Source organism: Lentzea sp. NPDC054927 (assembly GCF_053610285.1).
In genome coordinates, this window is the sequence record NZ_JBSGXZ010000028.1 from 1 (window position 1) to 56,467 (window position 56,467).

The 56,467-nt window shown below is 68.3% G+C and carries 55 protein-coding genes and 1 pseudogene (1 of these 56 cut by a window edge); 22 read left to right on the forward strand and 34 right to left on the reverse strand.

Going from position 1 to position 56,467, the window contains the following annotated elements; all coding sequences use genetic code 11:
- Nucleotides 1-396 precede the first annotated feature (396 nt).
- The 4 genes from ACWGE0_RS29590 (at nt 397) to ACWGE0_RS29605 (ending at nt 5,179) form a co-directional block, all read left to right on the forward strand.
- Nucleotides 397-1,014, forward strand: coding sequence for an FABP family protein (locus tag ACWGE0_RS29590; protein WP_452264288.1), 618 nt, complete (start codon nt 397-399; stop codon nt 1,012-1,014).
- A gap of 110 nt (nt 1,015-1,124) precedes the next feature.
- Nucleotides 1,125-1,712: a 5-oxoprolinase subunit PxpB gene (gene pxpB / locus ACWGE0_RS29595; RefSeq protein WP_452264178.1), complete on the forward strand. Its 588-nt coding sequence runs from the start codon at nt 1,125-1,127 to the stop codon at nt 1,710-1,712.
- Nucleotides 1,709-2,560: a 5-oxoprolinase subunit C family protein gene (locus tag ACWGE0_RS29600; RefSeq protein WP_452264179.1), complete on the forward strand. Its 852-nt coding sequence runs from the start codon at nt 1,709-1,711 to the stop codon at nt 2,558-2,560. Before pxpB ends, ACWGE0_RS29600 begins: the two co-directional genes overlap by 4 nt.
- A gap of 84 nt (nt 2,561-2,644) precedes the next feature.
- Nucleotides 2,645-5,179 (forward strand): glycosyl hydrolase family 18 protein, encoded by a 2,535-nt coding sequence (locus tag ACWGE0_RS29605; RefSeq protein WP_452264180.1) that lies wholly within the window; start codon nt 2,645-2,647, stop codon nt 5,177-5,179.
- 5 nt (nt 5,180-5,184) lie between these two features.
- Here the strand turns inward: ACWGE0_RS29605 and ACWGE0_RS29610 are convergent, their stop codons facing one another.
- A complete protein-coding gene (locus ACWGE0_RS29610; RefSeq protein WP_319969681.1) occupies nt 5,185-6,027 on the reverse strand; it encodes an aminodeoxychorismate lyase in 843 nt (280 codons plus the stop codon).
- A gap of 71 nt (nt 6,028-6,098) precedes the next feature.
- Here ACWGE0_RS29610 and ACWGE0_RS29615 point away from each other — a divergent pair, with 71 nt between their 5' ends.
- The 5 genes from ACWGE0_RS29615 to ACWGE0_RS29635 are packed head-to-tail and all read left to right on the forward strand — an operon-like array spanning nt 6,099 to nt 10,258.
- A complete protein-coding gene (locus ACWGE0_RS29615) occupies nt 6,099-6,488 on the forward strand; it encodes a Fur family transcriptional regulator (RefSeq protein WP_452264289.1) in 390 nt (129 codons plus the stop codon).
- Nucleotides 6,485-7,546 carry a CAF17-like 4Fe-4S cluster assembly/insertion protein YgfZ gene (gene ygfZ, locus ACWGE0_RS29620; protein ID WP_452264181.1) on the forward strand — a complete coding sequence of 354 codons (1,062 nt, stop codon included), beginning with the start codon at nt 6,485-6,487 and terminating at the stop codon, nt 7,544-7,546. Before ACWGE0_RS29615 ends, ygfZ begins: the two co-directional genes overlap by 4 nt.
- 18 nt (nt 7,547-7,564) lie before the next feature.
- Nucleotides 7,565-8,389: a 3-keto-5-aminohexanoate cleavage protein gene (locus ACWGE0_RS29625; RefSeq protein WP_452264182.1), complete on the forward strand. Its 825-nt coding sequence runs from the start codon at nt 7,565-7,567 to the stop codon at nt 8,387-8,389.
- A gap of 60 nt (nt 8,390-8,449) precedes the next feature.
- A complete protein-coding gene (locus ACWGE0_RS29630; RefSeq protein WP_319969685.1) occupies nt 8,450-9,019 on the forward strand; it encodes an RsiG family protein in 570 nt (189 codons plus the stop codon).
- A gap of 57 nt (nt 9,020-9,076) precedes the next feature.
- Entirely contained in the window at nt 9,077-10,258 is a 1,182-nt protein-coding gene (locus ACWGE0_RS29635) for an MFS transporter (protein ID WP_452264183.1), read from the forward strand.
- Here the strand turns inward: ACWGE0_RS29635 and ACWGE0_RS29640 are convergent.
- Entirely contained in the window at nt 10,201-11,061 is an 861-nt protein-coding gene (locus ACWGE0_RS29640; protein ID WP_452264184.1) for a hypothetical protein, read from the reverse strand. The two genes, ACWGE0_RS29635 and ACWGE0_RS29640, sit on opposite strands and share 58 nt — an antisense overlap.
- A gap of 173 nt (nt 11,062-11,234) precedes the next feature.
- On the opposite strand from ACWGE0_RS29640, the gene ACWGE0_RS29645 reads away from it, so the two are divergent.
- Nucleotides 11,235-11,423: a DUF3073 domain-containing protein gene (locus ACWGE0_RS29645; RefSeq protein WP_090102339.1), complete on the forward strand. Its 189-nt coding sequence runs from the start codon at nt 11,235-11,237 to the stop codon at nt 11,421-11,423.
- A 72-nt stretch (nt 11,424-11,495) separates the two neighbouring features.
- On the opposite strand, the gene ACWGE0_RS29650 is transcribed toward ACWGE0_RS29645, so the two are convergent.
- The 11 genes from ACWGE0_RS29650 to ACWGE0_RS29700 form a co-directional block, all read right to left on the reverse strand.
- On the reverse strand, nt 11,496-12,491 hold the full coding sequence (locus ACWGE0_RS29650; protein WP_452264185.1) for an NADH:flavin oxidoreductase/NADH oxidase: 996 nt from the start codon (nt 12,489-12,491) through the stop codon (nt 11,496-11,498).
- Between the two features lie 85 nt (nt 12,492-12,576).
- Nucleotides 12,577-12,849, reverse strand: coding sequence for a hypothetical protein (locus tag ACWGE0_RS29655; RefSeq protein WP_452264186.1), 273 nt, complete (start codon nt 12,847-12,849; stop codon nt 12,577-12,579).
- Between the two features lie 54 nt (nt 12,850-12,903).
- Nucleotides 12,904-14,757, reverse strand: a complete 1,854-nt coding sequence (gene iolD / locus ACWGE0_RS29660; RefSeq protein ID WP_452264187.1) for a 3D-(3,5/4)-trihydroxycyclohexane-1,2-dione acylhydrolase (decyclizing) — start codon at nt 14,755-14,757, stop codon at nt 12,904-12,906.
- Entirely contained in the window at nt 14,754-15,641 is an 888-nt protein-coding gene (gene iolB / locus ACWGE0_RS29665; RefSeq protein ID WP_452264188.1) for a 5-deoxy-glucuronate isomerase, read from the reverse strand. Before iolB ends, iolD begins: the two co-directional genes overlap by 4 nt.
- The gene (locus ACWGE0_RS29670) at nt 15,638-16,543 is read right to left on the reverse strand and encodes a Cgl0159 family (beta/alpha)8-fold protein (RefSeq protein ID WP_452264189.1); all 906 of its coding nucleotides are present in this window, start codon (nt 16,541-16,543) and stop codon (nt 15,638-15,640) included. The genes iolB and ACWGE0_RS29670 overlap by 4 nt, the downstream gene beginning before the upstream one ends.
- Entirely contained in the window at nt 16,540-17,472 is a 933-nt protein-coding gene (gene iolC, locus ACWGE0_RS29675) for a 5-dehydro-2-deoxygluconokinase (RefSeq protein WP_452264190.1), read from the reverse strand. The genes ACWGE0_RS29670 and iolC overlap by 4 nt, the downstream gene beginning before the upstream one ends.
- Nucleotides 17,469-18,239: an ATP-binding cassette domain-containing protein gene (locus ACWGE0_RS29680; RefSeq protein ID WP_452264191.1), complete on the reverse strand. Its 771-nt coding sequence runs from the start codon at nt 18,237-18,239 to the stop codon at nt 17,469-17,471. The genes iolC and ACWGE0_RS29680 overlap by 4 nt, the downstream gene beginning before the upstream one ends.
- On the reverse strand, nt 18,236-19,285 hold the full coding sequence (locus ACWGE0_RS29685) for an ABC transporter permease (protein ID WP_452264192.1): 1,050 nt from the start codon (nt 19,283-19,285) through the stop codon (nt 18,236-18,238). The genes ACWGE0_RS29680 and ACWGE0_RS29685 overlap by 4 nt, the downstream gene beginning before the upstream one ends.
- A gap of 15 nt (nt 19,286-19,300) precedes the next feature.
- The gene (locus ACWGE0_RS29690) at nt 19,301-20,284 is read right to left on the reverse strand and encodes a sugar ABC transporter substrate-binding protein (protein WP_452264193.1); all 984 of its coding nucleotides are present in this window, start codon (nt 20,282-20,284) and stop codon (nt 19,301-19,303) included.
- A 14-nt stretch (nt 20,285-20,298) separates the two neighbouring features.
- A complete protein-coding gene (locus ACWGE0_RS29695; RefSeq protein WP_452264194.1) occupies nt 20,299-21,159 on the reverse strand; it encodes a TIM barrel protein in 861 nt (286 codons plus the stop codon).
- 2 nt (nt 21,160-21,161) lie between these two features.
- Nucleotides 21,162-22,157, reverse strand: a complete 996-nt coding sequence (locus ACWGE0_RS29700; RefSeq protein ID WP_452264195.1) for a Gfo/Idh/MocA family protein — start codon at nt 22,155-22,157, stop codon at nt 21,162-21,164.
- Between the two features lie 134 nt (nt 22,158-22,291).
- Between ACWGE0_RS29700 and ACWGE0_RS29705 the strand changes: the two genes are divergently transcribed.
- From ACWGE0_RS29705 to ACWGE0_RS29725, 5 genes are all read left to right on the forward strand, one after another.
- Nucleotides 22,292-23,404, forward strand: coding sequence for a LacI family DNA-binding transcriptional regulator (locus ACWGE0_RS29705; protein ID WP_452264196.1), 1,113 nt, complete (start codon nt 22,292-22,294; stop codon nt 23,402-23,404).
- 14 nt (nt 23,405-23,418) lie between these two features.
- On the forward strand, nt 23,419-24,912 hold the full coding sequence (locus tag ACWGE0_RS29710; RefSeq protein ID WP_452264197.1) for a CoA-acylating methylmalonate-semialdehyde dehydrogenase: 1,494 nt from the start codon (nt 23,419-23,421) through the stop codon (nt 24,910-24,912).
- A gap of 319 nt (nt 24,913-25,231) precedes the next feature.
- Nucleotides 25,232-25,594 (forward strand): hypothetical protein, encoded by a 363-nt coding sequence (locus ACWGE0_RS29715; RefSeq protein WP_452264198.1) that lies wholly within the window; start codon nt 25,232-25,234, stop codon nt 25,592-25,594.
- Between the two features lie 383 nt (nt 25,595-25,977).
- Complete coding sequence (locus ACWGE0_RS29720) at nt 25,978-26,244, forward strand: hypothetical protein (RefSeq protein WP_452264199.1); 267 nt, start codon at nt 25,978-25,980, stop codon at nt 26,242-26,244.
- Complete coding sequence (locus ACWGE0_RS29725) at nt 26,241-26,750, forward strand: BTAD domain-containing putative transcriptional regulator (protein ID WP_452264200.1); 510 nt, start codon at nt 26,241-26,243, stop codon at nt 26,748-26,750. The genes ACWGE0_RS29720 and ACWGE0_RS29725 overlap by 4 nt, the downstream gene beginning before the upstream one ends.
- Before the next feature lie 39 nt (nt 26,751-26,789).
- On the opposite strand, the gene ACWGE0_RS29730 is transcribed toward ACWGE0_RS29725, so the two are convergent.
- From ACWGE0_RS29730 to ACWGE0_RS29740, 3 genes are read right to left on the reverse strand one after another with little or no spacing between them, the layout of a single operon-like run.
- On the reverse strand, nt 26,790-28,247 hold the full coding sequence (locus tag ACWGE0_RS29730) for a tripartite tricarboxylate transporter permease (protein ID WP_452264290.1): 1,458 nt from the start codon (nt 28,245-28,247) through the stop codon (nt 26,790-26,792).
- 54 nt (nt 28,248-28,301) lie between these two features.
- Nucleotides 28,302-28,820 (reverse strand): tripartite tricarboxylate transporter TctB family protein, encoded by a 519-nt coding sequence (locus tag ACWGE0_RS29735; protein WP_452264201.1) that lies wholly within the window; start codon nt 28,818-28,820, stop codon nt 28,302-28,304.
- Nucleotides 28,817-29,785 (reverse strand): Bug family tripartite tricarboxylate transporter substrate binding protein, encoded by a 969-nt coding sequence (locus ACWGE0_RS29740; RefSeq protein WP_452264291.1) that lies wholly within the window; start codon nt 29,783-29,785, stop codon nt 28,817-28,819. Before ACWGE0_RS29740 ends, ACWGE0_RS29735 begins: the two co-directional genes overlap by 4 nt.
- A gap of 130 nt (nt 29,786-29,915) precedes the next feature.
- Between ACWGE0_RS29740 and ACWGE0_RS29745 the strand changes: the two genes are divergently transcribed.
- Both ACWGE0_RS29745 and ACWGE0_RS29750 read left to right on the forward strand, forming a co-directional pair.
- A complete protein-coding gene (locus tag ACWGE0_RS29745; protein ID WP_452264202.1) occupies nt 29,916-31,451 on the forward strand; it encodes an ATP-binding protein in 1,536 nt (511 codons plus the stop codon).
- Nucleotides 31,448-32,119, forward strand: a complete 672-nt coding sequence (locus ACWGE0_RS29750; protein WP_452264203.1) for a response regulator — start codon at nt 31,448-31,450, stop codon at nt 32,117-32,119. The genes ACWGE0_RS29745 and ACWGE0_RS29750 overlap by 4 nt, the downstream gene beginning before the upstream one ends.
- On the opposite strand, the gene arfB is transcribed toward ACWGE0_RS29750, so the two are convergent.
- From arfB to ACWGE0_RS29795, 9 genes and pseudogenes are all read right to left on the reverse strand, one after another.
- Nucleotides 32,102-32,530, reverse strand: a complete 429-nt coding sequence (gene arfB, locus ACWGE0_RS29755; RefSeq protein ID WP_452264204.1) for an alternative ribosome rescue aminoacyl-tRNA hydrolase ArfB — start codon at nt 32,528-32,530, stop codon at nt 32,102-32,104. The two genes, ACWGE0_RS29750 and arfB, sit on opposite strands and share 18 nt — an antisense overlap.
- A 685-nt stretch (nt 32,531-33,215) precedes the next feature.
- A pseudogene (locus ACWGE0_RS29760) lies at nt 33,216-33,674 on the reverse strand (SigE family RNA polymerase sigma factor); the annotation flags it as partial.
- Nucleotides 33,675-33,728: 54 nt separating this feature from the next.
- Complete coding sequence (purM, locus tag ACWGE0_RS29765; RefSeq protein WP_452264205.1) at nt 33,729-34,790, reverse strand: phosphoribosylformylglycinamidine cyclo-ligase; 1,062 nt, start codon at nt 34,788-34,790, stop codon at nt 33,729-33,731.
- Between the two features lie 30 nt (nt 34,791-34,820).
- On the reverse strand, nt 34,821-36,326 hold the full coding sequence (gene purF, locus ACWGE0_RS29770) for an amidophosphoribosyltransferase (protein WP_319965027.1): 1,506 nt from the start codon (nt 36,324-36,326) through the stop codon (nt 34,821-34,823).
- Nucleotides 36,327-36,423: 97 nt separating this feature from the next.
- Nucleotides 36,424-36,585, reverse strand: a complete 162-nt coding sequence (locus ACWGE0_RS29775) for a hypothetical protein (protein ID WP_452264206.1) — start codon at nt 36,583-36,585, stop codon at nt 36,424-36,426.
- A complete protein-coding gene (locus tag ACWGE0_RS29780) occupies nt 36,585-36,926 on the reverse strand; it encodes a hypothetical protein (RefSeq protein ID WP_452264207.1) in 342 nt (113 codons plus the stop codon). Before ACWGE0_RS29780 ends, ACWGE0_RS29775 begins: the two co-directional genes overlap by 1 nt.
- Nucleotides 36,926-37,264 (reverse strand): hypothetical protein, encoded by a 339-nt coding sequence (locus tag ACWGE0_RS29785; protein WP_452264208.1) that lies wholly within the window; start codon nt 37,262-37,264, stop codon nt 36,926-36,928. The genes ACWGE0_RS29780 and ACWGE0_RS29785 overlap by 1 nt, the downstream gene beginning before the upstream one ends.
- Nucleotides 37,264-37,569, reverse strand: a complete 306-nt coding sequence (locus ACWGE0_RS29790; protein ID WP_452264209.1) for a hypothetical protein — start codon at nt 37,567-37,569, stop codon at nt 37,264-37,266. Before ACWGE0_RS29790 ends, ACWGE0_RS29785 begins: the two co-directional genes overlap by 1 nt.
- On the reverse strand, nt 37,569-38,315 hold the full coding sequence (locus ACWGE0_RS29795) for a maleylpyruvate isomerase N-terminal domain-containing protein (RefSeq protein ID WP_452264210.1): 747 nt from the start codon (nt 38,313-38,315) through the stop codon (nt 37,569-37,571). The genes ACWGE0_RS29790 and ACWGE0_RS29795 overlap by 1 nt, the downstream gene beginning before the upstream one ends.
- Before the next feature lie 95 nt (nt 38,316-38,410).
- Here ACWGE0_RS29795 and ACWGE0_RS29800 point away from each other — a divergent pair, with 95 nt between their 5' ends.
- Together ACWGE0_RS29800 and ACWGE0_RS29805 are read left to right on the forward strand one after the other, a co-directional pair.
- The gene (locus ACWGE0_RS29800; RefSeq protein ID WP_452264211.1) at nt 38,411-38,734 is read left to right on the forward strand and encodes a WXG100 family type VII secretion target; all 324 of its coding nucleotides are present in this window, start codon (nt 38,411-38,413) and stop codon (nt 38,732-38,734) included.
- Entirely contained in the window at nt 38,731-40,770 is a 2,040-nt protein-coding gene (locus ACWGE0_RS29805) for an alpha/beta hydrolase (RefSeq protein WP_452264212.1), read from the forward strand. Before ACWGE0_RS29800 ends, ACWGE0_RS29805 begins: the two co-directional genes overlap by 4 nt.
- Nucleotides 40,771-40,780: 10 nt before the next feature.
- On the opposite strand, the gene ACWGE0_RS29810 is transcribed toward ACWGE0_RS29805, so the two are convergent.
- The gene (locus tag ACWGE0_RS29810; RefSeq protein WP_452264292.1) at nt 40,781-41,128 is read right to left on the reverse strand and encodes a sterol carrier family protein; all 348 of its coding nucleotides are present in this window, start codon (nt 41,126-41,128) and stop codon (nt 40,781-40,783) included.
- 91 nt (nt 41,129-41,219) lie between these two features.
- Between ACWGE0_RS29810 and ACWGE0_RS29815 the strand changes: the two genes are divergently transcribed.
- A complete protein-coding gene (locus ACWGE0_RS29815) occupies nt 41,220-42,737 on the forward strand; it encodes a hypothetical protein (RefSeq protein WP_452264213.1) in 1,518 nt (505 codons plus the stop codon).
- Nucleotides 42,734-44,413 carry a hypothetical protein gene (locus ACWGE0_RS29820; protein WP_452264214.1) on the forward strand — a complete coding sequence of 560 codons (1,680 nt, stop codon included), beginning with the start codon at nt 42,734-42,736 and terminating at the stop codon, nt 44,411-44,413. The genes ACWGE0_RS29815 and ACWGE0_RS29820 overlap by 4 nt, the downstream gene beginning before the upstream one ends.
- On the opposite strand, the gene ACWGE0_RS29825 is transcribed toward ACWGE0_RS29820, so the two are convergent.
- From ACWGE0_RS29825 to ACWGE0_RS29845, 5 genes are all read right to left on the reverse strand, one after another.
- The gene (locus ACWGE0_RS29825; RefSeq protein WP_452264215.1) at nt 44,408-46,051 is read right to left on the reverse strand and encodes a glycosyl hydrolase family 28-related protein; all 1,644 of its coding nucleotides are present in this window, start codon (nt 46,049-46,051) and stop codon (nt 44,408-44,410) included. The two genes, ACWGE0_RS29820 and ACWGE0_RS29825, sit on opposite strands and share 6 nt — an antisense overlap.
- A gap of 56 nt (nt 46,052-46,107) precedes the next feature.
- On the reverse strand, nt 46,108-46,914 hold the full coding sequence (locus tag ACWGE0_RS29830) for an ESX secretion-associated protein EspG (protein ID WP_452264216.1): 807 nt from the start codon (nt 46,912-46,914) through the stop codon (nt 46,108-46,110).
- Entirely contained in the window at nt 46,911-48,164 is a 1,254-nt protein-coding gene (locus ACWGE0_RS29835) for a hypothetical protein (protein ID WP_452264217.1), read from the reverse strand. Before ACWGE0_RS29835 ends, ACWGE0_RS29830 begins: the two co-directional genes overlap by 4 nt.
- A 14-nt stretch (nt 48,165-48,178) precedes the next feature.
- A complete protein-coding gene (locus tag ACWGE0_RS29840) occupies nt 48,179-48,547 on the reverse strand; it encodes a transcriptional regulator (RefSeq protein ID WP_452264218.1) in 369 nt (122 codons plus the stop codon).
- A 116-nt stretch (nt 48,548-48,663) separates the two neighbouring features.
- Nucleotides 48,664-49,257 (reverse strand): DUF3558 domain-containing protein, encoded by a 594-nt coding sequence (locus tag ACWGE0_RS29845; protein WP_452264219.1) that lies wholly within the window; start codon nt 49,255-49,257, stop codon nt 48,664-48,666.
- A 150-nt stretch (nt 49,258-49,407) separates the two neighbouring features.
- On the opposite strand from ACWGE0_RS29845, the gene ACWGE0_RS29850 reads away from it, so the two are divergent.
- Entirely contained in the window at nt 49,408-52,047 is a 2,640-nt protein-coding gene (locus tag ACWGE0_RS29850; RefSeq protein WP_452264220.1) for a glycosyl hydrolase 2 galactose-binding domain-containing protein, read from the forward strand.
- On the opposite strand, the gene ACWGE0_RS29855 is transcribed toward ACWGE0_RS29850, so the two are convergent.
- From ACWGE0_RS29855 to ACWGE0_RS29865, 3 genes are all read right to left on the reverse strand, one after another.
- Nucleotides 52,044-53,843 carry a glycoside hydrolase family 15 protein gene (locus ACWGE0_RS29855; protein WP_452264221.1) on the reverse strand — a complete coding sequence of 600 codons (1,800 nt, stop codon included), beginning with the start codon at nt 53,841-53,843 and terminating at the stop codon, nt 52,044-52,046. The genes ACWGE0_RS29850 and ACWGE0_RS29855 overlap by 4 nt on opposite strands.
- Nucleotides 53,844-53,863: 20 nt before the next feature.
- The gene (locus ACWGE0_RS29860) at nt 53,864-56,029 is read right to left on the reverse strand and encodes a putative bifunctional diguanylate cyclase/phosphodiesterase (protein WP_452264222.1); all 2,166 of its coding nucleotides are present in this window, start codon (nt 56,027-56,029) and stop codon (nt 53,864-53,866) included.
- A gap of 224 nt (nt 56,030-56,253) precedes the next feature.
- Nucleotides 56,254-56,467, reverse strand: the 3' portion of a protein-coding gene (locus tag ACWGE0_RS29865) for an SAM-dependent methyltransferase (protein WP_452264293.1). 605 nt of this gene lie beyond the right edge of the window; only the last 214 of its 819 coding nucleotides appear in the window; its start codon lies off the right edge, out of view — the gene reads right to left on this strand; its stop codon occupies nt 56,254-56,256.

Here is a 56,467-nt window from a genome sequence, read left to right on the forward strand (position 1 = left end):
AGTTGACACCCCTCCTCAGGTGTGGCTCGCTCTGGCCCGACTTGGGACGGGGACCCGCCCGGACCGCACCACCTACGCAACGCAACTCCGCCCAACGCAACTGGCGTGCCATCAACCCACGCACGGCGGAGGCCCCCAGATCAGATTGGCGGGGGTCTGGGGGCGGAGCCCCCAGGAAAGGTGACCACCACAACCCTGCACGTCAAACCAGGCGAGATATCCTCCCCCTGTGGAACACATCTTCACCGGACTCCTGGTGCTAGTGACAATCGCAGTCATGTGGTTCGCGGGCTACGTGGTCTACCGCCTCTACTCCGACCAGCGATGACCACGCCAACCCCAGGCGCCGAGCCCAGCGCCACCCAAGGCACCCCAGGCACCGTCCCCAGCTCCCCGATCCCGGGCAGCGGCGACGAGGCCATCCGCCTGGCCGAAGAACGCGCCGCGGCCACCAGAGAGCGCAACCTCCCCCAGTTCACCGACATGCCCATCCCGGGCGACACGGCGAACCTCCGGGAAGGCGCCAACCTCAACGACGCCCTCCTGGCAGTCCTCCCGCTGGTAGGCGTCTGGCGAGGCGAGGGAGAGATCGTCTACCCGACGATCGAGGGCCCGTTCCGCTTCGGCCAGCAGATCACCTTCGCCCACGACGGCCGCCCGTTCCTCGTCTACGAGGCGCGGTCCTGGCTGCTCAACGAGGCCGGCGAGGTCATCCGCCCGGCGGCCCGAGAGCAGGGTTTCTGGCGCCCGCAGGAAGACGACACCATCGAGCTGCTGCTCACGCACAACACGGGCATCGTCGAGCTGTACTACGGCAAGGTGCGCACGCAGACGTCGTGGGAGTTCGAGTCGGACGCGATCATCCGCTCCGCCACGGCCAAGGACGTCCAGGCTTCGCAGCGCCTCTACGGCATCGTCAACAACGGCGACCTCGCCTATGTGGAAGAGCGCGCCATGGTCGGCCAGCCCCTGCAGCCGCACGCGTCCGCACACCTCAAGCGCATCGTCGGCTGACCAGCCACACCGCAGATCGTTCAACAGTCCAGCACCGAACACGCAGGATTGTTGAACGATCTGCGTGTCGGATTGTTCAACAATCCCACGATTCCGCGTAGCATGGGTCCATGCTTCTGCGGCGCTGCGGAACCGATGCGCTCCTCGTCGAGGTCGACTCGCTGACCGAGGTCGCGGCGGTGCGCGCGGCCCTCCAGGGCCTGGCCGGGATCGAGGAGCTCGTGCCGGCGGCCAGGACAGTGCTGGTCAAGGGCGCGATCCAACAGGTCAGGAAAGCCCTCGAGGGCATCGACCTCACCAAGGCCCCGGAAACGCACAGCCGCGAGATCACCATCCCGGTGATCTACGACGGGCCGGACCTCGACCTCGTGGCGGAAGCCGCCAGGACCACTGCGGACGAGGTCGTGAAGCTCCACACCGAGGCCACGTACGAGGTGGCCTTCTGCGGCTTCGCACCAGGCTTCGCCTACCTCACCGGACTTCCCGCACAACTTCAGCAGCCGCGCCTCGACTCCCCGCGCACGAAGGTCCCCCAGGGCTCGGTCGGCATCGCGGGCGAGTTCACCGCCGCCTACCCCAGGGCGACACCGGGCGGCTGGCGGCTGATCGGCCGCACCGAGATCACGCTGTTCGACCCGAAGGCCGACACCCCCGCTGTCCTGCAGCCGGGCGACCAGGTCAGGTTCGTGATCGCGTGAACCGCACCGTCACGATCCTGCGCACCGGCCCACAAGCCTTGATCCAGGACCTCGGCCGGCCGGGCAACGCCCACCTCGGGGTCCCGCCCTCCGGCGCGATCGACCCGCACTCGCTCACCCTGGCCAACCGGCTCGTCGGCAACGACGAGACCGCGGCCGGGCTCGAACTCCTGCTCGGCGGCGCCCAGATCCACGCCAACACCAGTTGCACCATCGCCGTCACCGGACCGGCCGTCGAGGTCAGGATCGACGGCAGGCTCGCCGATTCGCACCAGCCGGTGCACGTGCCGGCGGGCGCCACCCTCGAGATCGGGACCCCGGAAACCGGGCTGCGCACGTACGCGGCAATCTCCGGCGGCATCGACGTGCCGGTGGAACTCGGCAGCCGCTCCACCGACCTGCTGTCCGGAATCGGTCCAGAACCGTTGCGGGACAACGACGTCCTAAAGCTTGGGACATCGAACCCGGCGAACGGGGCGGACGTGGTGCCGCCGATCGCCGTCCTGCAAACGTTGGTCATCCCGATCAGGCTCGGCCCGCGCGACGACTGGTTCGAGGACGCGGAAACCCAGCTGCGCCAAGGATCGTGGACGGTGTCGGACCGCGGCAACCGGGTCGGCGCGAGGCTTCAGGGCACCAAGCTGAATCGTCGTGACGGGGAGATTCCCAGCGAGGGAATGATCACCGGCTCGGTCCAGGTGCCGCCGGACGGGCAGCCGGTGGTCTTCCTCAACGACCATCCGACCACCGGCGGCTATCCCGTCATCGGCGTCGTCGACTGCGATCACCTGCGGTTTCTCGGGCAGGCCAGGCCGGGAACGAACATCCGGTTCCGCCCGATCGACTGAGGACCAGAGCGTTGACGTAAGTGGTCCAGACCAAATACCGTAACTCCCAGCCGCCGCGGAATCTCTACCAAACTGGAGTTCCGCATGCGCCGGATCCCTGCCCTGCTAGCAGTTCTCCTCGCGGTGTTAGCTCTGGCGGTCCCTGCACAGGCCGCCACCGGTATCACCGCGACCTTCTCCCGCACCGGCACGAGTGGCAAGTTCGTGGTCGCCAACGCGAGCACGACCGCGCTCAACGGGTGGTCGATCAAGTTCGACCTGCCGTCCGGTGTCACGGTCGGCAACGTTCAGAACGCGACGACCACCCAGAACGGCACGAGAGTGACGCTCACCCCTGCCTTCTACATCAACAACCTTCCGCCGGGGCGCAACACCGAGCCGTACAGCCCGACGTTCACGTTGAGCGCCGCGGCCGACCCGACCGCCTGCACGATCAACAACATGGCCTGTGACGGCAGCGGCAACCCACCACCGGCCCCGACCGGCCTCACCGCCGACTACTCGGTCGCGGGCGGCACGGCGAAGTTCATCGTCCGCAACCACTCCGCCGCCGCGGTCAGTGACTGGTCGATCAGCTTCACGCTGCCCAACGGCGTGACGGTCAGCAACGGCCAGAACAGCACGGTCACTCAGAACGGCAACCAGGTCACCGTGACCCCCGTTCACTACAACAAGACCGTGGCGGCCGGCGGCAGCACTGAGCCGTACAGCCCGGCGTTCTCCATCAGCTCGAACGTCGACCCGGTTACGTGCCGGATCAACAACGCGAACTGCGATGGCAGCGCGGACACTCCGCCAAGCACCCCAACAGGTCTCACCTCACCGACGAAGACCACCCGCACGGTGACGCTGCAGTGGAACGCGTCCACCGCGGGCTCGCTGCCGATCGCCGGCTACGAGGTCTACAACGGCTCGGCGCTCGCCACGAGCAGCACCACGACGTCCGCGACCGTGACCGGGCTGAACCCGAACAGCGCGTACTCCTTCACGGTGAAAGCCAAGGACACCAGGGGAACCCTGTCCGCGGCCAGCGCGGCGGTGAGCGTCACCACCAACAACCCCGCCGACGACACCACACCTCCGACCGCGCCGGGCAACCTGCGTTCGACGGCGAAGGACGCGGGCAGCATCACGTTGGCGTGGAACGCATCCACCGACAACCGCGGGGTCGCGAACTACGACGTCTACGTGGGCTCGACCGTGAAGACGACGGTGTCCGGCACCACGGCGGTCGTCAGTGGCCTCGCGCCGTCCACGAGCTACACGTTCACTGTGCGCGCACGGGACATCTACGACAACGTGTCCGCAGCGAGCAATGCGTTGACCGAGCGCACCAATGACATCGTCGGCGGGTACGCCCGTGTCGGTTACTTCGTGCAGTGGGGCATCTACGGACGCCAGTACTTCGTGAAGGACATGGACGCCGCGAAGATGACCCACGTCAACTACGCGTTCGGCAACATCGATCCCGTCAACCTGACGTGTCTGCACGGCGTCACGAAGGGCACGAGCCCGAACCCGCAGGACCCGAACCAGGGTGACGGCGCGGGTGACGCGGAAGCCGACTACAGCAGGCCGATGAGCGCGGCGCAGTCCGTCGACGGCGTCGCGGACAGCGGCTGGGAACCGTTGCGCGGCAACTACAACCAGCTCAAGAAGCTCAAGGCCAAGCACCCGAACCTCAAGGTGCTGATCTCGCTCGGCGGGTGGACGTACTCCAAGTACTTCTCCGACGTCGCGGCGACGGACGCGGCACGGAAGAAGTTCGTGTCGTCGTGCATCGACGTCTACCTCAAGGGCAACCTGCCCGTGTACAACGGCGCCGGCGGCCCCGGCACCGCGGCGGGCATCTTCGACGGCTTCGACCTCGACTGGGAGTGGCCGGGTGCGGAAGGCCACGCGGGCAACCACTTCGGCCCGCAGGACAAGGTCAACAACACCCTGTTGATCGAGGAGTTCCGCCGGCAGATGGACGCGTACAGCACCACCACGGGCAAGCGCTACCAGCTCACGGCGTTCACCCCTGCCGACCCCGGCAAGATCGCGGCGGGCTGGGAGCTCGGGCGGGTCGCGCAGTCGATGGACATCTTCAACGTCCAGGGCTACGACTTCCACGGCTCCGGCAGCGACAACTCGTGGGAGCCGAACCGGACCGGCCACCAGGGCAACCTCTACCAGGACCCGGACGACCCGTACACGACCAAGTTCAGCGTGGAGAGCACGGTGCAGGCCTACCTCGACGCCGGGGTGCCGTCGCGCAAGATCACGCTCGGGCTCGCGTTCTACGGCCGCGGCTGGCAGAACGTCACCAACGGCGGCAAGAACGGCGAGTGGCAGACCGCGGGTGGTGCGGCACCTGGCCAGTTCCCGGAGGAGTCGGGCACGCGCGGGTACGCCAACCTCGTCGCGTCCGTGCCTAACTGCACCGTCCACCACGACGAGGTGGCCGTGGCGACGTCCTGCTACACCGGCAACCAGTGGTGGACCTTCGACGACGCCTGGTCGATCCAGAAGAAGACCGCGTGGCTCAAGTCGAAGAACCTGCTGGGCGCGATGTTCTGGGAGATGTCGGGTGACCGCGGCCCGTTGATGGCCGCGGTCGACGCCGGTCTTCGTTAGAAGATCTAGTACTCGGACTCGTACAGGCCCTGCAGCTCGGTCAGCAGGGCTGACGAGTCGGGCAGCTGCTTGCCGTCCAGCGTGTTCACCCGCGTGATCTTGCGGACGCTGGACGCGAGGAACACGCCCTCGGCGTCGTAGAGCTCGCCGGTCTGGATCGGCTCCACGGAGACGGTCCAGCCGGCGCGCTCGGCGGCGCGGAACAACGCGTACTGCGTGGTGCCGGGCAGGATGCCGAGCTTCGACGGCGGCGTCACGAGGGTCTTGCCGCGCACCAGGATCACGGTCGAGGTCGGGCCTTCCAGCACCGAACCGTTCGACGTCGTGAAGATGACCTCGACGGCACCGCGGCGCTCGGCCTCGCGGATGGCGGCCATGTTGATCGCGTACGACAGCGACTTGGCGCCCAGCAGCAACCACGGCGCGCGGTCGGCGAGGTCCGGCTCGATGCCGCGGTCCAACGTCACCGCGGACAGGCCCTCCGCGCGCTGCTTGAGCACCTTCGCGCCGATCTCCATGCCGAGCGCGAACCCGGTGCCCGTGCCGTCGCCACCCTCGACACCGCGGGTGTAGACGAGCTTGAGGGCGAACTCCCGGCCGCCGGTCCAGTTGCCGATGACGAGCTCGACCGCGCGCTCGAACTCCGCTCGCGGAGGCGTGGGCATGTCGAGCATGGCCGCGGACCGGTCCAGGCGGTCCAGGTGCGGCGTGAGTTCGCGGGGCTTCCCGTCGACCACGAGGATCGTTTCGAACACACCGTCACCGCGCATGAGTCCGAGGTCGTCGACGCGGATCTGCGGCGAGTCGGGGTCAGCGAGGGTTCCGTCGAGCAGTGCCAGCACGCGCATGGCCCGAGCCTACTAACATCGGTGTTGTGGAGACCGCAAGAGGCCTGCGCAAAACGCTGCACGACCGCGGCATGCGGATGACACCGCAGCGCCAGCTCGTGCTGGACGCGGTCAGGGCCCTGGATCACTCGACCCCGGAGCAGATCTGTCAGCGCGTCCAGGAGACGGCTCCGACGGTCAACATCACGACCATCTACCGCACGCTCGACCTGCTGGACCGGCTCGGGCTGGTGCGGCACACGCACCTGGGTCACGGCGCGCCGAGCTACTCGGTCGACGACCACCAGCACGTGCACCTGGTGTGCCACGTCTGCGGCCGGATCGACGAGATCCCGTGTGAGCTGCTCGACCCGCTGGTCGGAACATTGCGGGAGCGCGATGGGTTCGAACTTGATGCAAGCCATCTCGCGCTGTCCGGCACTTGCCGCGACTGTTTGAAGCAGGAGCAGGAGACCGAGTGACCCTCCCAGGAGCCGTCCCGCCGCCCGACGATTCCACTGATGCCGGCGTCGCCTGGCACTACGGAGATCCGTTCGCCGAACAACGCTCCGCCGCCCGTGCCGTCGTGGTCGTCGACCGCTCGAACCGCGGCATCATCGCGGTTCCCGGCGAGGACCGGCTCAAGTGGCTGCACCAGCTCACGAGCCAGCACTTCGAGCAGCTCGGCGAGAACGCGAACACCGAGGCGCTGATCCTGGACGCGCAGGGCAGGCTCGAGCACCACATGGTCGTCGCGAACGTCGGCGGCACGGTGTTCCTGGACGTCGAGAAGGTCGACGACCTGCTGGCGTACCTGAAGAAGATGGTCTTCTGGTCGAAGGTGGAGCCGCGCGACGCCACGGCCGAGCTCGCGCTGGTGTCGATCATCGGACCCGACGCGGTCGCGCTGCTGGAGAAGCTGGACGTCCCGGTGCCCGCCGCAGTCGAGCAGCTGGGCGACGGGTTCGTGCGCCGCACGTCGTGGCCAGGTCAGAGCTCGTTCGACCTGCTGGTGCCGCGCGCCGAACTCACCTCGTGGTGGCAGCGGATCACCGACGCGGGCGCGCGCCCGGCGGGCAGCTTCGCGTTCGAGGCGCTGCGCGTGGAGTCCCTGCGGGCACGTCAGGGCATCGACACCGACGAGCGCACGATCCCGCACGAGGTCAATCTGATCGACCCGGCCGTGCACCTGAACAAGGGCTGCTACCGGGGCCAGGAGACGGTCGCGAAGGTCCACAACGTGGGACGCCCGCCGCGCCGGATGCTCCTACTCCACCTGGATGGTTCTGCGGACGGCGAGCCGGAGACCGGCGACCCGGTGAAGCTGGACGGGCGCGTGGTCGGCCGGGTGGGCAGCGTGGTGCAGCACCACGAGCTGGGCCCGATCGCGTTGGCGCTGGTCAAGCGGTCTGTGCCGGTGGAATCCGAGCTGCTCGCCGGCGCTCCTGAACGGGAAGTTCCTGCCCGGATCGACCCCGACTCGGTGCCACCGGACACCCCAGGTCTGGGCCGGGAAGCTGTTCGCAACCTGCGGGGATGACCCCTAGAGTCCCGGTACATGTCCTTGGGCACTCTCATCACGGTCGCTCCCACCGGAGCGGAGCACGCGAAGGCCGACGTCCCGCAGCTTCCAGTGACCCTGGAAGAGCTGGTCGCGACGGCGCAGAGCTGCGAGCAGGTCGGCGCGGCGATGATCCACGTCCACATCCGTGGCGAGGACGCGTTGCCGTCGCTGGACCTCGGTCGTCTGAAGGCCACCGTCGAGGCTCTGCGTTCTGAAACCAACCTCGTCGTGCAGCTCTCCACCGGCGGGTCGGTGCACGACCCGGAGGAGAACCGGCTGCGCGTGCTCGAGGCGATGCCGGACTCGGCGTCCTGCACGATGGGCACCGTCAACTTCGGCGACGACGTGTTCATGAACCGCTGGGAGTTCATCGTCTCCCTGCACAAGGGCATGCAGGAGCGCTCGATCGTCCCGGAGTACGAGATCTTCGACATCGGGCAGCTCGCGTCGTTGAAGCGCCTGCTGGACCAGCACGGCCTGCCCGCAGGCGGTCACGTGCACGTCGACCTCGTCATGGGGGTGCCCGGAGGTATGCCCGGCGACGCCGCGACGCTGGTCGCAGCAGTCAACGCTCTGCCGGACGGGGCAACGTTCTCCGCCACCGGGATCGGCAGGACCTCGTTGCCCGTGATGTTCACCGCACTGGGTGCGGGTGGCCACCTCCGAGTGGGTATGGAAGACACGATCAGCTACTCGCGTGGAGTGCCGGTTCGGGACAACACACAGCTCGTGGCGCGTGCCGCGGGGCTGTCCAAGATCGCACAACGACCCGCTCTCACACCTGACGAAGCGCGAAAGCTGCTGGGCGTGCACATTTGAGACAAGTTTGGTGCATGGGATGTGTTGGCGGGTGAGGAGGATCTACCGCAGGATGGACACGTGATCGAGGTGCGTCCTGGCGGGCGCCGCCGAATCGACCGGGTGCTCGCCCCCGACTACACGGAGGGCGTCGAGCAGCGCCCGCTCGTCGAGGTGCGCGAACTCCGCGACGAGGCAGCGCAGGAAGAGACCGACCTGTCCTACCTGCGGCGGCTGTTGCACGCGCGGATCGACATCGTGCGCGCGGAACAGGAGCGCCGCAGCTCTGGCGGTTCGGCGGTGGTCGACCAACTGGCCACGATCCTGTCCACAAACGCCGTGGGGCCGGCCACCGGTCTAGGCCGGTACCAGACCCATGAGCCGTCACGTGCTGACGCGCATCAACGGCACGTCGAGGCGCTCGTCTCCGACGTGGACCTCTCCGACGTGAGCAAGTTGTCCGACGATCGCCTCGGCGAAGCGTTGGAGACGTTTATCTCGGAGGAGGCCTCGGTGTCGGTGCGACGGCGTGAGGTGCAGGTCGTCGTGGACAAGCTCAACGCCGAGATCGCCTCGCGCTACCAGCGCGGGAGCGCGTCGGTGGACGAGCTGCTGGCGGCCGAGCGCGGACACCACCGGCGCAAGAGCTGACTCCCACAATCTGGGACGGTCGTTCCACTTTCTGAGCAGCAGACCTAGCGTGCCCTCATGGGGTATCGCTGGGTCGTGCTGTGCATCGGAGCTTTGGCGCAGGGCACGAACGCGGCCGTCTTCCTCGGCCTGCCCGCGATCAGCCCGCAGCTCCAGCAGCACTTCTCACTGACGTTGCCCCAGGTCGGGCTGCTTCTCGGTGCCGTCAACCTGGGCACGATGATCGCCCTCGTGCCGTGGGGAGTCGTCGCGGACCGACGCGGCGAGCGACTCGTGATGACCATTGGCGGCCTCGGAGCGGCGGGCTGCCTGCTGTCCGTGGCACTGGGCAACGCCTGGATCGCCGGCCTCGCGCTGTTCGCCGCCGGACTGTTCGGGGCCAGCGTCAACGCGGCCAGCGGCCGGGCTGTCATGTCGTGGTTCAGCAGCGGGTCGCGTGGCCTCGCGATGGGCGTCCGGCAGACCGCCACCCCGCTCGGCGCCGCGCTCACCGCCGCAGTCCTGCCCGGAATCGCGATCTCGGCCGGGGTACCGACGGCCTTCGTCGCACTGGCGGGCGTGACCGCGTTCGTGGCGCTCGCGGTGGCGCTGCTGGTCAGGGAACCGCCTGGCGCGGTCCGGGCGAGCGCCGAACACGGAGTGATCCTCAAGGATCCACGGCTGTTGCGGTTGTCGCTGGCCAGCGGACTGCTCGTAGTGCCGCAGTTCACCGCCACCGCGCTGCTGGTGCCGCTTCTGCACGGGCACCGAGGCATGACCGTCACGGCGGCCGCGGCGGTGTTCGGCGTTGCCCAAGCGCTCGGCGGTGCCGGACGGCTGGCTGTAGGCGTGTGGTCGGACCGGGTGCGCAACCGGATCGGCCCGCTCAAGATCGTGTCGATCATCACCGCGGCCGGGTTCGTGCTGGTCGCCGTGCTGGACCAGGCGCCGTTGCCGCTGCTCATCGCCGTGCTGGTGCCGACGAGCGTGTTCGCGCTGTGCTGGAACGGGCTCGCGGTCACCGAGGCCGGCGAGCTCGCCCCCGAAGGTCGCAGTGCCACCGCGATCGGCATGCAGAACTCGGCGAACTACCTCAGCGCCGCGATCACGCCGTTTCTCGCGAGCTTCGTCGCGGTGCACGTGGCGTGGCCTGCGGCGATGGTCCTTGCAGCTGCGGCGGCCGTGACCGCGCGGGTGCTGCTTCAGCCGTGGCGTTCCCTGCGGGCCAGCTCGCCCCAGAACTCGCGCAGCGTCTCGTAGCGCAACGCCACCTCCTCGGCGTCGCCCGATTCCAGCGCGTCGACGATGGCGTTCACGTCCGCCGCCGAGGTGTCCTCCAGCAGGTCCTTGTCCTCGAGCAGCTGCACCAGGCCGCCGTAGTCGAGTTCGACGGCGGAGTGCGGGTGGAAGTGCTCGAGCCAGCGTCCGGTGTCGGCCAGGATCGTGGCCGGCCCTTCGTTGCCCAGGGAGTTCTTCACGACCTTGAGCGCTCGGGCGACGCGACGACGTGCGTCCGCCATCGCGACCCGCCACGACACCTGCCGTTCCGGGTCGTCCTGGGCGCTGGCCAGCACGACGCGGCGTTGGGCGGGTTCGACCAGGGCGAACCACGGCAGCGGCACGGTCCAAGTCGTGGAGATGACGTGGACGGCTCCTGCCGCGAGTTCTGCCATCACGGCCGACGCGCGCGCTCGGACAGTTTCCGGGGCAACACCGAGAGCCGCGTCCTGCAGGATCGGCGGAGCGGAGGCCAGGAAGCCCACCAGAGCGGCGGCGGAACGTGCCCGGAGGTCAAGGGGGCAGACGAGAGGTCCGGGGCCGACACGCGCGGCGTCAGAGGTCGGAACCTCGGCGGGGCTGATCGCCATCACGTCGAAGGACTCGCCCGGAAGCAGCTTTTGTCCCAACTGTGATCGCAACCACAGCTCCCGTTCGCGGTCACCGACCTCCGAACGGAGGACAGGGCCGTTTTCCAGGGCTTTTTGGACTTTGTCCGCTAGCGGTGCGTCCAATACCGATAACGGTTCGTACACCCGTAGGTAGGCGACGAACGGTCTGGGCACGTGTGCATCCTTCCACGCGAGGGCGGCCGCGAGATTTGGCGGTACGTGTCACGCCTACCGCGTCGCGAGGAACCCCATCGGCACGGTACGGTAGTTACCAGGAACTAGTTGTCGAGACGAGTGGGGCCGCCGTTCCCCCGGCCGCCCCCGTCCCTGTGCGAGGGGGTCGAGCCATGGGGCGCGGCCGAGCGAAGGCCAAGCAGACGAAGGTCGCCAGGGAGCTCAAATACAGCTCTCATGAGACCGACTTCGCTGCTCTGCAGCGTGAGCTGTCTGGTGATGAAAGGTCGCCGAACGGGAGTGGTGGTGGCGATGAGCCACGCGACGACCCGTACGACGACTACGACGACTACCGTCGCTGAATTCAGCCTGAAGAGTTCAAGGGTTGGGCAACCGGATCATCGGTGCCCAGCCCTTGAACTCTGAGGGCGCTTTCAGAACGCCCTGGCGTACTGCCTCGGCGCGTTGACCTCCACACCCAGCTGCTGTGCCGCGTGCAGCGGCCAGTACGGGTCGCGGAGCATCTCGCGCGCGAGCAGCACCAGGTCGGCGGAACCGTCCGTCAAAACCTGTTCGGCCTGCACCGCCCCGGTGATCAGGCCGACCGCACCCGTGGGCACGTCTGCCTTGCGTCGCACAGCTTCGGCCAGCGGCACCTGGTAGCCGGGCCCGATCGGGATCTCCGCCTGCGCTGTGTTGCCACCGCTGGACACGTCGATCAGGTCCGCACCCGCGGCCTTGAGCGCCTGTGCCAGCACAACGCTGTCGTCGGCAGTCCAGCCGTTGTCGACCCAGTCGGTGCCCGAGATCCGCACGAGCACCGGCACGTCCGGGCCCACCGCTGCCCTCACGGCGGCGGTGACCTCGACGGGCACGGCGATGCGTTCTTCGAGGCTGCCCTCGTTCGTGAGCGGCGAGTAGAACTCGTGCAGCAGGTACCCGTGCGCGGCGTGGATCTCGATGACCTCGAACCCGGCCTCGACCGCCCTGAGCGCGCCGTCGACGAAGGCCTTCACGATCCCAGTGTGGCCGGTCAGTTTCTCCGGAGTGTTTCCGCCAGGGAACGGCTCGGTCGTGGGCGCCACCGGCACCCAGTCACCGATCGCCTTGCGCCCGGCGTGCGCGAGCTGGATGCCGGGGACCGCACCGTGCTCCTTGATGAACGCGGTGATCCGCTTCCAGGCCTCGACCTGCTCGTCGTTCCAGATGCCGACGTCCTGCGGCGAGATCCGGCCCCTCGGCTCGACGGCGGTGGCCTCGGCGATGACCAGCCCGGCACCACCGACCGCGCGCGAGCCCAGGTGGACGAGGTGCCACTCGGTCGGGACGCCGTCTTCCTTCGTCACCGAGTACTGACACATCGGGCTGACCGCGATGCGGTTCGGCAGCGTGACCGAGCGCAGGGTCAGCGGGGAGAAGAGCAGGCTCACTTCGGGGCTCCCTTGAAACGATTCGTAGGGCTACGAACTGTTCAAGGGAGCTCGTCGGCGGGTTGTTCCCGGCGGTGAGGTTGTCTCAGTCACTGAGCGGTGACGTAGAGACATCGACGACACCGCGTTCGCGCCGAACTTCGGGCGTGATCTCCGACGGCCACTTAGTGATGCGCAGCCATGGCAGATCCTGGTCGACGACCGGTGTCGGGTGCTCCGGACCACCGGGCGCTCCCACGGCCCACGGTGACCGGTTGCGCACGAAGCTGCCGACGGTGACCTGGACGAACCGGCGGTCCTTCACCGAGTCCTTCGAGATCCGCTCCAACACGTAGAGCCCGCCGACCCGGACTTCCACGTTGTCGTTGGCGAGGTGCTCGACCGTGGCACGGCGGTATCCCCTGTTGGTGTCTCAGCTCAGGTAGCGGACCTGCTTGGCCTTGCCTTCCAGCACTTCCTCCCGCGCGGCCGCGATCTCCGGCCGGTGCGAGACCTCCGGCACGCCGACCTCCCACCACGCCCCTGCCTCGGTCCACGACGACGGGTGCGTGCGGATCACGACGACGGCCGGGCGCTTCTCCGACACCGCTGCCTCGCGGGCCTTGCGGTAGGCGCCTTCCAGCTCGCCCAGCGAGTCGACCGGGAAGACCGCGCAGCCCATCGCCGCCGCGTGGCCGGCGAAGTCGGTGCGCGGGGGTTCGGTGTGGCTGGTCGTGCAGTCGGAGTAGAGGTTGTTGAAGCCCGCGCCGCCCTGGCCGGTTTGCAGGCGGTGGATCACCGCGTAGCCGTCGTTGTCGCAGACGACGGCCACGAAGCCGTGGCCGGCGAAGGACGCGGAGAACAGTTCGGAGTTCAGCATCAGGTACGAGCCGTCGCCGAGGAGGGTGGTGACGACGCCCTCGGTGTGGGCGATGGCGGCGCCCCAGGCGCCGGCGAGTTCGTAGCCCATGCAGGAGAAGCCGTACTCGACGTCCATGGTGGCCTCGCCGGACGCGCGCCAGCCGCCGATCAGTTCGCCGGGCAGGCCGCCGGACGCGGTCATGACGTAGTCGGTGGGGCCGCTGACGTCGTTGACGACGCCTACTACCTGGGCGTAGGTCGGCAGGCCGGTTCCCGGGGTGCGCAGCGAGGAGATGTGGTCGTCCCACTTCGTGCGCTCGGCCAGGGCCTGGCGGGACCAGTCGGGCGGGGCCTCCCAGGCGCCGAGGGCGTCGGTCAGTTCGCGCAGGCCCTCGTCGGCGTCGGCCACCAGGGCGAACGAGCCGTGTTTCACGGCGTCGAAGCGGGCGGCGTTCAGGGAGACCAGCCGCACGTCCGGGGAGAAGACGGTCCAGGACGCGGTGGTGAAGTCCTGCAGGCGGGTGCCCACCGCGATGACCAGGTCGGCTTCTCCGGCGAGGACGTTGGCCGAGGTCGAGCCGGTGATGCCGAGCGGGCCGGCGTGCAGCGGGTGGTCGTGCGGGACGAGGGTGCGGCCCGCGGTGGTTTCGGTGATCGGGATGCCGTGTTGTTCGGCGAACCGCAACGCCCTGCCCGCGGCACCGGAGTAGCGGACACCTCCGCCGAGCACGAGCAAAGGCCGTGATGCGGAACGGATCGCGCGGGCGGCCTCGGACAGAGCCCGGAGGTCGGGGCGCAGACGCAGCGGGCGGTGGACGACCTCGGCGAAGAGCGCCTCCGGGAAGTCGTAGGACTCGGCCTGGACGTCCTGCGGCAGAGCGAGGGTGACCGGGCCGCACTCCGCCGGGTCGGTCAGGACGCGCGCCACCTGCGGGAGCGTGGAGAGCAGCTGCTCGGGGCGGGTGATGCGGTCGAAGTAGCGGCTGACCGCGCGGAACGCGTCGTTGACGGTCGCGGTCGGGTCGTGGAAGTGCTCCACCTGTTGCAGCACGGGGTCGGGCGCGCGGCCGGTGAAGGTGTCGCCGGGCAGGAGCAGCAGGGGCAGGCGGTTGGCGTGCGCGACGCCGGCCGCGGTGATCATGTTCAGGGCACCGGGGCCGATGGACGACGTGGCGACGCCCACCTGGCGGCGGTGTGAAGCCTTGCCGATGCCGACCGCGGCCAGCGCCATGCCCTGCTCGTTGTGGCCGCGCCACACCGGGATGCGGTCGCGGACCTCCTCCAGGGCATTGCCGAGGCCGAGCACGTTGCCGTGGCCGAAGATCGCGAACACGCCGGGGAACAGCGGCGCGTGCGAGCCGTCGAAGAGTTCCGTGCGCTGGGCCAGCATCCACCGGACCAGTGCCTGCGCGGTCGTGAGCTTCACTTCACTCGCCCCTCAGCAGTCGTTACCGGGCAGCGCGGGTCGAGTTCCTGCGTCGCCCAGCTGTCGCGGACCCAGGTGTGCGCCGGGTCGTCGCAGAACGCCATCGAACGCTCAGAACCCGGACCAGCGAGAACATTCAGGTAGTACATGGGATATCCGGGCGCCGCGACGCACGGGCCGTGGTAGCCGCGCGGGATCAGGAAGACGTCGCCGTCCCGCACGGTCACGTCCTCGTCGATCGTGCCGTCGTCGGTGTACGTGCGGTGGAAACCGAAGCCGGTCCGCGAAGGGGTGACCTGGTCGCGGTCGGCGATCCGGAAGTAGTAGATCTCCTCGTTGTTCACCTCGCACGGCTCCGAGGTGTCGTGCTTGTGCGGCGGGTACGAGGACCAGTTGCCGTCCGGGGTGATCAGCTCGCACGCGTTGAGCTTGTCCGCGTGGTCCCACACGCCCGGCACGCCGAAGTTCGTGACCTGACGGGTGGCGTTGCCCGAACCGCGCACCCCGACCGGAACATCGTCGGCCGGTCCGTACTTGGCTGTCAGGCGGTTCTCACAACGCGCCATCGGCAACGCGACCTCACATCCATCCACAGAGGACAGTTTGACCGAGGCATCGCGCGGCACGTAAGCGAAGTCCGTGACACGGGTGAACACCGAGTCACGGCCCTGCAGTTCGAACCGGAGATCATCGACCTCGACCGTCAGCGATCCAGCGAGCGGCAGCACGAACGCCTCGAACGCGCCGGTCTCGATCGTGCGCACCCAACCGGCCTCGATCCGCAGCACACGCAGACCGGTGTACGTCCAGTCCGCGTCCTCCGGCGTCAGGTAGATGACATCGGTCGAGGTCGAGAGAGTCCCGTGTGGACGGTGCAGAGTCATTCCGTGACTCCCTTCGCGGTGCGCAGGATTTCGGCAGCGGCGGCGACGGCGGACGCGACGTCGTTGTCCGGCGGGTAGAGCAACGCCCGGCCGACGACCAGGCCGCGCACGGTCGGGTGGCGCAACGAGCGGCCCCACGATGCGAGGTCGTCTTCCGGCCGTTCGGACGGCACGCCGCCGAGCACCAACGCGGGCAACGCCGTGGTGTCCAGCACGACGTCCGGCTCGTCCGGCGCGGGCAGCTTCAGCCAGGTGTAAGCGGACGTCGAACCCAGACCCGCGGCCACGGCAGAAGCACGCGACAGGGCTGCGGCATCCTTCTGCAGCACCAGCTTTTCGTTGTGATCACGCTTGTAGGGCAACGGTTCGACCATCGCCATCAGGCCGTGCTCCGCGAGTTCGGTGACGGCCCGCGCGCAGCCTTCCAGCGTCGGGATCGTGCCGGGATCCGAATCGACCAGGCGCAGCAGCATCTTGCCGCCGTCGAGCCCGAACGTCGCGATGGACGACGCGTCGTACGCGGTGAACCTGTCGTCGATCTCCCAGTCCGCGCCGGCCAGGCCGCCGCGGTTCATCGAGCCGATGACCACGCGCTCGTCCAGGCCGTCCAGCAGCAGCAGGTCCTCGATCACGTCCGGCGTGCCGAGCACACCGTCGACCTCGGGATTCGCCAGCGCCGTCAGCAACCTGGCGAGCAGCGACCGCCGATCGGCCATCGCCAGCGGATCACCGCCGACGCCCAGCGCACCTCGTGCCGGGTGATCCGCCGCGACCAGGAACAGCGTGGACTTGCCGTTCAGCAACGAGTTGCGCCGCTTGCGCGCCTGATAGGCCCGCCTGATCGAGCCGGGGTCCTCTGCCCGCCGCCACAGCAGTTCGCGCCACTGCCCATCCGTGATCACAGCAGTTCCTCGATCTCTTCCTGGTCGGGCATGGCATCGGCGCAGGCCAGTCGGGACGCCACGATCGCGCCCGCCGCATTGGCGTAGCGGGCGATCTTCACCGGGTCCCAGCCGGACAGCAGGCCGTGCACCACCGAACCACCGAACGCGTCACCGGCACCGAGCCCGCACACGACCTCGACCGGGTTCGGCTCGACGGTCCACCGGCCCTCCGGCGTGGCCACGAGCACGCCCTCTGCGCCCTTCTTGATGAGCGCCAACGAGATTCCGCGCGCCAGCAGCCGGTCCGCGGCCTCGTCGGGGTCGGACGTGCCGACCGCGACCTCCACCTCGGTCCGGTTGCCGACGGCGACCGTGACGTGGTCGAGCATCCAGCCGATCTCGGCGCGCGCGGTCTGCACGTCCGGCCAGAACATCGGCCGGTAGTCCAGGTCCAGCACCGTGTGCTTCTTGCGTCCGCGGTTCGCCAGCATCATCCGCTGACTTCCACGGGCGGGCTCGGCGGAAACGCCGGTGCCCGTGACCCACAGCAGCGGCACGTCGCGCGTGAGGGCCCACGGCACGTCGTCCTCGTTCAACGTCAGGTCCGGCGCGATCGGCAGCCGGTAGAACAGCAGCGGCGGGTCCGCCGGCGGGTTGAGCTCGCAGAACACCACCGGGGTCAGAAGATCGGGCGAGGTGCCGACGTGTTCCGACGACACCCCGAATCCTTCGAGTGCCTGGCGTACGTAGGTGCCGAACCCGTCCGGCCCGACCTTGGTGAGCACGCCGGCCCTGCGGCCGAGCCGCGCGGCGGCGACCGCGACGTTGGTCGCGGTGCCGCCGAGCGACTTGGCGAAGGTGCTGACCTCGGCCAGCGGCACCCCGGACTGCTCCGGGTAGAGGTCGACACCGACCCGGCCGACGGTCAGCACTTCCAGAGACGTCACGCCTCGACACCTCGCAGCTCGTGCTCCAGCGCTTCCAGCTCGGCACCGCCGGCCATCTGGCGCGTCAGCTCGTTGATGTCGATCTCGTTCTTCTCGTAGCTGCCCAGCGCACGACCGCGCTTGAGCAGCAGGAACCGGTTGGCGACCGGGTAGGCGTGGTGCGGGTTGTGCGTGATCAGCACGACGCCGAGGCCACGATCACGCGCCTGGGCCACGTACTTCAGCACGACGCCGGCCTGCTTCACGCCGAGAGCCGCGGTCGGTTCGTCCAGGATCAGCACCTTGGCACCGAAGTGCACCGCGCGGGCGATGGCGACGCACTGCCGTTCGCCACCCGACAACGTGCCGACGGGCTGTTCCACGTCCCGCAGGTCGATGCCCATGTCGGACAACGCCTTCTTCGTGACGGCCCTGCCCTTCTTGTGATCCAGGAACCCGAACCGCGTGGTGGGCTCCGAGCCGAGGAAGAAGTTGCGCCACACCGACATCAGCGGCACGACCGCAAGGTCCTGGTACACGGTCGCGATGCCGTGGTCCAGGGCTTCACGCGGCGACGAGAACTTGATCTCGTTGCCCTCGACCTTGAACGAACCCTGGTCGTGCTGGTGGACTCCGGCCAGGATCTTGATCAGGGTCGACTTGCCCGCGCCGTTGTCGCCGAGCACGCAGGTGACCTCACCGGCGTTGACCACAGTGGACACATCGCTCAGCGCGATGACGCTGCCGTAGGTCTTGCCGATGTTCTCGGTCTCGATGAGTGGTGTCATCGCCGGACCCTTTCCGCTCGGCGGCGCAGCATGTTGTTCACCAGCACGGCGGCCAGCAGCATCACGCCGAGGAACAGCTGGAACCAGTCGCTGTTCCAGCCCGCGTAGACGATGCCCTGCCGGGCCATGCCGAAGATCAGCGCGCCGATCGCCGCACCCACCGCGGAACCGAAGCCACCGGTGAGCAGGCACCCGCCGATCACCGCCGCGATGATGTACTGGAACTCCAGGCCGATGCCCTGGTTCGCCTGCACGCTCGCGTACCGCAGGATGTTGATCGAGCCGACCAGCCACGCCGCGAACGCCGTGGTCATGAACAGCAGGATCTTGGACCGCACGACCGGCACACCGACCGCACGCGAGCTCTGCGCGGCACCACCGATCGCGAAGATCCAGTTGCCGAACTTGGTGCGCAGCAACACCGCCGACGCGATGACGGTGAACAGGACCCACCAGATGATCGACACGTAGAAGCTGGTGCCGCCGATCTGGAACGTCGAGGCGAACAGGAATCCCGCCGACTCGTAGCCGGCGGTCTCCCGCATGCCCGACACCTGCACGCTGCCCGTCACCAGGCGCGTGATGCCGAGGTTGAGGCCCTGCAACGCGAGGAAGCTGCCCAGCGTCACGATGAAGCTCGGCAGGCCCGTGCGCATCACGAGCCAGCCGTTCAGCGCGCCCACCGACAACGCGAAGGCGAGCGACACCAGCAGTGCCAGCCAGACGTTGAGTCCCAGCTGGGTGGCGAGGAGAGCCGTGACGAGCGCGGTGGACGCGGTCATGACGCCGGCGGACAGGTCGAACTCGCCGCCGATCATGAGCAGCGCCACCGCGACCGCCATGATGCCGAGCATGGAGGCGTCGTCCAGCCAGGTGGCGGCACCACCCATGCTGAGGAACTGCTCGGTGACCACGGAGAAGAACAGGAACACGAGCAACGCGCCGAGCATGGCGCCGATCTCCGGGCGCTTGATCAGCTGATCTACCGCCCTGGGTTTGCTCAGCCGTTCGTCAGCAGCCGGTGGCGCTTGGGCCGTCACGGTCATCTCCCCGCTTCCTCCTTACCGCTTGCCGTTCTTGGCGTACTCCGCGACCTTGTCCACATTGGACTTGTCGACGAAGCCGGGACCGGTCAGGACGGGCTTGCCACCACCGAGGGTGTTGGCGTTGTCCTTGAAGAGCTTCAGCATCACGATCGGCAGGTAGCCCTGCTCGTACTGCTGCTGGTCGACGGCGAACAGCACGTCGCCCGCCTTGATCGCGCTGACCACGTCCGCGTTCAGGTCGAACGTCGCGACCTGCGCCTTCGAGCTCGCGCCCTTGATCGCGGCGGCCGCGTTCACGGCGACCTGCGGGTTCAGCGCCAGCACACCGTCGACCGCGGTGTCGGACTGGAGCTTGGCCTTGATGCGGGACTCGATGTCGGTCGGGTTGCTGATGTCGACCTGGAGGTTCTCCACCGCGCCGCCGAAGCCGCTGCGGGCGCCGTCGCAGCGCTGGTTGAGGCCCGTGTTGCCGGCCTCGTGGATCACGCACAGCAGCTTGGTCTTGCCCGCTGCCTTGAGCTTCTTGCCGGCTTCCTCACCGGCGATCGACTCCTCCTGGCCGACGTGCGCCATGGCACCGAACTCCGCGCTCTTCGCGCTGCCGGAGTTGATCGTGATGACCGGGATGCCCGCCTTCACCGCGTTGTCGATGGAGGTCTTCAACGCATCCGGGTTCGCCATCGACACCACGATGCCGCCGACCTTCTGCGACACGGCGTTGTCGATCAGCTTGGCCTGGGCGCCGGGGTCGCCGTCGGAGTTGTAGGTGACGCCGACGCCGAGCTGCTTGCCCGCGTCCTCGGCGCCGACCTTCACCACGCTCCAGAACGCGTCACCCGCGGTTCCGTGCGTGATGACGGCGACCTTGAGGTCACCCGTCGCCGGCGCGCTGTTGTTCTGCGTGGTCTGGGAGTTCGTTCCCGTTGGACCGCTGCACGCGGCGAGTAGAGCAACACCGGCGAGAGCTACGCCCGCACGGATGACCAGACGAGACTTCATCGTCTCCAGTCCCTTCAGAGGATCTTGCTGAGGTGCGCGAGGCTGCGCGCGGTGTCCTTCAGTGGCTTGTCCACTGCGCTTCCGTCCTTGAGCTGGGTGTCCTGCTCAAGAACGAACCATCCGGTGTAGCCCGCCTCTTGAACGAGCTTCACCAGCGCTTCCACGTCCACGTCGCCGTCCCCGAGCGGCACGTAGATGCCCTGTTCCACGGCATCGGTGTAACTGAGTTCGCCGCTGCGCACCTTCGCCGCGATCTCGTCACGCACGTCCTTGAGGTGCACGTGACCGATCCGGTCCGGGTAGCGGCGCGCCAGCTCGACCGGGTCCGTGCCACCGATGAGCAGGTGGCCGGTGTCCAGGCAGAGCTGGAGATCGGAGTCCGCGAGGAACCTGTCGACCTCGGCCTCCCGCTCGACGTGGGTGCCCACGTGCGGGTGCAGCACGGTCTTCAGGCCATGCCCTGCGGCGATCTCGCGGATCTTCGCGCAGGTTGCGACGAGGGTGTTCCACTCGTCGTCGGTCAGCTGGGGCGTCTCGTCGTAACCGTCCAGCCCGGTGGCTGCGGCGAGCACGAGCACCTCGGCACCACCGGCCTTGAGGATCGCCGCCACCCGGTCGGCTTCGTCCAGAGTGGACTGCACGTCGGTGTGCAGCGTGACCGCGAGGAAGCCGCCGACCAGCGTGAGCTCGTGCCCGGCGAGCAGCGTCTTGAGCTGGGCGGGGTCGGCGGGCAGGTAGTCGGGCGGGCCCAGTTCGGTCGCGGTCAGGCCGAGCGAGTGCATCTCGGCGAGAACCGTGTCGGACGGGAGCACGTTGCCCCAGCCGGGAACCTCGCACACGCCCCAGGAGATCGGTGCCCCAGCGATCTTCGCCATGCCTAGTTCCCCTCGATACGAACCGGTGCGCCACTGCGACGCGACTGCTCACAAGCTTCAGCCAGGCGGAGGCTGATCAAACTCTCCCGCGCTGGCGACGGGTTCGCGACCTCGCCCTTGATGACCTGCGTGAACAGGTTCATCTCGTTGACGTACGCGCGGTGGAAGCGCTCCGGGAAGCCGGGGTAGGCGTCCGATCCGGCCACGTGACCGCCGGGCTCGAGCGAGTTCAACGGCGTGCGCGGGTCGACGCCGGCGACCAGGGAGTCCTTGCTGCCGAGCACCTCGATGCGGTGGTCGTAGCCGATCGGGTCGTGCCGTCCGCCGGCCAGCGTGGCGTGCGCGCCGCCCGCGAACTTCAGCATCACGACGGCGTTGTCCACGTCGTCGGCGTCCGCGAACGCTTGGTGCACCAGGACGGAACCGCTCGCGTAGACCTCGACGACCGGTTCGCCGACCAGCCACGGCACGCAGTCCAGGTCGTGGATCAGCAGGTCGCGGAAGATGCCCCCGGACGCGGGCAGGTAGGAGAAGTCCGGCGGGTTGGCGTCGTTGCCGACCGCCCGGACCAGGTAGACGTCGCCGACCTCGCCCGCGCGGATGCGGCGGTTCAGCTCGTAGATGGCGGGGTCGAACCGGCGCTGGAACCCGACGAGCACCTCGACGCCGGACTTCTCGACGTCCGCGATCAGCGCGGCCATCTCGGCGACGTCGCTCGCGATCGGCTTCTCGCACAGTGTGGGGACACCCTTGCCGATCGCCGCGCGGAGCATCTCGGGGTGGGTGTTGGTCGGCGTGGCCAGCAGGACGCCGTCGACGTTGCTCAGCAACGTGTCGAGGTCGTCCACCGCCTTGGTCCCGCTCAGCTCAGCCGACGCCTGCGCGGCACGACCGGGCACCGGGTCGAAGAGAAGCACCTCGTCGACTCGATCCAGTGCGGCGAGGTTGGTCGCGTGCATGGTGCCGATCCTGCCGACACCCGCTACTCCGATCCGCATCGCAGGTTTCCCCTGTTCATCGCCGGTGAAGTGTTAGAGCGCTCTATTGGTTGGAGCGCTCCAATGCTGTAGCTTCCGTCACACGGGTGTCAAGGGTGGGTTTCCTGCTCGTGACGTGAGGGGAGGTGATTCCGGTGGTCAGACCGACTATGGAAGACGTCGCACTGAGGGCAGGCGTGTCCCGCGCACTGGTGTCGCTGGTGATGCGCGGTTCACCCAAGGTGAGCGAGATGCGACGCACCGCTGTTTTGAAGGCGGCAGAAGAGCTCGGTTACTCGCCGCACGCGATGGCTCGTTCGTTGGCCTCGCGCACGTCGACGGTGCTCGGCGTGATGGTGTCCGACCTGCACAACGCGTTCTTCGCCGAGGTCGTGGACGGCATCGACGAGGTCGCGCGCGAGCAGGGGTTCGACATCATCATCAACACCGGTGGCCGCTCACCCGCCCGCGAGCGCCGCGCGTTGGAGAGCCTCCAGTCGTTCCGTCCTGCCGGGCTCATCCTGTTGTCGCCCGTTGTGCCCGCGACCGCGATCTCCAAGGCGGCCGAACAACTTCCGATCGTGCTCGTGGCCCGTTCGTCGCGGGTGTCCACCGTGGACACCGTGAACGACGACGGCGAGCAGGGTGCGCGGCTGGCGATCGACCACCTGGTCTCGTTGGGACACAAGCGCATCGCACATCTGGACGGCGGTGAAGGCACCCAGGCCGGACCTCGCCGTCGTGGCTACGTCACCGCCATGGAAGCCCACGGCCTGCCGCCGCAGATCGTCACCTCCGAGTACACCGACGTCGCCGGGGCACGGGCGATCCGTTCGCTGATCGCCGACGACGCTCTGCCCACGGCCATCCTGTCCTGCAACGACTTCAACGCCGTCGGTGCCATTTCGGCGTTGGAAGACGCCGGGCTGCGCGTGCCGCAGGACGTTTCCGTCGTGGGGTACGACAACACGTCGCTGGCGGCTCTTCGCCATGTCTCCCTGACGACGATCGACCAGCCCCGTGCCGAGTTCGGCCGGCTGGCTGCCGAGGCGCTCCTGCAGCGGGTTCGTGAAGAACGCACCGAACCTGTGCGCCACCTCCTCAATCCCTCGCTAGTAGTCCGCAACACAACCGCCCCACCAGCGACTTCGCGTCGGTCGTCCGGTTCCCTCTTCTCGCCAACCGCCGAAGGCGATTCGGCGGGAAGCGGGGACCGGACGACCGACTTCCAGGCGAAGTCGCCGGAGCGGCGGAGCCGCGACCAATAACACGGAGGCTTGCGTTGAGCACCATCCCCCACTGGATCGACGGCGCCCGCACCACGGGGGTGTCGTCCCGCACGTCGGACGTCTTCAACCCGGCCACCGGCGAGGTCGCCTCCCAGGTCGTGCTCGCCGAGCAGGCCGACGTCGACCTGGCCGTCGCCTCTTCGCTGAAGGCCGCGCAGTCCTGGGCCGAGTCGTCGCTCTCGACGCGTTCGCGGATCCTGTTCGCCTACCGCCACCTGCTGCACGAGGCACGCGGCGAGCTCGCCGCGATCATCACGTCCGAGCACGGCAAGGTGCTCTCCGACGCCGCCGGCGAGGTGCAGCGCGGCCTGGAGGTCGTCGAGTTCGCGTGCGGCATCCCGCAGCTGTTGAAGGGTGAGCACTCCGAGCAGGTATCGCGTGGTGTCGACGCGTACTCGTTCCGCCAGCCGCTCGGTGTCGTCGCGGGCATCACGCCGTTCAACTTCCCCGTGATGGTGCCGATGTGGATGTTCCCCATCGCCATCGCGACCGGGAACACCTTCGTGCTCAAGCCTTCCGAGCGCGACCCGTCGGCTTCGGTGCGCCTCGCCGAGCTGTTCCAGGAGGCCGGGCTGCCAGACGGCGTGCTGAACGTCTTGCAGGGCGATGCCTTCGCGGTGAACGCGCTGCTGGACCACCCGGACGTCGCGGCCGCGTCGTTCGTCGGCTCGACCCCGATCGCGAAGCACGTCTACACGCGCGGCACGGCGGCTGGGAAGCGCGTGCAGGCGTTGGGCGGCGCGAAGAACCACATGGTCGTGCTGCCGGACGCCGACCTCGACGTGGCCGCTGACGCCGCCGTCTCCGCTGGTTACGGCTCCGCGGGCGAGCGCTGCATGGCGATCTCGGTCGTGGTCGCGGTGGGCTCGGCGGGCGACGAGCTGGTCGCCAAGATCGCCTCACGCACCCGCGACCTGCACCCGTCGGTGCTGCCCGGTACCAACCCGGACGCTCAGATGGGTCCGTTGGTCACCGGTGTGCACCGGGACAAGGTTCGGTCCTATGTGGACGCAGGCGAGGCCGCCGGTGCGTCGCTGGTCGTCGACGGCCGCGGGTACGCACCCGAGGACCACGAGGACGGCTTCTGGCTCGCGCCAACGCTGTTCGACCACGTCACCCGCGACATGACGATCTACACCGACGAGATCTTCGGCCCGGTCCTGTCGGTCGTGCGCGCCGAGACGTTCGAGGACGCCGTCGAACTCGTGAACAGCAACCAGTACGGCAACGGCACCGCGATCTACACCGGTGACGGCCTGGCCGCGCGCGAATACCAGCGGCGCGTGCACGTCGGCATGGTCGGCATCAACGTGCCGATCCCCGTGCCGATGGCCTACTACTCGTTCGGTGGCTGGAAAGACTCACTGTTCGGCGACACCCACGTGCACGGCGCCGAGGGCGTGAAGTTCTACACCCGCGCCAAGGCGATCACGGCCCGGTGGCCGCAGCAGCACGGCGTGAACCTGGGCTTCCCCACCCACGGCTGATCCGTTCGGCCCAACGGCCGCCCTGTCCGCATCGAGCGAACAGGGCGGCCGTTGCTGTTTGGTACGAACCAATAACAGCTCGAACAACTCGCTGATCTGGACAAATGAACTAAGCGAACGATTGTCCTGCTGAAATTGAGTGCAGTTTCGCTGATCTTGGAATATCCGGGCACAACTGATCGGTTCGACAGAGGTGCTGGACACGGAGGTAAGATCCGCGTTCACACAGTCGAACACCGCTCCCTTTCTCGCGGGCGCCGTCCCGTTTGTTACACCCGCACAAAGGGAGAAGAACGCCTCAGCAGGAGGACCGAACACGATGTCGCCCAGCGAGGACGACAGTCCGTTCGCGACGGCATGCCGCGCCACCACTTGTGCCGAATTCGTCTGCGCGCTGAACCAGCTGCGCCTGTCGAGAGGATTGTCGTATGGGCAGGTGTCGGTCGGCGCCGGCGTCCGCGTGCTGCCGAAGAGCAGCGCCCACGCGCTGTGCACGTTCCGGTTTCCGAAGCGAGAAGACCAGTTGAGAGCGTTCCTCACCGGCTGCGGAGTGCCGGTGGACGCGCTCGACGGGTGGGTGGCGCAGTGGCGGCGCGTGACGGCCTCCCGCGCCAACAGGAGGCCGCACCCCGCTGCTCAGCTGGTCCAAAGCTCGGCCAGGGGTAACTCAGCACCGAAATAGCATTCCGGCACGTTCGCAAGACTAACGGCCCATCACATCGCCGACCAGACTGTTGGACGGCATTGGACGCGGTCAATACGACCAATTGACCACGACATGGTCAGGGGCACCGGCAAAGGTGACAAAAACTGGACAGTTGGACTTCGTTGCACGGAGTTGGACGTCGTTGCACAGGACATGAAAAACGTGGACGGCCATTCAGTTGGCAATCACCCGTGTGAGTGACAGGATCGTGCTTGAGCCGTTATGTCGCGGAGTCCGCGGCAACGCCAATTGCCCGTACGGACGCCATCCGCACATCCGGCTTTTCACTGTTCCGCACCAACTGGTCCACCCGGCGCACGGTGCCGCCTTGCGCCGGGTCCCCCTTTCCAGGAGTTCGCATGACCACCACCCCCTACTCCGGGGCGCTCCACCCACGCCGGCGGTGCTCCACCTCCGCCACCAGCACGGTCCTGCTGGCGGCGACGGCGTTCCTCTTCGCCGGCTGGATGCTCGCGCAGGGCTACTCGCCGGTCGTGGCCGTCTCCACGACGAGCGCGGTCCTGGCCGTGACCACCACGCTGAGCCGCAGCCGGCTGTTCACCGCCAGGTTCGGCCCGCTGCCGCCGGCCAACCAGACGGTGATCTGGCAGGACGGCGAACGATGACCTACCCGGAAGGCGATCCTCTCGAGCGCCTGAACCGGCTCTGGTCACAGCTGATGGCAGGGCTGGCCAGGTCGGGGCGGCGAGCGGAAGCCCTCGCGGCGTACCGCGAAGTGCGGGTGATCCTCGCGGCGGAACTCGGCATCGAGCCCGAGCCGACACGTCCGTTGATCGCGACCTCGACCGCAGAGCTGCGGGCCGCGACCGAGGCCGAGTTCATCGACCTGTTGCGGACGATCCGGGTGAGGTCAGGGCTGACACCGCCGGAGATCTCCCGCAGAGCAGGGCAGACGCTGCCGCGCAGTCAGATCTACTCGCTGCTCAAGCGGGGAAAGCTGCCGACGAAACCCGAGCAGGTGCGGGCGTTCGTGACGATCTGCGGACTGCCCGAACCGCAGGTGGCGCGCGTGATGGAGTTGTGGGCGTCGCTGCGGGAGCAGACCGAACTGGCGGTCCGCGGACCTGAGGACGAGAAGCCGTTCGCGATCCTGATCGTGCGCAGCGCATGAGAAAGCCCCCGCCGGGAGAGCGGGGGCTTTCTCATGCGATCAGGCGTCGACCTTCTCGCGGTCCGGTTCCGTCGCAGCGGGAGGCTTCGGCAGGAACCGCTTGATCAGCGGGAAGAACAGGATCAGCAGGATGACCACGTAGACGATGATCGCCATCGGCGTGTTCACCAGGCCCGTCAGCGAGCCGTCGGAGAGCTGCAACGCACGGCGCATCTGTTGTTCCGCGGCCGGACCGAGGATCACGCCGATGATCGCCGGCAGCACCGGCAGGCCGTAGCGGCGCATCGCGAAACCCAGCAGGCCGATCACGAACATCAGCAGCAGGTCGAAGATGTCCGCGTTCACCGCGTAGGCGCCCACCGAGGCGAAGAACAGGATGCCCGCGTAGAGGTACGGCCGCGGGATTTTCAGCAGCTTCGCCCACAGCGGCGCCAGCGGCAGGTTCAGCACCAGCAGCAGCGTGAGGCCGATGAACAGCGACGCGATCAACGCCCACACCAGGCCGGCTTCGCGCTGGAACAGCAGCGGACCCGGCTGGATGCCGTACTGCTGGAACGCCGCCAGCATCACGGCCGCGACCGCGGTGGTCGGCAGGCCCAGCGTCAGCATCGTGACCAGGGTGCCGGCCGCGGACGCGGACGCCGTGGACTCCGGGCCCGCGACGCCCTCGATGGCGCCCTTGCCGAACTCGTCCTTGTGCTTGGAGAGCCGCTTCTCCGTCACGTACGACAGGAAGGTCGGGATCTCCGCGCCACCGGCGGGAATCGCACCGAACGGGAAGCCGATCACCGGGCCGCGCAGCCACGGCTTCCAGGTGCGCTTCAGGTCGGACTTCGACAGCCACGGGCGGCCGACCGGGATCGGCTCGAACGGCTTGCGGCGCAGGTGGGCCGCGACCCACAGGGCCTCGCCGACCGCGAACAGCGCGACGGCCACGACCACCACGTCGATGCCGTCCGCCAGGTGCAGCGAGCCGAACGTCAACCGCTGCTGGCCGGTCATCTCGTCGAGCCCGACCAGGCCGAGCGTGAGGCCGATCAGCAACGACGCCACGCCGCGGATCCGGGAGGCACCGAGTACCGAGGTCACCGCGATGAAGGCCAGCACCATGATCGCGAACAGGTCGGGTGCGCCGATGTCGACCGCGTGCTTGGCCACGAACGGCGCCAGCAGCACGATCAGGATCGTGCCGATGATGCCGCCGGTGAAGTGGCCGATGGCGGCGGCGGCAAGCGCTTGCGCACCACGTCCCTTGCGGGCCATGGGATTGCCTTCGAAGGCGGTGACCACCGCCGCGCTTTCGCCTGGCGTGTTCAGCAGGATCGAGGTGGTCGAGCCGCCGAACATGCCGCCGTAGTAGATGCCGGCGAACATGATGAACGCGCCGGTCGGCTCCATGCCGTAGGTGACGGGCAGCAGCAGTGCGACCGCCATGGCCGGGCCGATGCCGGGCAGGACGCCGATCGCGGTGCCGAGCAGCACGCCGATCGCCGCCATGAGCAGGTGGGTCGGCGTCAGCGCGGTCGCGAAGCCGTCGAGCAGTTGTTCCACTTAGAACACCTCCATCAACGGGCCACCGGGCAGGGGGACGCCGAGCAGGTTGTTGAAGATCAGGAAGGTCGCGACCGACATGCCGGCCGCGATCAACGGGTCGCGCACCAGGTTGCGGCTGCCGAGCGCGTAGGCCGCGCCCCAGAACAGGATCGCGCCTGAGATCGGGAACCCGACCACGCCGATCAGCACTGCGTTGGCGAGGAAAGCCCCGCACAGCAACAGAACCGTGCGCATGTCGGCCGGTGCGGTCAGGTCGACGTCCTCACCGCCCTCCGCCTCGCCACGACCGCCGCGCAGCACGTCACGCGCCAGCAGGGCGGCCACGAGCAGCAGCAGCGAGCCGACCAGGATCGGCACCGCCTTCGGGCCGACCGGGCCGCGCTGGGCGAAGTCCGTGGGGATGCGCAGCGCGTCGGTCAGCACCAGCACGCCGAGCACGACCAGCAGGGCGCAGATGCCCAGCTCAGAGCGTTCACGGAGCCAGCCCCTGGCTCCCGGCTTCGTCTCGGTCGTCATGCCAGCCCCAAGTCCTTCAGCACCGTTGCCACCCGCTTGTTCTCGTTTTCCAGGAAGGTCTTGAACTCGTCCCCCGGTGCGAAGGCGTCGGTCCAGCCGTTGCGCTGCAACGCTTCCGCCCACTGCGGTGTCTTCTGGAGCCGCGCGAACACGTCGACCAGCTTGTCGCGGTCGGTCTGCGAGATGCCCGGCGGAGCGACGATGCCGCGCCAGTTGGTGAACTCGACGTCCACGCCGGCCTGCTTGAGCGTCGGCGCGTCGATGCCCTGGATGCGGTCCTTGCTCGTCACCGCGAGCACCCGCAACGTGCCGGCCTGGATCTGGTCGCGGTACTCGCCGACGCCTGAGACGCCGAACGCGACCTTGCCGCCCAGGACGCTGGCGAGCAGCTCGCCGCCGCCGTCGAACGGGATGTAGTTGACGGTCTTCGGCTGCAGGCCCACTGCCTTCGCGATCAGCATCGGGGCCAGGTGGTCGGGCCCGCCGGGAGCAGAGCCGCCGCCGACGGTCACGGTGCCGGGGTTGGCCTTCCACGCGTCGACGAGTTGTTGCATCGACGTGTACGGCGAGTCCTTCGCGACCACGACGATGTCCGGTTCCTCGATCAGCTTCGCGATCGGGGTGGTGTCGAGCAGCGAGTTCGGCGACTTGTTCGTGTACACCGCGCCCACGACGCCCAGGCCCATCGACATGATCAGCTTGCCGTTGCCGCGTTCGCCGACCGTGCGGCCGAGTCCGACCGTGCCGCCGGCGCCGGGGAGGTTGAACACCTCGGCGTTGCGCAGCAGGTCAGCGTCCTCCATGGCCTTCGCCGCGGTCCTGGCGGTGATGTCGTACCCGCCGCCGGGCGCGTTCGGCACGAGCACCCGCAGCGCCCTCACCTGGTTCGTGTCGCCGCTGTCCGCACCCGGCGTCAGCAGCGGTGGCACCAGCAGGACGGCGAGCAACGCCGTCGCCACCGCCACCCACACCTTCACCGACACTGTGATCCCCGCCTCTCGTCCGCGTGGTTCGACATGTTGCTCTGGTGTAAACCTTGATGTCGCTCTTGCGCTTCTAAGGTTTCTTTCGGTCTTTCTGGTCACGGGAGGTTTCATGCGCCGCCGCCGTTCCCTGGCCAGCCAACTTCTCGTGTGGCAACTCGTAGTCGTCACCTTGCTACTGTGCGCGGTCGGCGCGCTGACTGTCGTCCAGACGGGCAGCAACTTTCGCTCCAACGAGGAACGCCGCATGCTGTCGGTCGCGGAGACCGTCGCCGCGAACTCGCTGGTCCAGGAGCAGATGGGCAACTGGCGGCTGCTGTCCGCGCCTGCCGAGACGGCCCGCAGCCTGTCCGGTGCCACCTACGTGCTGATCCTCAACGCCAAGCGGCTCGTGATCGCCTCGCCGGACCCCGCCCAGATCGGATCCACTCTGGACACCCGCACCACCGCGCTGGAGGGCAGGTCGTGGACCGGGACGGTCGGCGACTCGATCGAGGCGCACGTGCCGGTGTTCGACCCGATCAGCCGCCGCGTGAACGGCATGGTGATCGCGGGCGCGGAGGAACCGGGGATCTTCGCCGGAGCGCTGGAGCAGCCCGTCGACGCGTTGCGCTACCTGGCGATCGCGCTGCTCATCGGCGTCACCGGGTCGTTGCTGCTGGCCCGCCGGGTGAAGAACCAGACGCTCGGGCTGGAGCCGCACGAGATCACCGCGCTGGTCGAGAACCGCGAGGCGTTGCTGCACGGCATCCGGGAGGGTGTCGTCGGCCTCGACGTGCAGAACCGGATCACGCTGGTGAACGACCACGCGAGCGATCTGCTGGCGTTGCCGGAGGACGCCGTCGGCCGCTCGGTCGAGGAGCTGGAGCTCAACGACCGGCTGCGCGACGTGCTGACCGGCCGCGCGACCGGTGTCGACCAGCTGGTGCTGCGGCAGGGCGTCGTGCTCACGTTGAACCGCATGCCGATCGAGGGCGCCGGCGCGGTGGTGACGTTGCGAGATCGCACGGAACTCCTTGCGCTGCAACATGAACTCGATGCCTCACAGCACGCGACGGACACACTGCGGGCACAGGCGCACGAGTTCGCGAACCGGCTGCACACGATCGCCGGGCTGATCGCGCTCAAGGAGTACGACGAGGTCACCAACTACATTCACCAGATCAGCTCGGCGCAGGACCAGTGGCGGGCGGAGGTCGGCTCGTCGATCGGCGACCCCGCCGTGGCCGCGCTGCTGATCGCCAAGGCGTCGCTCGCGGCCGAACGCGGCACGGCGCTGAGGCTGGGACCGGACAGCGTGCTGGGCCGCGTGGACGAGGCGTTGTCGGCGGATCTGGTGATGGTGCTGGGAAATCTCGTCGACAACGCGTTGGACGCGCTGAGCTCGCTGAGCACCAACGGAGCCGGCAAGTGGATCGAGGTAGGTGTGATGCAGATGGACGACGAGGTCCAGGTCGTGGTGCGTGACTCGGGTCCGGGGGTGGCGCCGGAACTGGCGGAAGAGGTGTTCCGGCACGGGTTCACGACCAAGGCGGCATCGCACGGCGAACGCGGCATCGGGCTCGCGCTGATCAGGCGGGCGTGTCTGCGGCGCGGAGGTTCGGTGAGCGTTTCCGGTTCCGTCTTCACGGCAAGGCTGCCCTGGTGATCCGGGTGCTCGTCGTCGACGACGACTTCATGGTGGCGAAGGTGCACAGCGGATATGTCGCGCGCACAGACGGTTTCGAGGTCGTCGGGGTCGCGCACACCGGCGGTGACGCGTTGCGGCTGGTGTCGTCGTTGAAGCCGGATCTGGTGCTGCTCGACATCTACCTGCCGGACGTCAGCGGGCTCGACGTGCTGAAGTCGTTGCGCGCCAACGAGGAGGTGGACGTCATCGTGATCACCGCGGCGACCGATGTCGACACCGTGCGCAGTGCGATGCGCGGTGGCGTGCTGCACTACCTGATCAAGCCGTTCGACTACTCGGCTTTGCGTGACCAGCTCGCACACTTCGCGTCGTTGCGGGACAAGCTGCACCGGCTGGACTCGGCCGGCCAGGCGGACGTGGACCAGGTGTTCGGGGCGCGGCCTTCGTCGAAGCCGTTGCTGCCCAAGGGTTTGACGCCAGAGACCGCACGGTTGGTGGAGGGCGCGCTGCGGTCACGTCCGGAAGGGCTGTCGGCGTCGGAATGTGCTTCCTCGACGGGTGTCGCGAGGGTCAGCGCGCGCCGGTACCTGGAGCACTTCGTGTCGATGGGACGGGCCGAGGTTCGGTTGCGGTACGGCGGAACCGGGCGCCCGGAACGGATCTACGCGCTAGTCCCAGGAGCCTGAACGGCCGCGGCCGCGTTTGGTGTCCGCGCGGCGCTTCTTCGATGCGATACGGCGTTCCTGCGAGCCCTTGGTGGGCTTGGTCGGCCTGCGCATCGGCGGAGGTGGAGCGGCGGCGCTGCGCAGGATCGCGGCGAGGCGTTCCCGTGCGGCGGCGCGGTTCTGCAGCTGCGCGCGGTGCTCGGACGCGGCGATCGTGAGCACGCCGTCGACCAGCCGGCCTTCCAGGCGGTCGAGCATCCTGCGCTTGAGGTGCTCGGGGATCGACGGCGAGGCAGCCAGGTCGAACGAGAGCTCCACGCGGCTGTCCGCCGTGTTCACTCCCTGCCCGCCCGGCCCACCTGACCTGGAAAAACGTTCGCGCAACTCGGACGCCGGCACCACCAGCGTCCTCGTCACGGTCACGTCGTTCATGCCTTCAAGGTTAGAAGGTCAGACCCGGAAGTGTCGCGATCTTTATCAGCGCCTCGCGGTCGAGCACGGGTTCCGGCCGCTGCGGCTCGCCCAGCAGGTCGACCTTGCCCCAGAACGAGAGGTTGAACCTGCCGATGTTGTCGCTGGTCACCTGGACGTGCGTACCGTCGGGCCGCCACGCCTCCGCCGTCAGCACCTTCTGGGTCGTCGTCCCCGGTATCGGCATCTGCGCGATGTAGACCTTGATGCCGTTGCGCTCGTACGTGTGGCATTGGGTGATGGGGTCGTTGCAGTCGCCGGTCGAGAGCCGGGGTTCGCGGTCGAGCCAGATGGTGAAGCCGCCGACGCCCTGTGCGTCCCGCAACCGTGCCACCGCCCAGCGTTTGCTGTCGCGGGAGCGGAACTCGAACGCCGTCGCCCTGATCTCCTCGACGTCCTCCGCCGCGAAACCGGGTGGAACGACGCCGGCCTCGCGCAGCACCTTGGTCAGCTCGGCGTTGCGCTCCACCTGCAGGACTGGGTGCGCGGCGTTCTCCTGCGGACGGGCCAGGAAGGCCACGCCTCCGAGTGAGAACACCAGCAGCGCGGTCAACGCGGTCGCGATCGCCGTGCGCCGGCGCGCCAGCCGGGACCTGCCCGCCCTGATGACGTCAGCAGTGTGGATCTTCGATGCGGGCTCGTCCTCCAGCAGTTCGCGCAACGCCGCGAGCCCCTTGGCCGCCTGACTCTTCACCGTGCCCTCCGTCCTGCCGAGGAGGCGGGCGGTCTCGGTGACGCTCAGGTCCTCCCAGTACCGCAGCACGACGACAGCGCGTTGCCCCGGTGGCAACGCGGCGAGCGCCCGGCGCAGGTCGAAGTCCGCGGAGTGGTCCGAGACCGCGAGTTCTGGCACGGCGTCGACGGTCCGTTCACGCGCGAAGAACCCGCGTCGCTGCTCGTCGATGGCGGTGTGCACCACGACCTTGCGGGCGTAGGCGTCGACGCTGTCCTTGCGCACGCGCGACCAGGCCACGTACATCTTGGTCAACGCGGTCTGGACGATGTCCTCAGCGCGATGCCAGTCGCCGCACAGCAGGTACGCGGTGCGGCGCATGACGAGAGCGCGTGCGTCGACGAACTCCCCGAACTCGCGGTCGCGGTCCAAGTGCCCCCTCCTCGGTCGCCGCTTAGTACGCGACGACCGCCTCAGGAGGTTGCCTCAGAAACGCGGGTGGTCGCCGACGAGTGCGGCCCCACCTTCGGGAGACTTGGTGATCTCGCCCAGCACCCACGCCGGGACGTGGCGGGCGGTGAGGACGGCCAGTGCGCGGTCGACGTCCTCAGGTGCGACGACGGCGACCATGCCGACGCCCATGTTGAACGCCTTCTCCATCTCCTCGCGCTCCACGCGGCCGCGCTGGGCGATGAGCTGGAAGATCGGCGCGGGCGTCCAGGTACCGCGGTCGAGCTTCGCGTGCAGGCCCTCCGGCAGCACTCGGGCCAGGTTCGCGGCGAGGCCACCACCGGTGACGTGCGAGAACCCGCGGACCTCTGTCTCGGCGATCAGCGCGAGGCAGTCCTTGGCGTAGATCTTGGTCGGCTCCAGCATCTCCTCGCCGAGGGTGCGGCCGAACTCCTCGACGTGACCCTCGAGCGGCATCCGCGCGATCTCCAGCAGCACGTGCCTGGCGAGCGAGTAGCCGTTGGAGTGCAGGCCGGACGAGCCCATCGCGATGACGACGTCGCCGTCGCGGACCCGGTCCGGGCCGAGCAGCTTGGACTGCTCGACCACGCCGACGCCGGTGCCGGAGATGTCGTAGTCGTCGTCGCCCATCAGGCCGGGGTGCTCGGCCGTCTCGCCGCCGAGCAGCGCGCAACCGGCCTGGACACAGCCCTCGGCGATGCCCTTGACCAGCGACGCGATCCGGTCGGGAACGACCTTGCCGACCGCGATGTAGTCCTGCATGAACAACGGCTCGGCACCGCACACGACCAGGTCGTCCACGACCATGGCGACCAGGTCGATGCCGACCGTGTCGTGCTTGTCGAGCGCCTGCGCGATCGCGATCTTGGTGCCGACGCCGTCCGTGGAGGAGGCGAGGACCGGTTCCTTCCAGCGGTCGAGCTTGAGCTGGAACAGGCCGGCGAACCCGCCGATGCCACCGAGCACCTCGGGCCGATGCGCCTTGGCCGCCCACGGCTTGAGCTTCTCCACCGCCTCGTCACCTGCGGCGATACTGACTCCGGCGGCGGCGTAGGTGGCCTTGGCGCTGTCGGTCACGTCAACTTCTTCCACTTGATCTGGGAGGCCTCACGGGCGACGCAGTGCGTCCTCGGCACCATAGCCGTTGGCCAGAACGGGGGCGGCTGAGCCCGCCACGCCCTTGAGGCCCTCGAGCAGGTGCTTGCCGATGAGCGCGTCCGGCGGCAGTTCGATCGGGTACTCGCCGTCGAAGCACGCCGAGCACAGCCGCGTCTTGGGCTGCTCGGTCGCGGCGATGAGCTGCTCGAGCGACACGTACCCGAGCGAGTCCGCGCCGACCGACCGGCGGATGCCGTCGTCGTCCAGGCCGTTCGCGATGAGCTCCGCCCGCGAGGCGAAGTCGATGCCGTAGAAGCACGGCCACTTGACCGGCGGCGACGCGATCCGCACGTGCACCTCGAGCGCACCGGCCTCGCGCAGCATGCGGACGAGGGCGCGCTGGGTGTTGCCGCGCACGATCGAGTCGTCGACGACGACCAGCCGCTTGCCGCGGATGACGTCGCGCAACGGGTTCAGCTTCAGCCGGATGCCCAGCTGACGGATGGTCTGCGACGGCTGGATGAACGTCCGGCCGACGTAGGCGTTCTTGACCAGGCCCGACCCGTACGGAATGCCGCTGGCCTGCGCGTATCCGATCGCGGCCGGGGTGCCGGACTCCGGCACCGGGATCACCAGGTCGGCCTCGACCGGGTGCTCCTTGGCGAGCCGGCGGCCGATCTCGACACGGGTGGCGTGCACCCCGCGCCCGGAGATCGTCGTGTCCGGCCGCGCCAGGTAGACGTACTCGAAGATGCAGCCCTTGGGCTCGGGGGTCGCGAACCGGCTGGACCGCAGCCCGTCCTCGTCGATCGCGATGAGTTCACCCGGCTCGACCTCGCGCACGAAGCTCGCGCCGACGATGTCGAGCGCCGCGGTCTCGCTCGCCACGACCCAGCCGCGGTCGAGCCTGCCGAGCACCAGCGGGCGGACACCGTGCGGGTCACGCGCCGCGTACAGCGTGGACTCGTCGGAGAAGGTCAGGCAGTAAGCGCCCTTGACCGTGGGGAGCAGCTCCAGAGCGGCCTGCTCGATGCCCTTGTCGGCCGCCGCGTGGGCCAGCAGCGCGGTGAGGATGTCCGAGTCGGTGGTGGCGCCGTTGCGGCTGGAGATACCGAGTTCCTTGACCTTCTCCAACAGCTCGGCGGTGTTCACCAGGTTGCCGTTGTGACCGAGGCTGAGCCCCGACCCGGCGGCCGTGGTCCGGAACGTGGGCTGCGCGTTCTCCCAGGTCGTGGACCCGGTGGTGGAGTAACGGCAGTGCCCGACGGCCACGTGGCCCTTGAGCGACTGCAGGACCTGCTCGTCGAAGACCTGGCTCACGAGTCCGAGGTCCTTGAAGACGACGACCTGCGATCCGTCACCTACGGAGATGCCCGCTGCCTCCTGGCCGCGGTGCTGCAGGGCGTAGAGCCCGTAGTAGGTCATCTTGGAGACGTCTTCACCGGGAGCCCAGACGCCGAAGACGCCGCACTCCTCACGGGGTTCCTGTTCGGACTGGGAATGGTCGTCGACCACCGAATTGGCTCCCTCACGATGGGGCTGGCTGCAACCCGAGTGTAAGTGGAGCAACGGGTGAACTACCCCCTCCAGACCCCTGGTGAGGTGATGAAACTCATGCCATCCGGCACTTCGAGAGCTGCAGCGGGATCCCGTTGAGGTACGAAAAGCCCACGGACTGCTCCTGCCCATCACAGATGATCTCGGCCTCCCAGCGGCCGAGCCCGCAGCCGGCGAGCACGAGGCAGGCCGCGAGCACCGCGACGGCCTTGCGCATCAAGCCTTCTCGCACTGGAAGAGCTCGGTCTGGACCGAATTGGTCTGCAGGGCTCCGATCGTGCGTTGTTTCGCCAGGCAGACGACTTCGTCGCCGGCCTTCACCTCGCCGTCGATCTCACCGGGATGCACCGAGTCCTTCGAATACTGCCTGCGCACCTGGTCGTCGCCGCCTGGAAGCTGACCCACCAGCTCCATCTGGACCCTCGGCTCAGGCGCGCACGTCGCACAGGGCTGGTACTCGTCCTGCCCGGTCACCTTGAACCGGACCTCTGCCTCCCAGGTGCCGGCGCATCCGGTCAGCACGAGACAACCCACCGCGATGAGAACGATCTTGCGCATCACGCCTTCTCGCAGGACGACAGGTCGGTTTTGATCACGCTGGTCTCGGTGTGGCCGCGGGTCTTCTGCTCGGCCTGGCAGGTCACCTCGTCACCTGCACGCACCTCGCCCCTGATCGAGTAGCGCCTGACCACCTGGGGCGTCACGGTGTCGGGATCCAGGGCGTCGTCCGGCACCTCGCCGAGAAGTTCCAGCCGCAACTGGTCGTCCTTGCGGTCGTAGCCGGACGGCACCTCGTAGATCTTGTCGACCTTGAACCGGACGGCCTGCTTCCACTGGCCGGCCCCACAGCCGGCCAGCACGAGGCAACCCGCGAGCACCGCAACGATCTTGCGCATCAAGCCTTCTTGCAGCTCTTCACGTTGGTGACGACGTTCGAGTCCTCGAACGCGCCACCCTTCTTCTGCTCGACGACGCACAGAACCTCGTCACCGACGGCGGCGCCACCGATGTCAGCCCGCAGCACGGAGTTCCGGCTCAGCCCGTCCGCCTTCAACGAACCGTTCGGTGCGTCACCCACCAGTTCGAGGCGGAAGAAGGTGTCGTCGGCAGACACGATCTTGTAGCGAACCTCGTTCTGCCACGACGCGGCACACCCGGCGAGCAGGAGGCATCCGGCCACGACCGCGATGAGCTTGCGCATCAGTGGCCCTTCCCGACCTCGAGGACGTCCAGCACGTGCTGGTCGCCTGTCATCTCCTTGAGGTTCATGCGGTTCCAGAGCCAGAAGTAGACGAGCTCGGCTTGACCGGTCACCTGTGCGTCGCCTTCCTCGCCGGGGGCAGCGGCACGCGTCTCCGGCACCCCATCAGCCGTGAGGGTGATCAACCACGACTCGGGTACATCGGTCGGCCGCACCACCGCGGTACCGGAGACCTTGCTCGGTGAGTCACCGTCGAGCTTGGCCGCCACGATCGTGGTCAGAACCTCGTCGATGCCGTCGACACAAAGATCGATGTCCGTTGCGACGACCTGCCGGACAACCGTCTGCGCGTCGAACCGACGGAGCACAGTCTCGTGCGCGATGCGTCGGTGCCACACCCACGCGAGGTCAGGTGCTGACGGCGAGAAGGTCCACACGGGGCGATTGCCCGGCACGGCGGTAAGAATCTCTCCGGCTGCGGTGAGCTCGAGGTCGAGGTACTCCAGTGGTGACAACCCGGTAGGCGGCGCTGGTGGCTGCATCGGGTTCCGGCTGCCGGTGCGCAGGTAGGCGGTGGAGGTCTCCAGGAAGCGCGCGAGATGGATGACCAGGTCCTGAACGGTCCACCCAGGACGCGTCGGCACCTCCGCGGCCGGGTCCGCGTCTGCCACTGCCTTGCGGAACATCTCCGCCTGCTCGATGAACACAGCGGTCCACCGCTGGGCCGTCCACCCTGTCTGCACCATGAGCGTCATCGTGCCCCAAACGCGTCACGCATGAGCGGGGAACCGGCCATGATGCTTCTGCGTCGCATGGATCAGAGACCAACCAGGGGGTGGCGATGTTCGGCGTTGAGCCCGAACTGCTGCGCAACGCGTCCAAGGAGTTCGGCAACGGCTCCGACGCGGTGCGCGAGGCGGCGGAGATGATCTCGATGCTCAAGCTCGACGCCGGTGCGCTCGGCGAGGTCGACGCCGCCGCGGAGTTCGCGGACGCGCTGTCGAAGTTCGTCGGCACCCACTCCCAGGATCTTCAGCGCGGTTCGGCTTGGCTCACCGACGCCGCCGACGGCCTCGTGTCGAACGCCGATGCCTACCAACGCACAGATGAAGATCACTCGAACGCGCTGAAGAAGCTCTTCCTGGGACTTGGGGGCGGCAAGTGAGCTACACGGATCCCGAGAGTCTGTACGGCAAGCTCGCCGCGGGAGACGCCGGGCGGATCGCCGCCGCCGCGGACCCGATCACCGGTGCGATCAGCGCGGTCGGACGCGCGGGCCAGTCCGTCGCCAACGGTGGCAAGACCGCGATCAGCAACTGGACCGGTGCCACCGCCACGAAGTTCACCGCGCGCGCCGACCTGTCCGCCACCGCCGCCAAGGCCGCCGGCGAACGTCTGAGCGCTGGTGTCGACATCGTGCAGGCCGCTTCTCGTGCATACGGACAGATGCGGGGCGCGGCCGACCAGGCGATCAGCGTGTGGCGCAGCCGTCCGCCGGGCCTGGACGAGCAGCAGACCCGCACCCTCGCCAACCAGGTCAACGACTCGCTGAACAAGGTCAAGTCCGGCTACGAGAACGTCCTGCGTTCGTACGCGGGTGCTCTCACCAAGATCCCGCCGGGCTTCGAGCAGTCCGCCCGCACGGACTGCGGCTGGGGCCGCGCGGCCGCGCGCACCGGCGCCGGAGGAGCGCTGCCGCCGGTGCCGCCGCCGGGATCCGACCCGAAGACGGTCGCCGCCTGGTGGAACTCGCTGAGCCCCGAGCAGAAGAAAGCGCTGCAGGACACCAAGTACCAGGAGCTCGGCCAGCTCCGCGGGCTGCCCGCCGATGTGCTGCACGCGGCCAACAAGCGGCGCATCCCAGAGGACCGGGCCAGGTTCGAGCAGCAGAAGAACGAGTTGCAGGCGCAGCTCGACGCGCGCGCTCGCGAGCTGGGTGTCACCCCTGGCACACCTGAGGCCGAACGCGCGTTGCGCAACGACCCTCAGGGGTCTCAGCTGATGGCACAGCACGACGAAGCCGCACGGCGCTATGAGAACTCGAAGAACGCCGTGGAAAGGATGCAGGAAGCAGACAAGCTCGCCGGCGAGAGCGGCAAGCAGGCCTACGTCCTGTACTGGAGCCCGGACGGTCCAGGTGCCAAGGAAGGCGCGATGGCCGTGGCGTTCGGCAACCCGGACACCGCCAAGAACCTCGCCGTCGCCGTGCCCGGCACGACCTCGAGCCTCTCCGGTTTCAGCATGGAACAGGCGGCCAACCTCAGTCAGGCAATGGGGCCGGACGGCGCCGCGATCCAATGGCTCGGGTACGACGCACCCGAGTTCGCGCTCGGCCAGGTCAACGACCCGGCGCAGGCCATCGAGGGCGGTCAGATCCTGGCCAAGGACGTCGAGGGCTACCGCGTCGCCAACCCCAACGCCCACGTCACGGTCATCGGCCACAGTTATGGCAGCACGGTGGTCGGCTACTCCGCGATGGACAACGGTCTGAAGGCGGACGACATCGCGTTCGTCGGTTCGCCCGGCGTTGGTGCGTCCAACGTGAACCAGCTGGGGCCGGGCGCCGGGCACGTCTACGTCGGTGGCACCGAGCACGATCCGGTCATCCAAGGCACCAGTGGTGACTGGTTCACGAAGGACGGGTCGTCGACCGGTCCGTACGACTCGTCGTTCGGCGCGAAGCAGTTCGGCACGTCGGGCGAGTCCTGGGTCGGGCACGCGCACTCGTCCTATTACGACAAGGGTTCCGAGTCGCTGGACAACCTCGCGAAGATCGCGACCGGCCATGGCGGTGACGTCAGCGCACAGCGTTGGCAGGACTCGCCCACGCCGGTCGAGGTGCCCGGCTCGAACCTGCCGGGAGTCGGTCCGGTCATCGACTGGGGCGTCAACACCGGCAAGGAGGTCGTCGACATGGGCGAGGACGTCTGGCGCGGTGGCGGCCAGGTCGTCGACGACATCTCGCAGGGCAACTGGGGAGACGCGGGACGGCACGCGCTGGGCACCGCCGGCGAGCTGGGCAGCGACGCCGTCGACGTCGTGGCCGACACCCTGGGCAACGCGACCGAGCTCGGACGTGACGTCTACGAGGGTGGCAAGGCCGTCTACGAGGGCGGTGTCGAGGTCGTCAAGGACGCCGGCGGAGCGATCGCGGACGGTGCGAAGTCGGTCTACGACAACACGATCGGGTCGTGGTTCTGACAGCCCAAGACTAGAAACGCACGACCGGCAGCAGGTGTGACAGGTCGGCTCGGGTCCCGGAGGCGGTGACCCGAGCGCCGTCCAGGGCGTCGGACCAGGCCAGGTCGCCGGTGGCCAGTTCCAGCCACGTGCGGGGATCGGTTTCCACCACGTTCGGGGGCGTGCCGCGGGTGTGGCGCGGGCCCTCGACGCACTGCACGGCGGCGAACGGCGGCACGCGGACCTCGACGGTGCGGCCCGGTGCGATCTGTTCGAGGGTGCGCAGGCTCAGGCGGACGGCGGCGGCGAGAACAGGGCGTTCGGGCTGGTCAGCCTCGCCTCGCAGCCAGGGGAGCACGGCCTGCACGGCGGCGCGCATCTCGGCTGGGTCCACGGCTTTGGCTGGCACGTCGCCCACATTAGCGAAGGGGCAGCGGCGGTCCCTGGGCTGTTGGTATATGTGGGCGGTGATGAGGAACTTCGCCGTCGTCGGTCCCGGGCAGGCGACCAGGGAGCGGTTGACGGCGGCTCTCGCGGCCGCGCCGGACCTGGCCGTCTACCGGATCGGGCGGGGTGCCGACCCGTTGCCCGTCGCGGCCACGTTCGATCCGTCCGACCAGTCGGGGTGCCGGAGTCTGCTGGACTGGTTCGAGCGCGGGGCGCCGTCGGGGGCGGTGCTGCTGGTGGACGACTGGGCCTTGTGCGCCGGGCAGGACCCCGAGCTCGACGGGACCGTGGAGTGGATCGCGGCGTTCGGGCCCGCGCGTGGGGTGCAGGTCGTCGTCACGGCGCGGAGGTGGGCCGATGTGCCGGCCCGGCTGCGCAAGCACATGCTCGGTGAGCCGACGGACTTCCTCGCGTTGCACGAGATCGAGGCCGATCTGAGCAACATGTGGCAGCGCAACGACTTCAGGGCCGCTGCCGGGGTCGACGACCGGGGCTGGCCGGTCAACGCCGAGCTCGCGCTGGGCAGCGCCGTGCACCGCGGCACGCCGGATCAGCTGCTGAGTCTGCTGCTGGGTTTCATGGTCACGCACTCGGCCGACCACGTGCAGTACCTGCTCGTCGACGGCGACGGCACCGGTGTGTTCGAGCCGCTCGCGTTCATGTCCCAGGTCACACACACGATGACACCGGCGGCGGACGACGCGACGGTCATCCGGCTGCTGGACGCGTTCTACGGCGAGATCAACCGGCGCCAGGAGATCGTGCACACCGCCGGGAAGTTCAAGAGCCTCAACGACTACCGGACGGCCCTGGTGAACGGTGCCCCGCTCGACCCGGTCGCGGAGCTGATCGTCTGCGTGTCGGGTGCGAACGCCTTCATCGCCAGGGAACCGAAGTTCCTCGCGGCGCTGCTGATGGGCATGCGGGCCGGCCGGGTGCTGGGCGTGCACGTCATGTTCGCAGGTGAAGTGCCACAAGGACTTCCGTACGAGCTCCCGGAGTGGCCGCTCGCCACTCCCACGTTCGACTTCGCCGAGATGCTTGACGTGCTGCCGGACGTCACCGGCGGCGGATTCGCCTACGAGATCCTGCTTCCGCCGCTGGGCGATCCGCTGACGCTGGACATGCTCCCGCCCGGCGCCGTCGGCCTGATCGACAAGCCGTACGAACACCGCATCGACCCGTTCGTCCCGGACTTCACGGCAGAACTGCGGCACGGCGCCATCGTCGGCGCGCCCGGCACCGGCAAGTCCACGACGCTGCGCACGCTCGCGACCGTTCTCGGCGACCTCAGCGCATACCAGCTGCTCGACGGACCCGGCGAAGCCCTCGACCCGCAACGCCACATCGTCGTCACCGCGCGCACCTGGGACCAGGTGCCGCCGTTCATCAGGGACAGCCTGGCGTTCGGCATCGAGCTCCGCCTGGACGACCCGGACACCTCGCTGATCAACAACCGCAGCGCCGCGCACGTGCCGAACCTGCCCGGCATGGGCCTTTCCGTGCACGACAAGGCCGCCGTCCAGATCGCGGTCACGTGACCGAGCAGATCTACCGCATCGGCCGCGGCACGCCGTCCGAGCCGGTCAACGTGTCGTTCGACCCCGCTGACCACCGCCGCTGCCAGAACCTGCTGACGTGGTTCGAACGCGGCGGCGAACCCGGCGCGGTTCTCCTGGTCGACGACTGGAAGCTGTGCGCGGCAAGCTTTCCCGGCCTCGCGGACTCCGTGCGCTGGATCACCGCGACGGCCAGGAACGTCCGGGTGATCATCGAGGCGGGTGTGCTGAACGACGTGCCGGCGGGCCTTCGATCGTTGGTACGGCTGAACTTCCTGGCCCTGCACGGTTTGAGCACCTTCACCAAGGCCCTCGCGTGGAAGGGCCGGTGGTGGAAGGTTCCGATCGGCGTCGACAGCCACGGCGAACCCGTCGTCGTCGAACTCACCCACTTCGTCGACGGCAAGTGGCGCACCGGATCGCACCTCAGCGTCACCGCGCCGGACGCGTTCCGGAGTCTGGTGCTGGGGCTGATGACAACGCAGTCGCCCAGGCTGTTCCACACGATCTTCATCGACGCGCACGACACGGACACGTTCGCCGGGCTCGACCAGGCACCGCACGTGCAGGCTCATCATCGGAACGCGGCGAGGAATCCCGGACGGCTCGCGGATCTGCTGCTGGCCGAGTCCCAACGCCGGCTCGAGATCGTCGGCAACACCTGGACGATCTTCCACCACCGCGGGTTCGACCAGGTGCTGCCACAACTCCTGGTCTGCATCACCGGGTTCGAGGACATCGCGCAGGCGGACCCGTCGTTCGCCACTGATCTCACGATCATCGCCAAAGACGTTGGCCAGACCGGGATGCAGCTGCTGCTCGACAGCCCGTACGAGGCAGCGGACGTGCGGATCGACGAGTGCACGGTGCCCGTGGACCTCGACGAGATGGCCGTCTCGTTGCCACAGCTGATGCACCAGGACGAGCCGCCGCCGGACTTCTTCACCCTGCACGACATGCCGAACAGGTTCGACAAGCCCCACGCGTGGCGGCCGCGCCCGCTCGCCATGCAGTACCGGGTCGCGGTGGGCGCGGACGAGTACGGCCAGCCGATCGAGATCGACCTCAAGTCCGGCCACCTGCAGGACGGAATGGGACCGCACGGCGAGGTGATCGCACCGGCCGAACGACGTGCGGAAGCCCTGCGCGCGCTGGTTCTCGGCCAGATGCTGCGGCACTCGCCGGACGACCTCCAGGTCGTCCTGATCCCACTCGACGGCAGCAAGGTGTTCGAAGGCCTTGAAGACGCACCGCACGTGCGGTTCGTGGACCTGCTGGAAGACCACGCACAACGCACCAGAACGCTCGCGGACCTCGGCTACCGGAGCATCTGGGACTACCGCGCGGCGCGGTCCGGCGGTGCGGAACTCGCTCCGCTGCCGGAACTCCTCGTCTGCGTGGACGGGCTGGCCGAGGTGCCCCCGGAGTTCCTGGACGTCCTCAGGACGCTGGGCCAGGCCGGACGCACCTACGGCCAGCACCTGCTGCTGTCCGGCCCGGCACCGCTGGGGTTCGACTTCCTGTCGTACCGGCTGGAGTTCACCGGGCAGGGCTGGACCCGGCGCATCAGCAGGTCGGTGGAGAGTCTGGTGCTCCCCACCGACCTGGACGACGTGACGCGATCGCTGCCGCGCGTGATGCGGGCCGCTAGCTCATGAGCGGCGCAACCGCTTCTGCGCGTCGTAGAGGTTGCGAGGCGTGACAGCCGTGGTGCCGTAGAGCTCCAGGCGCGAGTTCAACGGCCCGGTGAAGTCCGGCTTGTCGATCTGACCGAAGTCGCGCACCTCGGAGATCGCCACGGTCGCACTGCACGGAGCGACCTGGTCGATCCGGACGTTGCCTGCTCTCTGGTTCGTCACGGTGACGTTCCAGTGCGCAAACCGGGCTCCGTACAACGGGCCGGCGTTCGCGCTACCACCGTGCGCACCGACGTTGTTGATGGTGATCTCGGTGCGGACGTTGGCGAACGGCAGACCGCGGTGGGTGTCGAAGACGTCGTGATCCATGTGGCCGCGGGTCCAGACGTTGCCGCAGGACAGGCCTTCGACGTTCAGACCGTGGTTGCCCGCACCCGCCTGCGACGGCTCAGAAGGCGCCTCGATCACGAACCCGTCGGTCAGGTTGTCGTGGGACTGCTCGCGCGTCGCGTACGCGTGGTGGTGACCACGGCCCGACACACGCGTGTTCAGCAGCGAGATTCCCTTCGAGGACACCAGGAGGAAGCCGTTGTCGACGTCCTGGACGTGCACGTCGTCCGCCCAGCAGTCCCACGCGCACTGGAACGCGAGACCGTTGTACCCCTTGTCCTGCAGGTGTTTCGGCGTCGGCACCTTGAACATCTCGATCTTGATGCCCTCGACGCCCGCACCCGTGACGACCGGCGCCATCGTGGTCAGCCGCGCCTTCCACTCCGGGCGGATCTCCAGCGGCAACGGCTGCGCGAGCTTGACCCTGTTGCCGCGCACCCACTCCACCCGCACCGGCCACAGGAACGGGAAGTACGACAGGAGCTTGTCCTTGTCGTCCCACTTGTAGGACGTCGTGCCGGGAACATCGCCGCACATGTGCTTCGGCAGCGAGTACTCGGAGTCGTCCAGCCGCAACAGAACGCGCTGACCGGCACGCAGCTTGCGTCCATTCTCGACAGTCACGACGAACGCACCGCGTGCCGCCGAACCGGTCACGGCGGTCAGGGTCGACCCCTGCTCCAGCTCGTTGCCCGTCCAGCCCTCGAACGGCCACTTCTTCGCCTTGATCGCGTCGACCAGCGGCTGGTAGCGGTCGCGGTGGCACACCCACACCAGGCCACCCGACCAGCTCCACGCCGAGTTCTCCGAGCCGTATCGGCTGCGGTTGATGCCGACGATCTCCTCCAGCGACCGGGTCGCGTAGAAGGTCGTCTTCTTGCTGCCCGCGCCGCGCAGCACCACGTTGTCGTAGCCGATGCGGATGATGTCGTCGATCCGGTAGCGGCCCGGCGGCACGTGGACGGTGCCCCCGCCCAGCCGGCCGACGAACTCGATCGCCTTGTTGATCGCGCGGGAGGCGTCGGCAGAGCCGTCCCTGCGTGCGCCGAAGAACAGCACGTTGGCCAGCACAGGGCGGTGAGCAGGCTTTTCGCCCATCCGGTAGCCGGCGTAGGCGATGTTCGGGATCTGCGGGTGGTTGTACGGGTTGGCAACGAACTCTTGCCACAGCGAGGCGGAGGACTGCGCCGAAGCGGTCCCCGGCAATGCTGACGTCCCGACCAGTGCAGCCCCTGTAGCCAGCAGGAACAGCCTTCTGTCGATGCTCATTTCGCCGTCTCCAAGGGGTCTTGGCCACGGCGGCGGTGGTCAGATCAAACCAGACATCAGCCGCCTGCGGAACGAACCGCTTCGGTGATCAGCTCGTCCACCTGGTGCATCATCCGGCGAGCATCGGTCGGCGTGAACGTGCTCCACGGCGGCTGACCGTTGGAGGCACGGCGTTGTTGCAGGTAGCGGCCTTCTTCGGTGTCGAAGAACGCGACCACGCGCTCGGGCCGCCAGCGCTTGCCGTACTTGTCCCTGGCCGCGGCACCGAAGTTCCCGGTGTGCACGATGCCGGTGAACATCTTGATCAACGCCTTGGCGTCGTCCTCGCGCAGGCCGATGCCACGGAACGCGGCCTCCATCGACTTCGGCGACCCGTCGGTCTGCGAGATCGCCTTCTCGATGTCGGCGCTGGGCAGCGTCACGGACAGGCCCGTGCCGGCGGGGTGGGACGGCAGCACCGAGAGCACCGCGGAGGCGAGCCCGGAGCCCGCCCACGGCTGGAACGTCAGCTGGTCGTCCCGCAGCGTCGCCACCGCGCCCCAGTCGCCGTTCGCCACGGCGAGGACGCGCAGGCTGTAACCGAGCCAGAGGCGGCCGTCCGCCTCCCGCTCGGGCTTGACGAACATGCGCAGCAGTCCGTCCAGTTCGGACGAAAGCCCGCGCGAGTTGCCCAGTCGGCGGTGGTCCAACTGCTGGTAGACGCGGTTCTCGAGCTGGATGCGCTCGTCCCGCGTCTTACCGGGAGTGGGAACTTTGAGCACGAGCGGCATGGGACCGACGTTCATCCGGTCCCACAGCACGTCGAACTCCTCGGCGGAGAGAGTGATCGGCTCCCTCTCCGCCGGGCCGCCGAACAAGCTCACTCCGTGAAGCCTCCGATGACGGGAGGCGCGACCATGCGGTCGTCACCGAACACGTCGCCGGTCTCGACCAGGTAGTCGGCCGCCTTGTGCTCGAGGTCGTCCTCGCCCTCGCCCTTCTGGCCCTGCGCACCACCGGCACCAGCGCCGGCGGCACCGCCCTTGCCCGCGGCACCCGAGCCGGAGCCCATGGCACCGCCGCGCATCCCGTCCGGGCCGGCACCCATGCCGGGCATGCCGCCGGGCTTCATCGAGCCCTGCTGGCCGGACGTGCCGAGCGAGCCGGACATCGGGCCGAACGCCTTGCCGGAACCGAGCTGACCACCTCGAACGTTGCCGAGCTGACCACCGCGGCCACCACCGGAACCGCCACCGGGCGTGCCCGTGGCCGGCCGGGTGAACACCGGTCCACCAGGGGTCGGTGTGGGCGTCGGCTGCGGCAGGTTCGTCGGAGGAGGCGTGTTCACCGGCGGCGTGGGCGTCGGCGTCGAAGGAGGCTGCGTCCACGACGTGTGCGTGGTGTCGGTGGGCGGAGGAGGTGTCCAGCCCGTGGAGACCTGCTGCTGCGTGGTCGTCGGCGGCGTCACCCACGACGGGTTCGTGGTGCCGGTGGGGCCCGACGGCGAGGGTGCGCCGGTCGAGCTGTAGCCGACCCGAGTGCTGCCGGTGCCGGTGTCGGTGGGCGGCGGCGTGTCGATGACGACCTGCGGCGGCTGCGGGAACTCACCGAGCGTGGAGGAGTTCCAGCGGCTGTCCGACTGGTAGTCCTCCATGACCTTGACGGCCTGAGCTGCGGCGTTGTCCGCGGCGGCTTCCTGCTTCTCGTGGTCCATCTGCTGGCCCACGACGTGCGCCATGCCGACCGGACCCGTGAGCGCGCCGACCGCCATGTCCATGAAGCCGGGCTTCTCGGTGGTGACCGGAACGACCTCGGGCATCTTCTTGCGCGCGTCGGCGATGAACTCACCCTGCAGGCGCGCGGAGCTCTCCATGGTCGTGGCGCCGCTCTCGGCGAACCCGGCCCACTGGGCCAGCGGCGACAGCGCGCCCTGCGCGGCGTCGGCGGCGTCGGACTCCCAGTCCGCGCCCATCTTCGCCAGCCCGGCGTGCAGGTCGGCGTCGATCTGGGCGAGCGAGGCCGCGATCGTCTTCCAGCCCTGCTCCACCGGGATGGAGGCGGAGACGCCAGGACCAGAGTTGATCATCTTGTACAGCTCGGGGTGTCCGTACCCCTGAAAACGGTGGTCAGTCATCGGTCAGCCCCCTCTCAGTCCCGGTCCCGCAGGTGCTTGCCCCACATGGCCTCGTTGTCACCCTCGGTCTGCCGGTACTGCGTCTCGATCTTCGTGAGCTGGCTGATCACGCCGACGAGCTGCTCCCGGTAGAACCTCATGGCGGCGAGCGCCTTCTCCGAGGTCTGCTCGTTGAAGGCCTTCGAGGTCTCACTGCTGATCGGGTCCTGCGCCCAGGGCTTCGTGGGCAGTTGCTCGATAGCGTTCTTGATCTTGTTGTCGAACTCGTCGAGCGCGTGCTCGAAGGCCTTCCTGGCCTGCGGAATCGCAGAAGGATCCACCTTGAGCTTGCGCTGACCGAACTCAGGAGGCGACGAGCTGCCGCCACCGTCCGCGAGATACACGGAACACCCTCCTCAGTACGGCCCCCCAGTTTTGGGCCGCGTGTGCATTTGAAACGACTTTAGCTCTGATGCATGACGCGAGTGACCGGTTCCCGGTACAAGCCGAGTACTTCTGCTCACTTCGTCGCAAGCACTGCCCCCACGGCCTCCGCGAGCGGTTTGACCTTCTCGCACGCACTGTCCGCAGTGGCCGTACTACCCCATCCCGCGATCACCGAAACCAGCAACAACTGCTCGTCGTGGGCGTCGAAGTAGATCTCGCACTGGGGAGACCCGGCGCCGGACTCACCCTTGGCGAGGTAGGCGGGGTAGCCGGCGACCTTCAGCTCGGTGAGCTGGCTCTCCTTGCCGACCGTCCTCTTCAGCCTGTCGGCACCGCCGTTGACCACCGTGTGGATGTTCCAGGTGAAGTTCCGGTCCTCGAAGCTGGTGCCACATGCCTTGCTGCCCTCGCCGTAGTCCACGTCAGCCGGGGCCGACTGCACGGTGCGGATGGCGAGCGCCGTCTTCGTCTCGGGCGTGACCAGCGAGCACGGGTCGAGCGTCTTCAGGTCGACGGCCTTGGGCCTGTTCACCGGGGCGGTCCCGGCCGAAGAACCGGTCGTCGGCGCCGCGCCGGTCTGGTCTCCCGCGGAGGGCGTCCCCGATTGCGGCGAAGAACACCCGGTCAGGACCGCTGCCAGCACGAACGGGACGGCAATTCGAAGCATGAAGGCCAACGTATCGGATGGCCGGGCACGGAGTGTGGCGAACGATGTGTCCCGTGTCACCCATAAGGCGCATTGCCGGTGACCTCACAAAAAGGAAACCTTCTTTACGATACCCCGAAGCGCCGCCGCCCCGATGCGTCGAGGAGCGACATGCTGCGCAACCGACCACTACCGACACTGGTCGTGGCGGCGGTGGGCCTGGCCCTGCTGGTGCCAGGAACCTCAGCCAACGCGGGTCCCGTGCCCGGCACGGGAGCGGCGCTCAAGGTGGCCGCGAGCCCCGGAACGACCTCCACCATCCCCGACTGGCGGATGCAGACCAGCACCAAGGCCACGCAGGCCGGTGACGTGATCTCCGGACCGGCCTATTCGGACTCCGGGTGGATGACCGTGCCCGCGCGATCCACCGTGATGGCCGGTCTCATCGCCAACAACAAGTACGGGGACGTCAACTACTCGGACAACCTCAAGAAGGCCGTCCGCGGCGACTTCCAGGTGCCGTGGTGGTACCGCAAGGTCTTCCAGGCCGACCCGCAGCCGGGCGTCAACACGTTCCTCAAGCTCAACGGCGGCGTCATCTCCCGCGGTGAGATCTGGCTGAACGGCAAGAAGATCGCCGGCACCGACACGGTCATCGGCGCCTACCCGACCTACGAGTTCAACGTCACCAGCCTGCTGCGCAAGGGCGACAACGCGATCGCGATCAAGGCGTCGCCGGCCGACCCCGCCAAGGACCTGGTGATCCACTTCATCGACTGGTCCCAGCTCCCGCCCGACCGCAACCAGGGCCTGTTCCGCGACGTCGACCTGGTCGCGAGCGGCGCCGTCTCGTTGCGCGGCCTGCACGTGCTGTCCGACCTGCCGCTGCCGAACCTGAACAGCGCCACGGTCACCGTGAAGGTCGACGCGCGCAACAACACCGGCAGCGCGGTCACCACGACCGTCGCCGGCAGCGCGGCCGGCCAGAACTACAGCCAGAACGTGAGCCTCGCCGCGAACGAGACCAAGACGGTCACGTTCACGCTGAACGTCAGCAACCCGCAGATCTGGTGGCCGTACCAGATGGGCGCGCAGCCGTTGTACGACGCGACGGCCACCGCGACCGTTTCCGGGGCCAAGTCGGACGAGCAGAAGACCACGTTCGGCATCCGCGAGGTCACCTCGAAGATGATCAGCGGCAACATCCAGTACCAGATCAACGGCAAGCCGATCCTGATCCGCGGTGGCGGCTGGGCGTCGGACCTCTTCCTGCGCACCAACGTGCAGAAGATCGCCGACGAGATGATGCTGACGAAGTCCATGGGCCTCAACACGATCCGGCTCGAGGGCAAGCCCGAGAACGACGAGATCTACGACATGGCCGACCGCATGGGCATCCTGCTCATGACCGGCTGGGAGTGCTGCTCGAAGTGGCAGAACACCGGCGGGTTCTCCGCGGAGGACAAGAGGGTCGCCGGCGCGTCCGCCGAGGGTGAGGCCAAGCGGATTCGCAACCACCCCAGCGTGTTCACGTTCCTGGTCGGCTCGGACGAGGCCCCGGTGGCCGCCGTCGAGACGATCTACCTGGACGCGTTGAAGCGCGCTGACTGGCAGACGCCGATCGTCACCGCGGCCGCCCGCCGCAGCTCGCCGAAGCTCGGCGACTCCGGCATGAAGATGGACGGCCCGTACTGGTGGGAGCCGCCGGTCTACTGGTACAACAACCAAAAGGGCGGCAGCGCGGGCTTCGCGTCGGAGATCGGTCCCGGTCTCGCGATCCCGGAGATGGACGAGCTGAAGAAGTTCCTCAGCCAGTCCGAGATCAACAAGCTGACCGACTACAACGCCTCGCAGTACCACCTGTCGCCGTCCGGCAACTTCAGCAAGATCGGCTTCTGGGGCACGGCGCTCGACAACCGGTACGGCAAGCCGTCGAACGTCGACGACTTCGTCAAGAAGGCGCAGCTGCAGCAGTACGAGACGAACCGCGCGCAGTTCGAGGCGTTCGGCAGGGACTTCTCCGACACCGGCGCGAACCAGGCGCAGGGCGTCATCTACTGGATGCAGAACGACCCGTGGCCCAAGCTCTTCTGGCACCTCTACAACTACAACCTCGCGACCGCGGGTTCGTACTTCGGGGCCAAGACGGCCAACAAGGCGCTGCACGCCCAGTACTCCTACGACGACAAGTCGCTCGCCGTGGTGAACATGGGTCTGCAGGCGCAGGAGGGCCTCAGCCTCCAGGTGACGGTCTTCAACTCCGACGGCACCCAGAAGGCGAACGAGACGCGCCCGGTTCCGGCCAAGGCCAACGGTTCCGTGCGGGTCGGCAACGTGCCGCAGCCGTCGGGTCTGTCGCCGGCGTACTTCGTGCGGCTGCTGCTCAAGGACGCGAGCGGCAAGGAAGTCGACCGCAACGTCTACTGGCTGTCCACCAAGGCGGACACCCTGAACTACAACGGCGGCGACTGGTACTACACGCCGCAGGCCCAGTACACGGACCTGAAGACGTTGAGTTCGTTGAAGGCGGGCCAGGTCTCGGTGTCCACCGCCACGACGCCGGGCACGGACGGCAGGCAGGCCACGCACGTGACCATCAAGAACACCGGCACGTCCGTGGCGTTCTTCCTGCGCGCGTCACTGCGCAAGGGGCAGGGCGGCGCCGAGGTGCTGCCGGCCGACTGGACCGACAACTACATCACGCTGTTCCCCGGTGAGATCCAGACGATCCGGGCCGAGTACCGGGCGTCCGACCTCGGCGGCGCGCAGCCTGTGGTGGAGGTGTCCGGGCACAACGTTTCCAAGCGCTAGCTGCCGTAACGGTTCGCCACGACCGCGGGTCGTTCCACGGGACGGCCCGCGTCCAGCGACCACGCCAGCCGCACGTACTGCGCGTGCGTCCAGGCGAGTGGGGTGGCCGAGGTGGTCCCTCGGCCGTCCCACACCTGTTCGGGCAGCATGAGGCCGCTGTTGGCGGTGGCGGCGATTTCTTCGAGCCGCTTGGCAGCAGCGGCTTTCTGTCCGGCGAGCAGCTCGTACTCGCCGCGTTCGCCGCTCAGCAACGGCCACAACCGTCCGTACGTGCGGGTCGGCGTCGGCCAGTTGATGCCCCACGGCCTGCCGTCCACAGTCTCGCCGTAGCCGTCCTGCGTGAACCGGTGCCAGTAGCCCTGTTTCTTCAGCTGCTGGTCGACCACGGCGACGGTGTTGCGGATGACCTGGTCGTCAGCGCGTTTGACGCCGAGCCGCACCAGTTCGAGGAAGCTCGGGTCCACCACTGCCCGCTGGTCGATGTCCGTGGGGTTGTTGTCGCCGAGGTTGTACTTGGTCGGCGCGTCCGGCTTTCCGTCCTTGGTGAGCCGCAGGTAGTACGGCTTGGGGGCGTACGGTCCGGTGCTGGTCGCGGTCCAGCCCTCCACCTTGCGCTGCCACTCGTCGGCAGCTTTGAGGTACTTCTCCGCGTTCTCCCCGTTGCGCTGCAACAGATCCGCGAAGCACACAAGTCCAGCGATGACTGAGGCGATGGTCGCGGGCGAGTAGCCGTCCTGGTTCTCCCACCGCTCCTGCTCGCTGAACGGCGAGTTCGGGTAGCTCAGCAGGTAGTCGGCCGAGCGACGCAGTGAGTCCACTGTGGACTTGTCGCGGCGGCCCAGCTGGTGGGCCAGCAGCAGGGGCGCTGCGGTCTGATCCAGCTGGACCTTGGTCCACACCGGGGTGCCGTCGACCCGAGTGTTCTGCGGCAGGTGGCCGTCGGGCTGCTGTTGCTTCTGGAGCATGAAGTCCAGGGCGCGCCCGGCGAAACCGCGATCTCCAGCCGCGATCATGGCCGTGGACACGTGGTAGAGATCGCGCGGCCACACCAGCGCGTACGGGCCGAGTTCGGGCGCCAGCTCCCGGTCGAACCCGAAGGCCCACGGGAAGCTCGGCGACGCGATCGACGCGCCGGGGTTGGTCTTGTCCTCGGTCGCCGCCAGCACCATCACGGACATGTCGTAGAGCCGCCGGTCCGCCGACTTCGGCCGCTTCAGCCCGTCGAGGTAGTCGTGCCAGCCTCGCGCGTACTCCTTCGCGATGGCGCGGAATCCGCGGTCCAGCGCGGCCTGGGCGACGCCTTCGCCGAACCCGACCGCGAACGTGCCTTTCGCGTGCCGCACCGGCTCGGTGGGCAACGTGCTGGTCACGTCACTGGAACCCTTGATCCGCACGTGGTCGATCGACAACCGGACCGGACGCTCGGCCCTGACGGACACGTCCGCGAGCACGGCCGCACGCCGAGGATCGGTGACGTAGGTGATCTCAGCTCGCCAGCCGTCGCCGCGCAGCCGTTGCCGGAACGTCAGTGACCTGTCGTCTGCGGGCTCGGTGTACGCCTGACCAGGCTTTCCGTCGACCAGGAGCCGGGTCTCGCGGGTCGCGGGAGTGCTCAGGTCGGGGTAGAAGATCTCGGACAGGCCCTGGTGGCCGAGCGTGAACCACACCGGGCTGGCCGCGGACCTGGCCGTGCCGAAGGCCTGTTTGTCGGCGGGCAGCGGGACGACGTCCGCGGCGGCGCGGGCGACCGGAGTCATGGTGACGAGCAGGAGCACGACCAGGGCCAATGACTTCATGGCCTTGGGAGTTCCCCGAGCTAGAGATCACCACGCAGGAGGCTGTCGATGTTCTCCGGCGGACCGGGCCTGGCGAAGAACCAGCCCTGCCCCGTGTCACATCCCAGCCGCAGCAAGCGGGCCGCCTGAGCCGGCGTCTCCACACCCTCCGCCGTCACACCCAACGACAGCGCGTGCGCGAGCTGCACCAGGGTCGCCACGATCTGCGAGTCGACCGGGTCTTCCTCGTTCTCGGCCCGCAGCCCCTCCATGAACGAGCCAGCGATCTTCAGCTCGTGCACGGGCAGGTGCTTGAGGTAGGCCAGGTTGGAATACCCGGTGCCGAAGTCGTCGATCGCGATGCGCACACCCATGTCGCACAACGCCCGCAGCGCTTCCAGGGGCTCGTCCGCGGTGCCCATGATCGCCGACTCGGTCAGTTCCAGCTGCAGGTGGTGCGGCGGCAGGGCGCACTCGTCGAGGATGCGCTTGACGTCGCGGACCAGTTCGGGGTCGCGGGACTGGCGCACGGCCAGGTTCACCGACACGAACGGTGCCGCGTCACCGAACTCGACCAGCCAACGCCGTGCTTCCTCGCACGCCTTGCGCAGCACCCACCGTCCTAACGGGACGATGAGGCCGGTTTCCTCGGCCAGCTCGATGAAACGGTCCGGTGCCAGCCGGCCGAACTCCGGGTGTTGCCAGCGCACCAGGGCTTCCACGCCGGTGACCGTGGAGTCCTCCAGCCGCACCAACGGCTGGTACTCGACGTAGAACTCGCCGCGTTCCAACGCGCGCGGCATCGTCGCGGACAGGGTGAACCGGGCCACCTCGCGGGCGTTGCGTTCCGGGTCGTACAGCGCCCAGCGCGCCTTGCCGTCCGCCTTGGCCCAGTAGAGCGTGATGTCCGCGTCGCGCATGAGGTCGGCGGAGGTGGTGCCGGAGAGCTGCCGTTCGACGATGCCGATGGACGCCGAGACCGACAGCTCGTGGCCGGCGATGCGGATCGGCGCCTCCAGTTCGGTCAGCACGCGGTCCGCCACGTCGACGATGTCCTGTTCACCGGCCGAGCCCTCGACCAGGATCACGAACTCGTCGCCGCCCATCCGCGCGACCAGCTTGCCCTCGCCTGACACCGAGTGGTCGAGCCGGCGGCCCACCTCGACCAGGAGCTGATCTCCTATGTCGTGGCCCAGCGAGTCGTTGATGACCTTGAAGCCGTCCAGGTCGAGGTAACAGAGGCCGGCTCGCACGTGCTTGGCGCGGTTGTTGAACACGCGGCCGAGTCGCTCCAGGAACAGCGCGCGGTTCGGCAGGCCGGTCAGCGGGTCGTGCAGCGCCTGGTAGCGCAGGCGGTTCTGCAGCAGGTGGCGGTCGGTGACGTCCTCGATCATCGCGACCTGGTACTGCGGCTCGCCGTGGTCGTCGCGGACCAGGGACAGGGTCAGGTGCGTCCACACCTGTTCGCCGTCCGCCCGGTGGAACCGCTTCTCGGCGCGGTAGTGGTCGCACTCGCCGGCGATGAGCTGGTCGTAGAGCCGCCACACGCTGCCCGCGTCCTCGGGGTGCATGAGGTCGCGCACGTTGTACTGGCGCATCTCCTCGACGCTGAACCCGAGCATGTCCTGCAGGGCCTGGTTGACGTCCAGTATCCGGCCGTCGATGTCCGCGATGCCGATGCCGATCGCGGCCTCGGTGAACATCGCGCGGAACCGGGCCTCCGAGGCCCGCAGCATCGACTCGGCCTGGTCGCGGGCGTCCAGGACGGCCGCCCTGATCGCCTCCTGCTCGGCGAGCGTGCGTTCGCGCAGTGCGCGGGCATATCCAGCGGCCAGCGCACCCTGCAGGGCCGCCAGACGGGACTGCAGGCGGTCGTCGCCGGGGAAGCCCAACTCGGTCAGCAGGTCGTCACCCAGCAGCTGGACGGTGCGGCCCAGCGTGTCGGTGCCGGTGAAGTGCGCGTCGACCAGCCGTGAGCCGATCTCGTAGCCGGGTGCCGTGCGGAACGGGCTCGCGAACAGCGCCTCGACCAGCATCTCGGTGAGGTCCTGCAGGTGCTGCGCGACCTCGGCGCGGGTCATCGGCACGTAGCTCGACCCGATCACGGCCGTGGCCCAGCTGCGCGCGAACGACTTGGCACCGGCCAAAACGGCCGGGTCCAAAGGAGAGCGATCCTCACGCACTCGCTGGTCAACCCGTTCGGTCATCTGCTCGGCCCTAACGCCACGAACGCGCAGCATACGGGCGGTCGCCGTGAGTCGTCACCCACAGTCCGTGTCCGGCAGGTCGCGTCCGCGACAGCCGCGCCCGAGGGGGCCGCTGACGGCACCGCCGCAACCCCCGAATACGCCCGGTATGAGGGGATCGCGGCGGCACCGCCAGCGGCCCTCTCGGACGTGCCTCTCATCGAACGCGACCTACCGGACACGACCTACGCCTTCCGGCCTACCGCCGCGAAGCCCGGGAAGGCCCTCCCGAACTCCTCGACGTCGTCCACCGACTCCGGGCGCCACGCCGGAACGCGCACGACTCCCGGCTCGACCAGCTCGAAACCCTTGAACAGGCGGGTCACCTCTGACCTGTTGCGCAAAGTCGTCGTGGTGACGCCGCGGTCGTAGATCTTGCGCGCCTCCCGCGAGGCGACC

Bases quoted from the DNA above. Each gene is read 5' to 3' on its own strand.
- pxpB (WP_452264178.1), top strand. From the start codon at position 1,125: ATGCTTCTGCGGCGCTGCGGAACCGATGCGCTCCTCGTCGAGGTCGAC.
- ACWGE0_RS29605 (WP_452264180.1), top strand. From the start codon at position 2,645: ATGCGCCGGATCCCTGCCCTGCTAGCAGTTCTCCTCGCGGTGTTAGCT.
- ACWGE0_RS29610 (WP_319969681.1), bottom strand. From the start codon at position 6,027: ATGCGCGTGCTGGCACTGCTCGACGGAACCCTCGCTGACCCCGACTCG.
- ACWGE0_RS29615 (WP_452264289.1), top strand. From the start codon at position 6,099: ATGCGGATGACACCGCAGCGCCAGCTCGTGCTGGACGCGGTCAGGGCC.
- ACWGE0_RS29625 (WP_452264182.1), top strand. From the start codon at position 7,565: ATGTCCTTGGGCACTCTCATCACGGTCGCTCCCACCGGAGCGGAGCAC.
- ACWGE0_RS29635 (WP_452264183.1), top strand. From the start codon at position 9,077: ATGGGGTATCGCTGGGTCGTGCTGTGCATCGGAGCTTTGGCGCAGGGC.
- ACWGE0_RS29645 (WP_090102339.1), top strand. From the start codon at position 11,235: ATGGGGCGCGGCCGAGCGAAGGCCAAGCAGACGAAGGTCGCCAGGGAG.
- iolB (WP_452264188.1), bottom strand. From the start codon at position 15,641: ATGACTCTGCACCGTCCACACGGGACTCTCTCGACCTCGACCGATGTC.
- ACWGE0_RS29680 (WP_452264191.1), bottom strand. From the start codon at position 18,239: ATGACACCACTCATCGAGACCGAGAACATCGGCAAGACCTACGGCAGC.
- ACWGE0_RS29685 (WP_452264192.1), bottom strand. From the start codon at position 19,285: ATGACCGTGACGGCCCAAGCGCCACCGGCTGCTGACGAACGGCTGAGC.
- ACWGE0_RS29690 (WP_452264193.1), bottom strand. From the start codon at position 20,284: ATGAAGTCTCGTCTGGTCATCCGTGCGGGCGTAGCTCTCGCCGGTGTT.
- ACWGE0_RS29695 (WP_452264194.1), bottom strand. From the start codon at position 21,159: ATGGCGAAGATCGCTGGGGCACCGATCTCCTGGGGCGTGTGCGAGGTT.
- ACWGE0_RS29700 (WP_452264195.1), bottom strand. From the start codon at position 22,157: ATGCGGATCGGAGTAGCGGGTGTCGGCAGGATCGGCACCATGCACGCG.
- ACWGE0_RS29715 (WP_452264198.1), top strand. From the start codon at position 25,232: ATGTCGCCCAGCGAGGACGACAGTCCGTTCGCGACGGCATGCCGCGCC.
- ACWGE0_RS29720 (WP_452264199.1), top strand. From the start codon at position 25,978: ATGACCACCACCCCCTACTCCGGGGCGCTCCACCCACGCCGGCGGTGC.
- ACWGE0_RS29725 (WP_452264200.1), top strand. From the start codon at position 26,241: ATGACCTACCCGGAAGGCGATCCTCTCGAGCGCCTGAACCGGCTCTGG.
- ACWGE0_RS29730 (WP_452264290.1), bottom strand. From the start codon at position 28,247: ATGGCGGCGATCGGCGTGCTGCTCGGCACCGCGATCGGCGTCCTGCCC.
- ACWGE0_RS29735 (WP_452264201.1), bottom strand. From the start codon at position 28,820: ATGACGACCGAGACGAAGCCGGGAGCCAGGGGCTGGCTCCGTGAACGC.
- ACWGE0_RS29745 (WP_452264202.1), top strand. From the start codon at position 29,916: ATGCGCCGCCGCCGTTCCCTGGCCAGCCAACTTCTCGTGTGGCAACTC.
- arfB (WP_452264204.1), bottom strand. From the start codon at position 32,530: ATGAACGACGTGACCGTGACGAGGACGCTGGTGGTGCCGGCGTCCGAG.
- ACWGE0_RS29775 (WP_452264206.1), bottom strand. From the start codon at position 36,585: ATGCGCAAGGCCGTCGCGGTGCTCGCGGCCTGCCTCGTGCTCGCCGGC.
- ACWGE0_RS29780 (WP_452264207.1), bottom strand. From the start codon at position 36,926: ATGCGCAAGATCGTTCTCATCGCGGTGGGTTGTCTCGTGCTGACCGGA.
- ACWGE0_RS29785 (WP_452264208.1), bottom strand. From the start codon at position 37,264: ATGCGCAAGATCGTTGCGGTGCTCGCGGGTTGCCTCGTGCTGGCCGGC.
- ACWGE0_RS29790 (WP_452264209.1), bottom strand. From the start codon at position 37,569: ATGCGCAAGCTCATCGCGGTCGTGGCCGGATGCCTCCTGCTCGCCGGG.
- ACWGE0_RS29795 (WP_452264210.1), bottom strand. From the start codon at position 38,315: ATGGTGCAGACAGGGTGGACGGCCCAGCGGTGGACCGCTGTGTTCATC.
- ACWGE0_RS29800 (WP_452264211.1), top strand. From the start codon at position 38,411: ATGTTCGGCGTTGAGCCCGAACTGCTGCGCAACGCGTCCAAGGAGTTC.
- ACWGE0_RS29810 (WP_452264292.1), bottom strand. From the start codon at position 41,128: ATGCGCGCCGCCGTGCAGGCCGTGCTCCCCTGGCTGCGAGGCGAGGCT.
- ACWGE0_RS29815 (WP_452264213.1), top strand. From the start codon at position 41,220: ATGAGGAACTTCGCCGTCGTCGGTCCCGGGCAGGCGACCAGGGAGCGG.
- ACWGE0_RS29825 (WP_452264215.1), bottom strand. From the start codon at position 46,051: ATGAGCATCGACAGAAGGCTGTTCCTGCTGGCTACAGGGGCTGCACTG.
- ACWGE0_RS29835 (WP_452264217.1), bottom strand. From the start codon at position 48,164: ATGACTGACCACCGTTTTCAGGGGTACGGACACCCCGAGCTGTACAAG.
- ACWGE0_RS29845 (WP_452264219.1), bottom strand. From the start codon at position 49,257: ATGCTTCGAATTGCCGTCCCGTTCGTGCTGGCAGCGGTCCTGACCGGG.
- ACWGE0_RS29850 (WP_452264220.1), top strand. From the start codon at position 49,408: ATGCTGCGCAACCGACCACTACCGACACTGGTCGTGGCGGCGGTGGGC.
- ACWGE0_RS29855 (WP_452264221.1), bottom strand. From the start codon at position 53,843: ATGAAGTCATTGGCCCTGGTCGTGCTCCTGCTCGTCACCATGACTCCG.
- ACWGE0_RS29860 (WP_452264222.1), bottom strand. From the start codon at position 56,029: ATGACCGAACGGGTTGACCAGCGAGTGCGTGAGGATCGCTCTCCTTTG.